Here is a 55,077-nt window from a genome sequence, read left to right as displayed (position 1 = left end):
CGGCCCGCTGGTGCTCAACCAGGACTATCGCCTGGCCAGCGCGCAGGCGGACCTGGATTCGGGGCTGGCGGACGCGATCGCCTTTGGCCGGCCGTTCATCTCGAACCCCGATCTGGTGGAGCGCCTGCGCCGTGATGCGCCGCTGAACCCGCCGGTCACCGCCACGCTCTATTGGGGCGGGCCGGCGGGCTATATCGACTATCCGGCCCTGGCGGACGAACCTTCGCCGTCCGCCTGATCGAGCTTGTCGAGCCAGACGGTGATCCAGCCGCGGATCGCGCCTGCGCGGAACAGCGCGAACAGCAGCGCGACCAGCGACAGCGGCCAGAAGAGCGCGGCAAACACCAGCGCGGCCACCCCCGCGCCGATGGCGGTGGTGCGCGCGCCGCCCAGCTTTCGTTCCGCTTCCGCGGAGAGCAGGATGGCGCGCGGGCCCTTCGCGTCATACCAGCGGCTGGTGACCAGCGTGCGGCTTCCCGCGGGAGCGGGGCGCCGTGGCGCGGCCGGCCGCGGCTGCGCATTGCGCGGTTGCCGCGCGTCGCGCCGCCCGGCCGCGGGAAGGGGGCTGCGCGGACGCTCAGGAACGCCGTCGCGCGCCCAGGTATCGATCACCTCCAGCCGCCGCCCGCGCTCGACGACGCGATAGCGGGTCGGCGGGACCTGGGTCACGCTGCCGGTGCTCCGCGGCCGCCGGGCGCGTCCCCGCGCATCAGCCGAAGCGCCCCTTGAGCGCCAGCATCGCCAGCGCCGCCTGTGCGGCGCCGCCGCCCTTGTCGAGCTGCGCGGGATCGGCGCGGACGATCGCCTGTGCCTCATTCTCGGTGGTCAGGATGCCGTTGCCGATCGGCAGGCCGTCCATCGTCAGCGCCATGATGCCGCGCGCGCTTTCGTTGGCGACGATCTCGAAATGATAGGTCTCGCCGCGGATCACCGTGCCCAGCGCCACGAAGCCTTCGTAGCGCCCGGTCTCGGCCGCCAGCGCGATCGCGCCGGGCACCTCCAGCGCGCCGGGGACCGTCACCGTCTCATGGACATGCCCGGCCGCCTCGATCGCGGCGCGCGCGCCCGCCAGCAGCATATCGGCCAGATGGTCGTAGAACCGCGCCTCGACGATCAGGATACGCGCCATGTTCAGCTTTCCGGGATCGGACGCTCGCCGACGACCGACAGGCCATAGCCGTCGAGTCCCACGAGCGTGTGGTGGGTATTGGTGAGCAGGATCATGTCATGCACGCCCAGCTCGGTGAGGATCATCGCGCCGACGCCGTAATCGCGCAGTTCGTCCATCTCGCTCTGCGGGCGCTTGCCGGCCTTGGTCTCGATGGCCAGGGTGAAGCGGTCCTTGCGCGGCTTGTTGATCACCACGACCACGCCGGCGCCCTCGGCACCGATGATCTCCATCGATCGGCGCAGCAGGCCGCCCCGCTCTCCGCCTTCGCCGAACACGTCGCTGAACGGCGACAGCGCGTGCATCCGCACCAGCGTCGGCCGGGCGGGGTCGATCTTGCCCTTCATCAACGCCACCTGCTCGGTGCCGGTGGCCTTGTTCCAGAAGGTCATCGCGGTCCACTCGCCGCCCCATTCGCTGGTGAAGCGGGCCTCGGCGCGCTTTTCGACGAGATGGTCGTAGCGGCGGCGATAGGCGATCAGGTCGCGGATCGTGCCGATCTTGAGGTTGTGGAGCTGGGCGAAGGCGACCAGGTCGTCCATCCGCGCCATCGTCCCGTCGTCCTTCATGATCTCGCAGATCACGCCGGAGGGGTTGAGCCCCGCGAGCCGGGCGACGTCCACGGCCGCCTCGGTATGGCCCGCGCGCACCAGCACGCCGCCCTCGCGCGCGACCAGCGGGAAGACGTGGCCGGGGGTGACGATATGCTCGGCACCCTTGGATGCGTCGATCGCGACCGAGATGGTGCGCGCGCGATCCGCGGCCGAAATGCCGGTGGTCACGCCCTCGCGCGCCTCGATCGAGACGGTGAAGGCGGTTTCGTGCCGGGTGCCGTTGGACCGGCTCATCAGGTCCAGGCCGAGGTGGTCCACGCGCGCCTTGGTCATCGCCAGGCAGATCAGCCCGCGGCCGTATTTCGCCATGAAGTTGATCGCATCGGGCGTCGCCATCTGGGCGGGGATGACCAGATCGCCCTCATTCTCGCGGTCCTCGTCATCGACCAGGATGAACATGCGCCCGTTGCGCGCCTCGTCGATCAGCTCCTCCGGGGAGGAGAGGAACCCGTGCTTCAGACGGGCCAGATTGCCCGGTGCGCTTTCAGCCTTGGCCACGCAAAGTCTCCATGCGGCGCAGATAGCGGGCGAGAACGTCGATTTCGAGGTTCACCGGCTGCCCCGCCGCCAGTTCGCCGAAGCTGGTCACTTCGGCCGTGTGCGGAATGATGTTGAGTCCGAAGGAAACGGCATCCGCCGTATCCGCGACGCTGTTCACCGTCAGCGATACGCCGTCGACGGTGATCGATCCCTTGGCGGCGATATAGGGCGCCAGCTCGCGCGGGGCGTCTATGGTCACGCGCTGCGATCCGCCTTCCTCGCGCACCTCGGCCACATGGCCGACGCCGTCGACATGGCCGGTGACGATATGCCCGCCCAGCTCGTCGCCCAGCCTGAGCGCGCGTTCCAGGTTCAGCCGGCGGCCGGCGCGCCACATGCCGGGCGCGGTGCGGCTCACCGTTTCGCCCGAAACGTCGAACGCCACCCATCCCGGCCCCTTGTCCACCACCGTCAGGCACACGCCCGAACAGGCGATCGACGCGCCAAGATCGATCCCGGCGCTGTCATAGGAGGTGGCGACGCGCACGCGCAGGTCGCCCTGCGCTTCGACGGCATCGATCGTGCCGATGTCTGTGACGATCCCGGTGAACATCAGCCGCGCAGGTAGACCTCAAGCCGGTCGCTGCCAAGCATCCGCGTGTCGGCAAGTGTCCACTTGCCGTGCGCATGGGCAAGATCGCCAAGCCCGATGTCACCGATCGCGGCCAGACCGGCGCCCGCCAGGATCGGCGCGCGATAGAGCAGCAGCCGGTCCACCAGGTCCGCGCGCAGGAACGCGGCGGCGGTTGCCGCGCCACCCTCCACCATCAGATGATCGACGCCCTCCAGCGCGCCGATCGCCGCTGGGCCGGCCAGCGCCTCCCAGCCCTGCGGCGCGGGGCCGCGGGTCAGCAGGATGCGGCGCGGCGAACGCGCCTCCAGCCCCGCCAGCCGCACGTCCAGCCGGGGCGAATCGGCTTCGAAAGTGCCGCGCCCGACCAGGATCGCCTCGTGCCGCGCGCGCTCCAGATGGGCGTGGGCGCGCGCTTCGGGGCCGGTGATCCAGCGGCTGCTGCCGTCCGCCAGCGCGATCTGCCCGTCCAGCGTGGTGGCGAGCTTCAGCGTCACCTGCGGCCGGCCGAGCGCCTGGCGGGCGAGAAACCCGGCCATCGCCGTGCGTGCCCCGGCCTCGCGGATGCCGGTGGTCACGGCGATGCCGGCATCGCGCAGCATCGCCGCGCCGCGCCCGTTGGTCCGCGGATCGGGATCGGTGAGCGCGATCACGGCCTCCGCCACCCCCGCCGCGATCAGCAGCGCGGCGCAGGCCGGGCCACGCGGGGATTCATGCGCGCAGGGTTCCAGCGTGACATAGGCGGTGGCGCCGCGCGCGGCCTCGCCCGCCTGGGCCATCGCCATCGCCTCGGCATGCGGGCGGCCGCCGGGCTGGGTCCAGCCCCGGCCGATCGCGCGGCCGTGCTTCACGATCACGCAGCCGACATTGGGATTGGGCGCGGTAAGGCCCTTGCCGCGCGCGGAAAGCGCCAGCGCGGCGTCCATCCAGCGCGGACCGGCGGTCAAATGCCCCACGACGTCAGGAAATCGTCGACCTTCTTGAATTCGGCCTGGCGCTTCTTCTGGCGCTCCTCCAGCTCGCGCTGCTCCTTGGTCCGCGCGGTGGACATCTGTTTTTCCAGCGCCTGCATATCGGCCTGGCTGCGATCGGCCCGCCAGTCCTGCACATAGGTGATGTTGCGCTTGTAGGGGATTTCGACGCTGCGCGAATCGGTGAGGAACACCCACATCACCGTCCAGGTGACGGCGGCGGCGCCGAACAGGGTGAAGATCTCATAGCGCTGGCGCGTCGCCAGGAAGGCGCGCAGGTCACGCAGCGCGCGCAGGGGAGAGAATCGGGCGAAATACTTCCACATGACGATCGCCAAGATAGGCGCGCGGGGGCCGGGGAACCAGTCCCCCGCGCGTCCCCTCCTGGGCCGGCCGCCGCGAGGCGGGCTTCAGAGGTCTTTGAGGCGGAAACGGACGGACATGTTGCGCCAGCTTTCCTCGGCCACGCCGCCGCGGGTCGCGGGCTTGAAGCGCCACTTCTCGATCGCCTGGAGGCGTGTCGCCTCGAAGAAGGCGTCGTTGGTCGCGCTCACCTGGCGCACCTCCTTGACGCGCCCGTCGGTGCCGATGCGGACGCGGACGGTGACGCTGCCCTCGCGCTGTCCGCGGATCTCCGACGGGGGGTATTTCGGCTGGAAATCGCGGGCGAAGCGCGGGTCCTGCTGCGCCGGCATCAGCGGCAGCACGGGCGGCGGCGTCTCGATCGGCCGCGTGGCGCCGGTATCGGCCGTGCCCGATACGATCGGTGCGGCCTCGATCGGCCTGTCCGACGTGGCGGTGGCGGGGGTGGGGTCCGCAGCGGTCTTCACCTCGACGGGCGGGGTGTAGACCCGGCTCTCGATCACCTTGTCGGGAAGCTGCTTGTCCTCGACCGGCACCGGATCGGGCGGCGGAACCTCGCGCACATTATAGGTCTTCAGCACCGTGGCGGGCAGCTTCTTCACCATGTCCGGCGAAACGAAGATCAGCGCAGCGACGATGCCGCCGCTGATCAGCAGCGAAGCGCCCAGGCTGACCGGGCGCGAAGCGGCGTTGGCGTGATAGGCGGGACGATCGGCGTACATATTCGGGCCTCCATCTCCATGTTCCGGTCCTTGCCGGGTATTGGTAATGATACAACATCACCTATCATGGGTAAAGAACCTATTGCCGTGCGGTTTCCGGCGCGGCGCGGAGGATCAGGCGGACAGCCGCTCGACGGCGCGTTCGCGCCCGATCAGCGGCAGCAGCGCCGCCATGTCGGGGCCATGATCGCGCCCGGTCAGCGCACGGCGCAGCGGCAGGAACAGCGCGCGGCCCTTGCGCCCCGTCGCGGCCTGGAGCGCGGCGGTAAGCTGGCGCCAGGGATCGCCCTGCCAGTCGAGCCCATCCGCCAGCCGCGCGGCCTCGGCCAGGAAGCCGCGGTCCTCCTCGGCGGGGCTGCACGCCACCGGCCCTTCCACCACCGCCCACCATTCGGCGGCGCCCGCCACCGTCTCCAGATTGGGGCGGATCGCGTCCCAGGCGCGCGCGTCCATCCCGGCGGGCAGCCGCGCCGCCACCGCATCGAACGGAAGCTGGTGGACGATCCGGGCGTTTAGCGACGCCAGTTCGTCCTCGTCGAAACGCGCGGGCGCGCGGCCGAAGCGGGCGAGGTCGAAGGATGTGATCAGCGGCTCAGGATCGGCGAAGGGCTCCACCGGATCGCTGGTGCCGATCCGCGCGAGCAGCGCGATCAGCGCCTGGGGCTCGATCCCCGCCTCGCGGAAATGATCGATGCCGAGCGAGCCGAGCCGCTTCGAAAGCTTGCCCTCCGATCCCGTCAGCAGCGCGGTGTGGCCGAACACCGGCGGCGCCGCGCCCAGCGCCGCGAACATCTGAATCTGCGCCGCGGTGTTGGAGACATGGTCCTCGCCGCGCACCACATGACTGATGCCCATGTCGATGTCGTCGATCACCGAGGGCAGCAGGTAGAGCCAGCTTCCGTCCGCGCGGCGCACCACCGGATCGCTCATCGTCGCCGGATCGAAGCGCTGGTGCCCGCGCACCAGATCGTCCCATTCGATCGGCGCATCGTGATCGAGGCGGAAGCGCCAGTGCGGCTCGCGCCCCTCGGCGCGAAGGGCGGCGATCTCCGCCTCGCTCAGCTTCAGCGCGGCGCGATCGTACACCGGCGGCAGCCCGCGGCCGAGCAGTATCTTGCGCTTCAGCTCCAGCTCCTGCGCGGTCTCGAACGCGGGATAGACGCGGCCGGCCGCCGCCAGAACGGCGAAGCGCGCGTCGTGGCGGGCGGCGCGCGCGGACTGGCGCTCCTCGCCGTCGGGCGCCATGCCCAGCCAAGCCAGATCGGCGCGGATCGCATCGACGAAGCGTTCCTGCGAACGTTCCTTGTCGGTATCGTCGATGCGCAGCAGAAAACGGCCGCCGTGGCGGCGCGCCAGCAGCCAGTTGAGGATCGCCGTCCTCAGATTGCCGACATGCAACTGGCCCGTCGGGCTGGGCGCAAAGCGCGTGACTAGCATCTGCCCGGCTCCGCCGGGGCGGCGCCGGCCCCCGCGACCGAAAACGACTCTCGCTTCATGCGCGCCCCCTAACCCCTTTGCGTGTGCGCGAACACCGCTTTAAGGGGGCGCAATTCCTGGCGCGCACGGATGGGCACCCACGCATGAAACTGATGGCCGGCAATTCGAACCTCCCGCTCGCTCGCGCGATCGCCGACTATCTTGAGATACCGCTGACCCAGGCCAACGTCCGCCGCTTCGCCGACGAGGAGATTTTCGTCGAGATCCTGGAGAATGTCCGCGGCGAGGATGTGTTCGTGCTCCAGTCGACCAGCTTTCCGGCGAACGACAATCTGATGGAGCTGCTGATCATGATCGACGCGCTGCGCCGCGCGTCGGCCAAGCGGATCACGGCCGTCCTCCCCTATTTCGGCTATGCCCGCCAGGATCGCAAACCCGGCCCGCGCACGCCGATCTCCGCCAAGCTGGTCGCCAACCTGATCACCGTGGCGGGCGCCAACCGCGTACTCTCGGTCGATCTCCACGCCGGGCAGATCCAGGGCTTCTTCGATATCCCCACCGACAATCTGTTCGCCGCGCCGGCGATGTCGGAGGATATCAAGGCGCGCTTCGCCGGGCGCGAATGGATGGTGGTATCGCCCGACGTGGGCGGCGTGGTCCGCGCCCGCGCGCTCGCCAAGCGGCTGGAGAACGCCCCCCTCGCCATCGTCGACAAGCGCCGCGAGCGCGCCGGCGAATCGGAGGTGATGAACATCATCGGCAACGTGCAGGGCCGGTTCTGCATCCTGATCGACGATATCGTCGATTCGGCCGGCACGCTGTGCAACGCCGCCGCCGCGCTGAAGGCGGCGGGGGCCGAGGAGGTGGTGGCCTATTGCACCCATGGCGTGCTTTCGGGCGGCGCGGTGGCGCGTGTCGAGGCGTCGGAGCTGGCCGAGCTGGTGATCACCGATTCGATCGGCAACCACGATGTGATCACGGGACGGGCCAAGCTGCGCCACCTGACCATCGCCCCGCTGCTGGCCGAGGCGGTGCGCCGCATCGCCGAGGAAAGCTCGGTCTCGTCGCTGTTCGATTGAGCGGCGCGTTCGAAACCGCCCGCGATCAGCGCATCGCTTCCCAGATCAGCGCCGCGCCCACCGCCACCATCAGCACATGGATCGCGGTGTAGAAGCGTTCGGCCGGGATACGCCGGATCAGCGATACCCCGGCGAAGGTCGATGCGATCGCCACCGGCAGCAGCGCCGCCGTGGTCGCCAGATTGGCCGCGGTGAACTGGCCCAGCGCCAGATAGGCGGGCACCTTGATCCAGTTGACGGCGGCGAAGAACACCGCGGTCGTTCCCGCCAGCATCAGCGGCGGCATCCGGCGCGGCAGCACCCATAGCTGATAGGGCGGCTGGCCCGCATGCGCGATCTGGCTAGTGAAGCCCGCCACGACGCCGAACAGCGCGCCGACCCATTCGGGCATCCGCGCCGCGGCGCGCGGAAAGGCGTGGCGATCCATCCAAAGGCGATAGACGCCGAAGGCGATCGAGATGGCCCCCACCGCCGCCAGCACCGCCTGGGCCGTGACATTCGCCGCGAAGATATAGCCAAGCGCGATCCCCGCCACAGCCCCGGGCAGCATCCATCCGATCAGCGCCCAATCCACCGATCGGCGGAAGGCCCAGACGCCGACCACATCCTGGGCGATCATGATCGGCAGCGTGATCGCGGCGCCCTGCACCGGATCGACCGCAAAGGCGATCAGCGGCAACGACAGCGCCCCGATGCCGGTGAACCCGCCCTTGGCCAGTCCGAGCAGGATCACCGCCGGAATCGCCAGCGCATAGAACTGCCAGTCGGTGATCAAAGATCGTCCGTCCGCCTGCCGGAATCTGCCGCGCCGGCCCGGAGCCGCGCCTTCAGCACCTGCGGCGGCGGCGCCCACAGGAAGCCGAAGCTGACCGTGCCGTGCTTGGTCTCCACGGCATGGTGCAGCCGGTGCGCCTGCACGATCCGCTTCATATAGCGGGAACGCGGCACATAGCGGTGGGGGATGCGGCGGTGGACGATCACGTCGTGAAAGCCGAAATAGATCGCGCCATAGGCGGCGATGCCCGCGCCGATCCAGGTGAACCCCGGCCACCATTGGAGCTGCACGCCCATATAGAGCAGCGCGATCGAGGGCACCGCGAAGATGGCGGCATAGAGATCGTTCCACTCGAACGGCCCGGTGCGCGGCCGGTGATGGCTGGCATGCAGGAACCAGCCGGGGCCGTGCATCACCCAGCGATGCGCGGCATAGGCGAAGCCCTCCATCCCCAGGACGGTGAGCAGGAACAGCGCGATTCCGGCGAGCGGCGACATGGCGCCGCTATAGGCGCGAGGCGCGGCGAGGCGAAGCGGCTATCGGAGCCCGCCGCGCCCTCTGCCGGGATGCGACCTTCGCGGGGGTGGATTCCCCCGCCGCGCTGTGCTTTAGGCGGCCCGACATTCCCGATCTTCGAAAAAGAAGGGCCCCGCTCCCATGAACATTCACGAATATCAGGCCAAGGAACTGCTGGCGAAGTTCGGCGTGCCCGTGCCCGCCGGTGTCGCCGCGATGAGCGTCGAGGAGGCGGTTGCCGCCACCAAGCAGCTTCCCGGGCCGCTGTATGTCGTGAAGGCGCAGATCCATGCCGGCGGCCGCGGCAAGGGCAAGTTCAAGGAGCTGCCGCCCGAGGCCAAGGGCGGCGTCCGCCTGGCGAAGACCGAGGAAGAGGTCCGCACCGCCGCCAGCGAGATGCTGGGCAACACGCTCGTCACGATCCAGACCGGCCCGGCCGGCAAGCAGGTCAACCGCCTGTACGTCACCGACGGCGTCGACATCGCCAAGGAATTCTACCTCGCGCTGCTGGTCGATCGCGCCAGCGGCCGCGTGGCCTTCGTCGTTTCGACCGAGGGCGGCATGGACATCGAGACGGTGGCCCATGACACGCCGGAGAAGATCCACACCTTCGCGGTCGATCCGGCCACCGGCTTCATGCCGCACCACGGCCGCGCCGTGGCCAACGCGCTGGGCCTGAAGGGCGATCTGGCGAAGCAGGCCGAGAGCCTGGCCGCCAAGGTCTATGACGCCTTCCTGGGCACCGACGCCTCGCAGATCGAGATCAACCCGCTGGCCGTCACCGATGACGGCAAGCTGCTGGTGCTCGATGCCAAGGTCGGCTTCGATTCGAACGCGATGTTCCGTCACAAGGACCTGATGGAGCTGCGCGACGAGACCGAGGAAGACCCGATGGAGCTGGAAGCGTCGAAGTACGACCTGGCCTACATCAAGCTCGACGGCGACATCGGCTGCATGGTCAACGGCGCCGGCCTGGCGATGGCGACGATGGACATCATCAAGCTGAACGGCATGTTCCCGGCCAACTTCCTGGACGTCGGCGGTGGTGCTTCCAAGGAGAAGGTGACCGCGGCGTTCAAGATCATCCTGAGCGATCCGGCGGTGAAGGGTATCCTGGTCAACATCTTCGGCGGGATCATGCGCTGCGACATCATCGCGGAGGGCATCGTCGCCGCCGCGAAGGAAGTGAACCTGTCGGTTCCGCTGGTCGTCCGCCTGGAAGGCACCAATGTGCAGCAGGGCAAGGACATCCTCGCCAATTCGGGTCTTGCGATCGTGCCCGCCAACGATCTGGGCGACGCCGCCAAGAAGATCGTGGCCGAGGTGCAGAAGGCCGCCTGAGCGCTGTCCTCCCCAGGGAGCGTTTCGGAACAGGAGAGAGAGCAGATGAAGGTCTTGGTGCCGGTCAAGCGGGTGCTTGATTACAATGTGAAGCCGCGGGTGAAGGCGGACGGGACGGGCGTGGACCTGTCGAACGTCAAGATGAGCATGAACCCGTTCGACGAGATCGCGATCGAGGAAGCGGTGCGCCTGAAGGAGAAGGGCGCGGCGACCGAGGTGGTGGTGGTGACGATCGGCGTGGCGAAGGCGGAGAGCGACGTGCTGCTGACGGCGCGCGCGATGGGCGCGGACCGCGCGATCCTGATCCAGACCGACGAAGAGGTGGAGCCGCTGGCGGTGGCGAAGCTGCTGAAGGCCGTGGCCGCCGAGGAGCAGCCGGGGCTGATCATCCTGGGCAAGCAGGCGATCGACGACGATTCGAACCAGACCGGCCAGATGCTGGCCGCGCTGCTCGGCTGGGCGCAGGGCACCTTCGCCAGCGCGGTGGAGATCGCGGGCGATCGCGTGAAGGTGACCCGCGAGGTGGACGGCGGGCTTGAGACCGTCGACCTGAAGCTGCCGGCGATCGTGACGACCGACCTGCGGCTGAACGAGCCGCGCTATGCGACGCTGCCGAACATCATGAAGGCGAAGTCCAAGCCGCTGCTGAAGAAGACGGTGGCCGATTACGGCGTGGACGCGAGCCCGCGGCTGAAGACGCTGAAGGTGGTCGAGCCCGCCAAGCGCACGGCGGGCGTGAAGGTGGCCGATGTCGACGCGCTGGTCGGCAAGCTCAAGGAACTGGGAGTGGCGGCATGAAGGCGCTCGTCTGGGTCGAGCACGACAACCAGGTCGTGAAGGATGCCACGCTGTCCGCGGTGACCGCCGCGTCGCAGCTTGGCGAGGTCCACCTGCTGGTGGCGGGCAAGGGCTGCGCTGGCGTGGCCGATGCGGCGGCGAAGATCGCGGGCGTGGGCAAGGTCCACCTGGCCGACGACGCGGCCTTTGAGCATGCGCTGGCCGAGAATGTCGCGCCGCTGGTGGCGAAGCTGATGGAAAGCCACGATGCGGTGCTGTTCCCGGCGACGACGACCGGCAAGAACGTGGCGCCGCGCGTGGCCGCGCTGCTCGACGTGATGCAGTTGAGCGACATCCTGTCGGTGGAAGGGCCGGACACGTTCACGCGCCCGATCTATGCCGGCAATGCGATCGCCACGGTGCAGACCAGCGATCCGAAGCTGGTGATCACGGTGCGCGGCACGGCCTTCGCCAAGGCGGCGGCAGAGGGCGGATCGGGCGTGGTGGAGGCGGTGGCCTCGACCGGCGACGCGGGGCTCTCGAGCTTCGCCGGGGCGGAGATCGCCAAATCCGAGCGGCCCGAGCTGACGAGCGCGAAGGTGATCGTCTCCGGCGGCCGCGCGCTTCAGAACAGCGAGAACTTCCACGCGATCATCGAGCCGCTGGCCGACAAGCTGGGCGCCGCGGTGGGCGCCAGCCGCGCGGCGGTGGACGCGGGCTATGTGCCCAACGACTATCAGGTCGGCCAGACCGGCAAGATCGTGGCGCCGGAGGTCTATATCGCGGTCGGCATCTCCGGCGCGATCCAGCATCTGGCGGGGATGAAGGATTCGAAGACCATCATCGCCATCAACAAGGACGAGGACGCGCCGATCTTCCAGGTCGCCGACATCGGCCTGGTCGGCGATCTGTTCAAGGTCGTCCCGGAGCTGACCGAAAAGCTCTGAGGCGCGGTGAACCTGCACGAACATGGGGCGGCGCACCTGCCGGGTGCGGCCGCCCCTTTTCTTGACGCGCTCGAAGCCGTGGCCGCCGGGCTGCCGGCGGATCAGGCGGGCATCCGGCTCCATGGGGTGCCCGGGCTGGCGGAATTGCTCGGCCCGGGCGCGCTCGGGGCGATCGCGGCGGGGCGGATCGGTGCGGCGGCGCGGCCGGTGCGTGCGATCCTGTTCGACAAGAGCGCGGCGGCCAACTGGGCGCTCGGCTGGCACCAGGACCGCACCATCGCGGTGCGCGCCCGGGCGGCGGTATCCGGTTTCGGCCCCTGGTCGCGCAAGCAGGGCATGCAGCACGTCGAGCCGCCCTTTGCGCTGATCGAAGCGATGCTCACGATCCGTATCCATCCGGACGCGGTGGACGGCGGCAACGCCCCGCTGCTGATCGCGCCTGGATCACACCGGTTGGGACGCATAGCGGAGGCGGATATCGATGCTGTCTTGGCGCGCTGCGGCACCCGGGCCTGCCTTGCCGCGCGCGGGGACGTGTGGCTCTATGCCACCCCGATCCTGCATGCCTCCGCATCGGCCGCGCTGCCGGGCCATCGCCGGGTACTGCAGGTCGACTATTCGGCACAGGTGTTGCCCCTGCCGCTGGAGTGGCTGGGTATCTGAGAGCTGCGGCCGGGCGCGTTCAGGCGCGACGCTTTATCCCGCGTCGAGCTCCGCCTCGTCGTTCGTGTCCCCGCGGCGGGCGGCGAGGCGCAGGACCAGGAAGCCCGCGACCGCGGACAGCAGCGATCCCGCCAGCACGCCGATCTTCACCGAATCGGCCAGCTCCGGCTGATAGGGGAAGGCCAGGCCGCCGATGAACAGGCTCATCGTGAAGCCGATTCCCGCCAGCAGCGCCACGCCATAGATCTGTGCCCATCCCGCGTTGCCCGGCCGCGGCGCGAAGCCGGCCTTCTCCGCCGCCCAGATACAGCCGAAGATGCCGATCTGCTTGCCCAGCAGCAGCCCCGCCGCGATGCCCAGCGGCAGCGGCTCCAGCAGCGTCGCGGGCGTCACCCCGGCGAGCGAGACGCCCGCGTTGGCGAAGCCGAACAGCGGCACGATCAGGAACGCCGACCAGGGATGCAGGGCATGTTCCAGCCGGTGGAGCGGCGAATCCTCCGCATCCGGCGCGCCGGGCGTCTTGCGGATCGGGATCATCATCGCCGCCGCCACGCCCGCGATCGTGGCATGCACGCCGGAGAGGAACACGAAGTACCACAGCACCGCCGCCATCAGCAGATAGGGCCACAGCTTCGTCACCCCGCTGCGCCCCATCACATACATCACGGCCATCACCAGCGCCGCCAGCCCCAGCGCCAGGCTGTTGATGCTGGCGGTATAGGCCAGCGCGATGATCGCCACCGCGCCCATATCGTCCACGATCGCCACGGTCGTCAGGAACAGCTTGAGCGATGCGGGCGCGCGCTTGCCCAGCAGCGCCAGCACGCCGATCGCGAAGGCGATGTCGGTCGCGGCCGGGATCGCCCAGCCGTTGGTGAGCCCGGGCATTCCCGCGGTGATCGCCAGATAGACCAGCGCCGGAAAGAGCATGCCCGCCGCCGCCGCAACCACGGGCAGGCGGCGATGCTCCCAGCTTGCCAGCCGCCCGTCGACGAACTCGCGCTTGATCTCCAGACCGACGAGCAGGAAGAACAGCGCCATCGCGGCGTCGTTGATCCACAGGTGGACGGTCATCGGCCCATATTTTGGGCTGATCACCGGGCCGGTTTCCAGATGGAGGAGGTGGAAATATTCCTCCGCCAGCCCCGGCAGGTTGGCGGCGATCATCGCCGCCGCGGCCGCCGCCATCAGCACGATGCCGCCCGCCGCCTCCCCCTTCAGGAATTCGCGGAGCGCGGAGCGGACGCGAGGGCGGTGCCGGGTATCCTGTTGCATAACGTCACCCTATTGACTGGAATTCCGGGTGCAAACCCCCTAGGCCAGCCGAAATGCCGGGTTCTGACGCTCCCAGTCTGCGTAGCTCCCCCTGGCGCTGGTGGCGCCAGCAGCTCACCCGCTCGGTCGATCATGTCGCGGTGGTGGAGCGCGTGCGCGACGAAGCCGGGCTGAACGGCCGGTTCGCCTTCATGATCCTGATGTCGGCGGGAATCGCCGTGCTGGGCCTGCTGCTGTCCTCGCCGGCGGTAGTGATCGGCGCGATGCTGATCTCGCCGCTGATGGGGCCGATCATCGGCCTGGGCTTCGGCCTGGCGACCTTCGATTGGCGCGAGATCCGCGAGGCGGCGGTCGCGCTCGCTGCCGGCGTGCTGATCGCGGTACTGTTTTGCGCGTTGATCGTGCTGGTCTCACCGATCCAGAACGTGACGGACGAGATCGCGGCGCGCACGCGGCCGAACCTGTTCGACCTGCTGGTCGCGCTGTTTTCCGCGCTGGCGGGCGCTTATGCGATGGTGCGCGGGCGCGAAGGGACGATCGTGGGCGTGGCGATCGCCACCGCGCTGATGCCGCCGCTGGCGGTGGTCGGGTTCGGCCTGGCCACCGCGAACTGGACCGTGTTTGGCGGATCGCTGCTGCTGTTCTTCACCAATTTGATGACGATCGCGCTCGCCGCCGCGGTGATGGCGCGCTTCTATGGGTTCGCGACGCATCTTTCGCCGCAGCATACGATGCTGCAACTGGTGGTGGCCTGTGGCGTGTTCCTGGCGCTGGCGGTGCCGCTGGGCCTGTCGCTGCGCCAGATCGCCTGGGAGAGCGTGGCTTCGCGCCAGGCGCGCGAGGTGGTTTCCGCGCAATTCTCCAGTGACGCGCGGCTGAGCCAACTCGAGGTGGATTTCGCGCGCGTGCCCGTCCGGCTGAGCGCGGTGGTGCTAACGCCGGAGCTGCGCCCAGGCGCGGACCGCACCATAAGCGCCACGCTGACCCGCCTGTTCGGGCGCCCGGTGGAGGCCAGGCTGGAGCAATATCGCGTCGGTACCACGGCCCAGGCGGAAGCCGTGCAACTCTCCCAGGCGCGCAGCCACGCCAGCGAGGAGGAGGCGCGCCTGATCGAGCGGCTGGCGGTGGCGGCGGGCGTATCGGCCGATGCGGTCACCGTGGATGGCGGCCACCGGCAGGCGACCGTCAACGCCCAGCCGCTGCCTGGCGCCACCATCGGTACCTATCGCGCGCTGGAGGAGCGCGCCGCCGCGGGTGCGCCGGAGGGCTGGACGATCGCGCTTGTACCCCCGCTGGCGACCATCGGCGCGCTGAGCTTCGACTCCGCGGGCGATCCGGCGCCGGACCGGATCGCCGACGCCGCCTGGGCGGCGCGGCGGCGCGGGCTGGCGGTGTCAGTCGGTGGTGCGGGCGACGGTGCCGATCGCGCCGCCGCCGCGCTGGAAGCGGCCGGAGTGCCGGTGGTGCGCGGCCCCGCGAACGGGGCCGTCACGCTCAGCCTTGCGCTGCCCGAGCCAGTGCCTCCGCAATGAGCCGGCGGCTGTTCTCCACGCCGTAGAGCGCGATGAAGCTGCCCATGCGCGGCCCCTGTTCGGAGCCGAGCAGCGTCTCGTACAGCGCCTTGAACCAGTCGCGCAGATTCTCGAACCCGCCCAGATCGCCGAACTGCGCCTTGCCGATCTCATAGACCTGGTTCTGGATCTCTTCGGCGCCCGCGCCCTCGGGCAGCGCGGCCAGCACCGCGTCGAGCCGCTCCAGCGCCGCAATCTCCACGCCCTGCGGCGCGCGCTTGTTCAGCGCCGGCGCCACGAAATCGCGGGCATAGGCGAGCGCATAGCCGATCATGCGGTCCAGCTCGGGATGGCTCGCCGCGTCCGCGCCGGGCAGGTAGTTGCGGAGATATCCCCACACCTGCTCCTTGCTCGCCTCGCCCATCACGCCGACGAGGTTGAGCAGCAGGCCGAAGGTGACCGGCAGCGTCTCCGCCGGCACATCGCCGTTGTGGATGTGGTGGACGGGGTTGCCCAGCTTCTGCTCGACGGGCTGTTCCGGATAATTGGCGCGGAACTGCCAGTAATCGTCCACCGCGCGCGGGATAAGGCCCAGGTGGAGCGACTTGGCCTTCTTGGGCTCGCGATAGATGTAGAAGGCCAGGCTCTCGTCCGGGCCATAGGTCAGCCATTCCTCGATCGAGAGGCCGTTGCCCTTGGTCTTGGAGATCTTCTCGCCCTTGGCGTCGAGGAACAGCTCATAGGTGAAGCCCTCGGGCGGGCGGCCGCCCAGCGCGCGGGTGATCTTGGAGCTTTGCTCGACCGAGCTGATCAGGTCCTTGCCCGACATCTCGTAATCGACGCCCAGCGCCACCCAGCGCATCGCCCAGTCGACCTTCCACTGCAGCTTGGCATGGCCGCCGAAGATGGTCTGCTCGATCCGCTCGCCCTCGTCCATGAAGGCGACCATGCCGGTCTCGGCGTCGATCACCTCGACCGGGACCTGGAGCACGATGCCGCTCTTGGGGCTTACCGGCAGGACGGGCGAATAGGTCGCCTGCCGCTCGGCGCCCAGCGTCGGCAGCATGATGTCCATGATCTTGCGATAGTTGCGCAGCACCGCCCGCAGCGTCTCGTCGAACCGGCCGGAGGCATAGCATTCGCTCGACGAGAGGAACTCATATTCGAAGCCGAAGCGGTCGAGGAACTCGCGCAGCATCGCGTTGTTGTGATGCGCGAAGCTCTCATATTTGCCGAAGGGATCGGGCACGCGGGTGAGCGGCTTGCCCAGGTTGGCGGCCAGCATCTCCTTGTTCGGTACATTGTCCGGCACCTTGCGCAGCCCGTCCATGTCGTCGCTGAACGCGATCAGCCGGGTGGGGACGTCGCTCAATGCCTCGAACGCGCGGCGCACCATGGTGGTGCGCAGCACTTCGTTGAACGTGCCGATATGCGGCAGGCCCGAGGGGCCGTAGCCGGTTTCGAACAGGACATAGCCCTTTTCCGGCGCGCCGCCCTGCTCGATGGCGGGATAGCGTTTCAGCAGCTTGCGCGCCTCTTCATAGGGCCAGGCCTTCGAAGCGAGCGCGGCTGCGCGCAGGGTGTCCTTGTCGATCATGGTGCGGCGCCTCTAGCCGAGCGGGGCGGGGAGGGCCAGTGCCGGGCGGGCGGGCGGATTTCGTTTTCCTTTCGTTCCCAGCCGCCTATCGTGGCGCCGTGACCACGCTCCCCTATCCCGCGCTCCACGCCAGCCATTCGGGCACCTGGATCGCCACGCCCGGCGGCGATTGCCGCGCGATCGGGCGGGGGGAGGCGATCCGCATCGCGGCGGACACGCCCGTGATCCTGCTCAACGCGCCGCTGGTGGGCCAGCGGCTGGGGCATCCGGAGCTTTCGGGGCTGGACGTGCTGGAGCTGTGGGCGTTCCTGCGCCCCGCGCGCTTCATGGTGCCGACGCCCCGGGGGCTGGCGCGCGCGGCGGGGATCGATCCGCCGGCGAGCGACGCCGAAATCGCGCCCTTCCTGCGCCGCGCGGCAGAAGCGCTGCTGGCGATGGCCGAGGGGCCATGGCCGGAGCGCGAGGGCGCGTGGAACGCCGCCCAGTCGCTCGCGCGGCTGCGCTGGCCCTGGGCGGCGGCGGTCAGCCAGCGGCTGGGGCGGCCGGAACAGGCCGAACGCTGGCTGTTCTCGAAGCTGCCCGAGTGGGAGGAGCGCGCGCCCCGCCCCGCCCCGCGCACCGTGACGCTGGGCGAGGACCAGGTCGCCGCCCGGCTCGATTCGCTCACCGGCGCGGGGGCGGAGCGGCGCGAGGGGCAGCGCGCCTATGCCCAGGCCGCCGCCGCCGCATTCGAGCCGCGGCGGATGCGCGATGCGCCCAATCTGGTGCTGGCGGAGGCGGGGACGGGGATCGGCAAGACACTGGGCTATCTGGCGCCCGCCTCGCTCTGGGCGGCGGAGGCGGGGGGTGCCGTCTGGATCTCCACCTTCACCAAGGCGCTCCAGCGCCAGCTTTCGCAGGAAAGCGAGCGGCTGTTTCCCGATCCCGAGCAGCGCAAGCGCCGGATCGTGACGCGCAAGGGGCGCGAGAATTACGTCTGCCTGCTCAACCTGGAGGACGCGCTGCAAGGCGGCTTCGCGGGGCGCGCCGCCGTGCTGGCGCAGCTCGCCGCGCGCTGGGCGGCCTATACGGCGGACGGCGACATGGTGGGCGGCGATCTGCCCGGCTGGCTGCCCGTGCTGTTCCGCCGCAACGGATCGACCGCGCTGACCGACCGGCGGGGCGAATGCATCTACGCCGGTTGCCCGCATTACCGGAAATGCTTCATCGAGCGCGCGTCGCGGGCCAGCGCCGACGCCGACATCGTCATCGCCAATCACGCGCTGGTGATGGTCAACGCCGCGCGCGGGCGTGAGGCTAACAGCCGCCCCGCGCGCTATGTGTTCGACGAAGGGCATCACCTGTTCGATGCCGCCGACGCGATCTTCGCCGCGGCGCTGACGGGGCAGGAGGCGATCGAGATCCGCCGCTGGATCACCGGGCCGGAAGGCACCAGCCGGGGGCGCCGCCGCGGGCTGGCGGCGCGGCTTTCCGATGTCGCCAGCTATGACGCCGAAGGGGGCGAGGCGATCGCGGCGGCAGTGGCCGCGGCGCGCCAGCTTCCGTCCGATCAATGGCTCCAGCGGCTGGCGGAGGGCCAGCCCTTCGGCCCGGTCGAGGCGCTGCTCGCGGCGGTGCGCGGGCTGGTCTATGCCCGCGACGAGGGCGAGGATGCGGGATACGGCCTGGAGACCGAGCTGGCCGAGCCCGATGCCGCGCTGGTGGAGGCGGCCGGCCCTGCCGGTGAGGCGCTCGATGCGCTGCTGCGGCCGATGATCGTGCTGGGGCGGCGGCTGGAGGCGCTGCTCACCGACGGCCCGGACTGGATGGACGGGCCGGCGCGCGCGCGGATCGAGGGGGCGATCGCCTCGCTCGGCTGGCGGGCGGACACGGTGGGGGCCTGGCTGTCGCTGATCGCGCGGATCGGCGGACCGGCCGATCCCAAGTTCGTGGACTGGCTGGCGGTCGATCGCGTCGAGGGGCGCGAATATGACGTGGGGCTGCACCGCCACTGGCTCGATCCCTCGCGGCCGCTGGCCGATGTGGTGCTGAAGCCCGCGCATGGCGCGCTCGTCACCTCCGCCACGCTGCGCGCGGGGGGCGACTGGGAGGTGGCGGAAGCGCGCACCGGCGCGGCGCACCTGCCGCTCCCCGCCATGCGTTTCGAGGCGCCGAGCCCGTTCGATTATGCCGCCAATTCGGAAGTGATCATCGTCACCGACGTCAAGCGCGGCGACCTGGCGGCGCTGGCCAACGCCTATGCGCGGCTGATCGTGGCGGCGGGCGGCGGCACGCTGGGGCTGTTCACCGCGATCCGGCGGCTCCGGTCGGTGCATGCGCGCGTGGCCGACCGGCTCGCACGCGAAGGGCTGCCGCTCTATGCGCAGCATGTCGATCCGATCGACACGGGCACGCTGGTCGATATCTTCCGCGACGATCCGCGCGCATCGCTTCTGGGCACCGATGCGCTGCGTGACGGAGTGGACGTGCCGGGCGATTCGCTGCGGCTGGTGGTGATGGAGGGCGTGCCCTGGCCCAAGCCGGGCGTACTCCATGCCGCGCGGCGGCTGGCGGGCGGCGGCGGCGCCTATGACGACCGGATCGTGCGCGCGCGGATGGCGCAGGCGTTCGGCCGGCTGATCCGCCGCGCGGGCGATCGCGGCGCCTTCGTGCTGCTCTCCGCCGCGTGCCCCAGCCGCCTGCTCAGCGCCTTTCCAGCGGGAACCCCGGTATCGCGCGTGCCGCTGGACGAGGCGGTGGCGCGTATACGACTTTCCTTGGACACATCTCTGCGGCAAGAGGCCCCCGCCGGAGTCCGGGGATCGGGATGAAGACGCTCACGCTGCTGCGCCACGCCAAATCGGGATGGGACGATCCGGTCGCCCGCGATTTCGATCGGCCGCTGAACCCCAAGGGCCAGCGCGCCGCCCAGGCGATTGGCCGCCACATGCGCGCGCTGGATCTGGAATTCGATCATGTCGCCGCTTCCCCCGCGGCGCGCGTGGTGCAGACGCTGGAGCAGATCGAGGCGGGGTATGGCGGCGCGCTGGCCCCGGCATGGGACCAGCGGCTCTATCTGGCATCGGCCGCGACGCTGCTCGATATCGTGCGCGAGCTGCCCGAGGGGGCCGGCAGCGCGCTGCTGGTCGGCCACAATCCGGGGCTTGAGGATCTGGTGCTGCTGCTCGCCCAGGATGGCCCGCTGGTGGAGAATGTGGAGGAGAAATTCCCCACCGCCAGCCTGGCCGAGCTGCGGTTCGACGTGGCGCGATGGGAGGATGCCGCGCCTGCCACGGCCGAGCTGATCCGCTTCGTCCGCCCGCGCGACCTGGACCCCAGCCTGGGGCCGGACCGGGGATAGGGCCGGGAGCGGGCCGGCGCCGATTCCGCCAAAGGCGGACAGACCCTAATCGCCGGCCGAATCGTCTTTCAACGCCTGGTCCAGCGAGTCGCGGATCGCTTTCAGCGCTGCCGGATCGCTCGCGGGGGCCGGGGCAGGGGCAGGCGCGGCGGCGCGCGCCGCCTTGCCGCCGCGCTCGGCAGCCAGCAGCCGCTGCACGCCGCGGATCGTATAACCTTCCTGCGACAGCAACTGGTGGATGCGCCGGACCAGCGCGACGTCCTCCGGCCGGTAATAGCGGCGATTGCCCGCGCGCGTGAGCGGCCGGAGCTGCGGGAAGCGCGTCTCCCAATAGCGCAGGATATGCTGGGGGCGCCCAATCTCCTGGGCGAGTTCGCCTATCGTCCGGAGGGCGCCAGCCGCCTTCTCCGGCATGACCTAAATCACCCCGCCGCCACGATACGGTCGCGCATCATCTGGCTGGCCCGGAAGGTCAGCACGCGGCGCGGCGCGATCGGCACTTCGATACCCGTCTTGGGATTGCGGCCGACGCGCTCGCCCTTGTCGCGCAGGATGAAGCTGCCGAAGCCGGAGATCTTCACATTCTCGCCCTCGGCCAGCGCGTCGCACATATGGCCCAGGATCTGCTCCACCAGCCGCGCGGCATCGGCACGCGACAACCCGACCTCGGTGTGCAGCTTTTCCGCCAGGTCTGCCCTGGTAAGCGTGCCCGCCTCGGCCATCATGCAGCTCTCCCCCAAAAATCCGGTCGACTCAGCCTAACAGATTGTGACTGCGGCGCAAACCAGAACATTTCCGAACTGTAACAATGCCCCGCGAACCGGACGATCAGAAGCGGACGACCGCCGCGCCCCAGGTGAATCCGCCGCCCATCGCCTCCAGCACCAGCAGGTCGCCGGGCTTGATTCGGCCATCCTTCACCGCGGTATCGAGCGCCAGCGGAACCGATGCGGCGGAGGTGTTGGCATGCTGGTCGACGGTGACGATCACCTTCTCCGGCGCCAGCCCCAGCTTGCGCGCTGTTGCGTCCAGGATGCGCTTGTTGGCCTGGTGCGGCACCACCCAATCGACGTCGGCCGGGGTCAGCCCCGCGGCGTCCAGCGCCTCGCCCATCACCCCCGCCAGGTTGACCACGGCGTGGCGGAACACTTCCGAACCCTTCATCCGCACCTTGCCCACGGTGCCCGTGGTCGAAGGGCCGCCATCGACATAGAGCAGGCCGTTGTGCCGCCCGTCGGCATGGAGCCGCGCGGCCAGGATGCCGCGGCCCTGCGGCCCCGCGCTCTCCTGCGCCTCCAGCACCACCGCGCCCGCGCCGTCGCCGAACAGCACGCAGGTGGCGCGATCCTCCCAATCGAGGATGCGGCTGAACGTTTCTGCCCCGATCACGATCGCGCGGCGATGCGCGCCGGCGCGGATCATCGAATCGGCGACCTGCAACGCATAGAGAAAGCCCGAGCAGACCGCCGCGACATCGAAGGCCACGCAATCGTTGATGCCCAGCGCCGCCTGAACGCGCGTCGCGGTGGCGGGAAAGGTCTGGTCGGGCGTCGCGGTGGCGAGCACGATCAGGTCGATATCCTTCGCTTCCCGCCCCGCGGCGGCCAGCGCGGCGCGCGCGGCATCGGCGGCCAGCGTGCCGGTGGTTTCCCCCTCGCCCGCGATGTGGCGGAAACGGATGCCGGTCCGCTCGACGATCCAATCGTCGCTGGTGTCGACCTTCTCCGCCAGCTCGGCGTTGGAGACGCGGTGGGGCGGCAGGGCGGAACCGGTGCCGAGGATTACCGAACGCACAGCCATCAGCGTGTCACGCAGCCTTCGCTTCGAAGTTTCCCAGATCCTCGGCGATGCGCCGCATCAGATCCTCGCGCACCAGCTTGGCGGCGAAGCCGATCGCGGTGGCCACGCCCACCTCGTTCGCGCCGCCGTGGCTCTTCACCACCAGGCCGTTGAGGCCCAGGAAGACGGCGCCATTGTGATTGTTTGGGTCCAGATGGTGCTTGAGCAGCTCGGTGGCCGGCCGCGAGATCAGGAAGCCGATCTTGGACCGGATCGAGCTCTGGAAGGCGCGGCGCAGCAGATCGGCGACGAATCGCGCGGTGCCCTCGACGCTCTTCAGCGCGATATTGCCCGAGAAGCCGTCGCAGACGATCACGTCCACGTCGCCGCGCGACAGGCGGTTGCCCTCGATGAAGCCGGTGAAGGTCAGCGGCAGATGCGTCGCGGCGCGCAGCGCGGTGGCGGCATCGCGGATGCTCTCGGTGCCCTTCAGCTCTTCGGTGCCGATGTTGAGCAGCGCGACGCGCGGGCTTTCCAGGTCGAGCGCGGTGCGCGCATAGGCCGCGCCCATCACCGCGAACTGGACGAGGTTGCGGGCGTCGCATTCGGTGTTGGCGCCCAGATCGAGCATCACCGTGTCGTTGTCGCCCAGGCTGGGCATAAGCGCGGCCAGCGCGGGGCGATCGATGCCCGGCATGGTGCGCAGCGACAGCTTGGCCATCGCCATCAGCGCGCCGGTGTTGCCCGAGGATATGGCGGCGCCGGCCTTGCCCTGCTTCACCAGATCGATGGCGATTCCCATCGACGTGGTCTTGGCGCGGCGAATCGCCTGGCTGGGCTTGTCGTCCGCGCTGATCACGTCGGGCGCGTGGACGATCTCCGAAGCCGCAGTCAGGTTCGGATGGCTCTTCAGCCCTTCGCGAATCCGCGCCTCATCGCCGACGAGGTAGAATTGCATCCCCTCGAACCGGCGGCGCGCGGCGGCGACCCCGGCGAGCATCACGGCAACCCCCTCGTCGCCGCCCATCGCATCGACGGCGATCCGCGAGAGGTTGGTCATGCCGCTAAGCCCCCGTTGCGCCGTGGCGATCAGCCTTCGACCGACACGACCTCACGGCCGTTGTAATGGCCGCAGGCGGAGCACAGCACGTGCGGGCGCTTCAGCTCGCCGCAGTTCGGGCACTCCTGGAACGCCTCGACCTTGAGCGCGTCGTGCGCCCGGCGCATGCCACGCCGCGAGGGCGAGGTCTTTCTCTTGGGGACGGCCATTTCGGCACCTTCTTCGACAACAACAGAAAACCACGGTCGCGATATGCCCGCGTTGCGGCCCGGGCAAGCGACGCCGTATCCGGCCGCTCACCGGACCAGCGGACAGGTCACGAAGCGAGCGAGCGCCTATAGCGATTTCGTGCCGCGTTGCAAGGGCGCGCGGGGCGTGCCACCAACCCCTTATAGAGTTGGAGGGGGGACGATGACGATATTGCCCGTAACGCTGGCCACCGCGGGCTTCGCCGCGCTGATCAACATGTGGCTCAGCATGCGAATCGGCCGCATCCGCATAAAGGAGCGAATCTCGATCGGCGCCGGCGGCAACGACCGGCTGGAGGCGTGCATGCGCGCGCAGGCGAACTTCATCGAATACGCCCCGATCGTGCTGATCCTGCTGGCCCTGATCGAACTGGCGCTGGGCAGCCCGGCGTGGCTGTGGGGCGTGGCCGGGGTGTTCCTGGTATCGCGCGTGCTCCACGGCATCGGCATGGACGGCTGGATGCCGGGCCGCCAATGGGGGATCGCGGGCACCATGCTGGTGATGCTGGGCCTGGCGTTCACCGCGCTGGCGATCCCCTGGCTGGCGTTCTGAGGCGGTTCAGCCGCCGCGGGCCAGCACCGAATCGGCGACGAAGGGATTGTTCTGCCGTTCGTGCGCAAAGGTGCTCGGCTGGTTGTGGCCGGGGACGAACACGGTGTCGCCGCCCAGCGGCCACAGCTTCTGCGTGATCGAATCGATCAGGTCCTGGTGATTGCCCAGCGGGAAATCGGTGCGGCCGATCGATCCCTGGAACAGCACGTCGCCGACGATCGCCAGCTTCGATTCGGGATGGTGGAACACGACATGGCCCGGCGTGTGGCCGGGGCAGTGATAGACGTTCAGCGTCAGATTGCCGACGGTCACCGTGTCGCCGTCCACCAGCCAGCGATCGGGCTCGAACGGGGTGCCGCGCACGCCATAGCGGCGGCCGTCCTCGTCCAGGCGCGATATCCAGAACCGATCCGCCTCATGCGGCCCTTCGATGGGGACGCCCAGTTCGCGCGCGAATTCGCCCGCCGCGCCGCAATGATCGATATGGCCATGGGTCACCAGGATCTTCTCGATCGTCACGCCATGCTGCTTGGCGGCGGCGCGCAGGCGATCCAGGTCGCCGCCGGGATCGACGAAGGCGCCGCGCATGGTTTCGGTACACCACAACAGCGTGCAGTTCTGCTGGAGCGGCGTTACCGGCACGATCGCCGCGCGCAGGGGGGGCTGGGACATCGCCGCCGGGATAGGCGGACGGCGCCGCCGCGGCAACATCGCGCGCCAACATGGGCTTGCCCCGGCGGCACGGGGACGGCATGCCCGGGCCGTGGTCCGCCTTCCCGACGCCCCGTTCGTGCTGCTCGACGATGCCCGCCCCGGCGGCGGTGCGCGCCTCTATGCGCGGCCGGTGGAGATCGTGACCGGCGATGTCGCCGCGGGGCTGGCGCGGCTGCGCGAGGCGCAGGCGGCGGGGCTGCATGCCGCGGGCTTCCTGTCCTATGAAGGCGCCGAGACGCTGGAACCGCGCGCCTGGGCGGCGCCCGCCGCCGAAGCGGGGCCGCGGCTGTGGTTCGGCCTGTTCGAGGAATATGCGCCGGTGGCGGACGCGGCGGCGCTGCTGCCCGATCCCGCAGGCGCCTGGGCAGGGGCGCCCGAACCCCGCATCGCGCGGCGGGAGTATTTCGCCCGCCTGGCGCGCGTGGCCGAATATATCGCGGCCGGCGACATCTATCAGGCCAACCTGACCTTCCAGTCCGACGTGCGCTGGGCGGGCGATCCCGCCGCGCTCTATGCGCTGGTGCGCGGCCGGGCGGCGGCGGGCTATGGCGCGCTGGTCCATACCGGCGAGCGCTGGCTGCTCTCCTTCTCGCCTGAGCTGTTCTTCCGCATGGACGGCAGCCGGATCACCGCCGAGCCGATGAAGGGCACCGCCGTGCGCCTGGACGATCCGGCGGCGGACGCGCGCGCGGCGCTGGCGCTGCGCGAGGATCCCAAGCAGCGGGCCGAGAATCTGATGATCGTCGATCTGATGCGCAACGACCTCAGCCGGGTGGCGCGCGCGGGTTCGGTGGCGGTGCCGCGGCTCTTTCACGTGGAACAATATCCCACCGTCCACCAGATGATCTCCACCATCACCGCCGATCTGGCGGAGGGCGTGGGCGCCGCCGACGCGCTGGCGGTGCTGTTCCCCTGCGGATCGGTGACGGGCGCGCCCAAGGTGCGGGCGATGCAGATCATCGAGGAGGTGGAGCGGGCGCCCCGCGGCGTCTACACCGGCGCGATCGGGCGGCTGGACGCGAACGGCGACGCGCTGTTCAACGTCGCGATCCGCACGCTGGCGATCGATCCGGCGGGGCGCGCATCGATGGGATTGGGGTCCGGGCTGGTGGCCGATTCGCGCGCGGAAGAGGAATGGGACGAATGCCTGGCCAAGGGCGCGTTCCTGACCGCCGGCGAAAAGCCGTTCGACCTGATCGAGACCATGGGGTTCGAGCCCGAACAGGGGATCGTGCTGCTCGACCGCCACCTGGCGCGGATGAAGGCGAGCGCGGATGCCTTCGGCTTCTCGTTCGATCGCCACATGGTGCGCAACGAGCTTCAGGCGGCGACCTTCCGGCTGCACGCGCCCGCGCGCATCCGGCTGTTGCTCGCGGCTTCGGGGGCGATCGCCATCGGCATCGCGCCGATGCCGCCGCGCCGCGCCGGGCCGATGCGCGCCGCGATCGCGCCGCTGCCGGTGGCGGCATCGGATTTCCGCCTGCGCCACAAGACCAGCCGCCGCGGCTTCTATGACGCCGCGCGCGGGGCGGGCGGCGCGGACGAGGTGGTGTTCGTGGACGCGGAAGGCTTCCTGACCGAGGGCAGCTTCACCAGCCTCTTCGTGGAGCGCGAGGGGGTTCTCGTCACGCCGCCGCTCGCACGCGGATTGCTGCCCGGCGTGCTGCGTGCGGAGCTGCTGGAAAGCGGGCGCGCGGTGGAGGGCGATCTGGTCCCCGGCGATCTTGCGGGCGGCTTCTGGCTGGGCAACGCGCTGCGCGGATTGGTTGCGGCTGTTACGGTTGCGGAAACGGAGAGGGCGGCGGTATAGGCGCGCGCGGCCGCAGGGCCGCTCCTCCAGATCAGGCGCCTATCACGATGCAACCTTCCGCCGCGCTCAACCGCATCCAGCCCTCCGCCACGCTTGCGATGACCTCGCGTACGCTCGAGCTGCAGCGCCAGGGCATCAACGTGATCAGCCTGGGCGTGGGCGAGCCCGATTTCGACACGCCCGACTTCATCAAGGAAGCCGCGATCGCCGCGATCCACGCGGGCAAGACCAAATACACCAATGTCGACGGCACCGCCGAGCTGAAGGAGGCGATCGCCGCCAAGTTCAAGCGCGACAACGGGCTGGACTATACGCCGGCCCAGATCAGCGTGAACTCGGGCGGAAAGCACACGCTGTTCAACGCGATGGTCGCCACGATCGACGCGGGCGACGAGGTGATCATCCCCGCCCCCTATTGGGTGAGCTATCCCGACGTGGTGCAGTTCGCGGGCGGCACCCCGGTGTTCGTCGCGGCGGGGCCGGAGCAGAGCTACAAGCTGCTCCCCGCCCAGCTTGAGGCGGCGATCACGCCCCGGACCAAGTGGCTGATCCTCAACTCGCCGTCGAACCCCACCGGCGCCGCCTATTCTGCCGCCGAGCTGAAGGCGCTGGGCGAGGTGCTGGAACGGCATCCGCACGTGTGGATCTTCGCCGACGACATGTATGAGCACCTGCTCTACGACGGCTTCGAATTCGCGACGATCGCCCAGGTCTGCCCCACGCTCTACGATCGCACGCTGACCTGCAACGGCGTGTCCAAGGCCTATTCGATGACCGGCTGGCGCATCGGCTTCGCGGGCGGCGCGCAGTGGCTGATCAAGGCGATGGCCAAGCTCCAGTCGCAGTCGACGTCGAACCCCTGCTCGATCAGCCAGGCGGCCTCGGTCGCGGCGCTGACCGGCGACCAGTCGTTCCTGAAGGATTGGGTGAAGGCGTTCCAGGCGCGGCGCGATCTGGTCGTCTCGATGCTCAACCAGATCAACGGGATGAGCTGCCCGCGCCCCGAAGGCGCCTTCTACGTCTATCCCGAGTTCGCCGGCCTGATCGGCAAGACCACGCCCAAGGGCAAGGTGATCGCCACCGACGAGGACATGGTCGGCTATCTGCTCGACGAGGCGCAGGTGGCGGCGGTGCATGGCGCGGCGTTCGGGCTCTCGCCCGCGATGCGGATCAGCTATGCCACGTCGGACGAGTTGCTGCGCATCGCCTGCGAGCGGATCCAGACGGCGTGCGCGGCGCTGCGCTGAGCGGGCCGATGTAACCGCGCGGCCGCGCCCGGCGTATCCGGGGGGAAAGCATCCCCCGGCGCGATGAGGAGCGGACGATGGCGAAACGGATGACGGCTGTGCTGGCGGGTGCGGTGGCGCTCGCCATGGTTTCGGCCTGTTCGGATGCCGGTGCCGGTCCGCCTGCGGCGCCCGGCGGCGCGGTGCGCATTCCCGCCCCGGCGAAGGACGTGCAGGGCGTGCGCGGGCCGCAGGTGGCGGTGCTGGCCGGCGGCTGCTTCTGGGGCATGGAGGCGGTGTTCGAGGGCGTGAAGGGCGTCCGTTCGGTCACCAGCGGCTATGCCGGCGGCACGCGCGAGACCGCGACCTATGACCAGGTATCGACCGAGCGCACGCGCCATGCGGAGGCGATCCGCATCGTCTATGATCCCGCGGTGGTCAGCTATGGCACGCTGTTGCGCATCTTCTTCGCGGTCGCGCACGATCCGACGCAGCTAAACTATCAGGGGCCGGACAAGGGGCCGAGCTATCGTTCGGCGATCTTTCCGCGCGATCCCGCGCAGCGCGCCGTGGCCGCCGCCTATATCGCCCAGCTCGGCGCGGCGCGCGCCTATCCCCGCCCGATCGTCACGCGGATCGAGCAGGGGCCATTCTATCCGGCCGAGGGATATCATCAGGATTTCGCGCGGCGCCACCCCAGCCACCCCTATATCGTCCGCTGGGACCATCCGAAGATCGCGGCATTCCGCGCGGCGTTTCCCGCGCTGGCGCGATAGGGCGCGGTCCTAAAGCCGGACCATATGATCGCAAAGCGCAAGCGGCGCGGGACGGTGGCTGGCCAGCACCAGTCCCTGCCCGGTGCGATCGAGCCACGCCTTCAGCGCGGCCACCAGCCGCGCCTCGGTCGCCGCGTCCAGCCCCTCGCTCGGCTCGTCGAGCAGCAGCCACGGCCGCCCCGCCAGCAGCCCGCGCGCCAGCGCCAGCCGCTTGCGCTGACCGCCCGATAGCTGGGTGCCGCCCTCGCCGATCCACTGGTCCAGCCCGCCGGGCAGCGCGCGTATCTCGGCATCGATGCAGGCGGCGGCCAGCGCCTCCCAGATTTCGGGCTCGGCGATCCCCGGCCGTGCGATGCGCAGGTTGTCGAGAACGGTGCCCGCGATCAGCATCGGTTCCTGCGGCACCAGCGCGAAGCATTGGCGCAGCACGGCCAGGCCCAGCGCGGCGGCAGGGGTCTCCTCCCCGCCCAGCGCGAGCCGTTGGGGGGCGTCCCGGCGGAGGCCCGCCAGCGTCTCGATCAGCCGGGTCTTGCCGCTGCCCGATGCGCCCAGGATCGCCACGCGCCCGCCCGGCGCGATCCGCTCCGCGCCATTGCCCGCGTCGATCGTGAGCACCGGGCGGGCGGGCGCCGGCGGCGGCGGTGCGGCATCGGGCTCGCCCGCCAGCGCCTCCAGCCGCCGCGCGGCCGAATCGATCGAAGGCGCGCGAATCTCCGCACGGGCCAGCGCGGCCACCGCCTCGCCGCTCGCCGCCGCGGCCAGCGCCGCCATCGCGGCCATCGCCGGGCCGCCGCCCGCCGTCGCGATCGCCAGCGCGCTGGCCAGCCCCGCCGCGGCCGGGATCGCCGCGCCGATGGCGGCCTCCGCCACGGCAAGGTCGCGCAGCGCGCGGTCGTGGCGTTCGGCCAGCCGCTCCAGCTCGGCCGAGACCTGGCCGGTCAGGCGATAGACGGCGATCTCGCCCGCCGCCGCGGCATATTCGGTCAATGCTATTTTCAGGCCGGTCAGCGCCGCCGCAGCAGCCTCTGCGCGGGCGGGCAGCATGCGCCGGGCGGCACGGCGCGTGATCCAGGCCGCGCCGCCCAGGCACACCGCAACCGCCAGCGCGGGAAATGGCCCCGCCAATGCCGCCAGCCCGATCGCGGTGCCTCCCCCGGCCAGCGCCCCCGCCAGCGCCGGGCCGCGCACCAGCCGGTCCTCAAGCTGGTCGACATCCTGCCCCAGCAGCGCCGCCGCCTCCCCGCCCGAGAGCCGCAGCGTGCCCCGCCCCTCGGCCGCCGCGGCGCGCGCGAACAACAGCGTGCGTACCGAAGCCAGCGTGGAAAGCGCCGCGCGATGGCTCAGCAGCCGTTCGAAATAGCGCGCGGCGGTGCGCAGGATCGCCAGCAGGCGGATCATCGCGCTGGGCACCAGATAGTTGAACGCGCGCGCCGCGGCCGGCCCCGTGCCGCCCGCGATCGCCGCCGCGGTCAGGAACCAGCCCGATATGGCCAGCAGCCCCACGCTCGCGAACCCCACGGTCAGCCCGGCGGCAACCGCCAGCCGCCGGGTGCCGCGCCAGGGGGCGGCGCAGGCGGCGAGCGCTTCGGGAAGCAGCGGCGGGCTCATGCGATCGCCACCGTGCGCGTCGCCGCCGCGATCAGCGCCGGATCGTGCGTCGCCGCCAGCACGCCATGCTCGCGCGCCAGGCCGGTCAGCAGCGCCACGATCGCGGCGGCGGTTGCCGGATCCAGATCGGCCGTCGGCTCGTCGAGCAGCAGCAGCGGGCGGCCGCTCAGCACGGCACGCGCCAGCGCGATCCGCCGCCGCTCGCCGCCCGAAAGGCCCGATCCGCGCGGATCGATCCAGGTGTCCAGCCCGTCGCCGCGCGCCGCCAGCAGCGGACCGAGACCCACCCGCTCGGCGGCGGCGGCGATCGCGTCCTGGCTGGCGGCGGGATCGGCCAGCGCGATGTTCCGGGCGATCGTGCCGGGCAGCAGCGCGGCATGCTGGCCTGCCCATCCGATCGCGTCGTTGACAGCACCCGGCCGGACCGGTGCGTCCCCCAGGCGCAGCGTGCCCGAAGCGAGCGGCGCCAGCCCGATGATCATGTGCAGCAGCGACGTCTTGCCGCTGCCCGTGGCGCCGGTCAGCGCCACCAGCTCGCCGGGGCGCACCGCCAGTTCGAACGGGCCGACCGATCGGCCGCCGCCATAATCGATCACCGCCGCCTCGACCGACAGCGAAGCGGCAGGCGGAACGGCGGTTTGCGCGGGTTCGGGCGCCGCAGCGCCGCTGCGCTCCGCGATCGCCGCCGCCGCCGCCTCGCCAAGCTGCTTCTCGTGATAGGCGGCGGCCAGCCGGCGCAGCGGCAGATAGAATTCGGGCGCCAGCGCCAGCGCGAAGAAGGCGCGCGGCAGGTCCAGCGTCTCGGGCACCGGAAAGGGCAGCAGCCCCAGCAGGGCGAACCCGCAATAGACCGCGACCAGCGCCACCGATATCGCCGAGAAGAATTCGAGCGTGCCCGAGGAGAGGAAGGCGATGCGCAACACCGCATAGGTGCGGTCCGCCACGCCCTGAACGGCGGTGTCTAGCTGGCGGGTCACCCGGTCCTCGGCGCCGAACGCCAGGATCACGGGCAGCGCGCGGATGCGATCGACGAACAGCCCCGACAGCCGCGACAGCGCCGCCACCTGCGCGTCCGCCGCCCGCCGCGCCGCGCCGCCCGCCAGCGCCATGCCGATCGCGAAGGGGATCAGCGTCGCGACCAGGATCGCCGCCGAAACCGGGCTGGCCAGCGCGACCAGCGCGGCGATCAGCAGCGGGGTGACCGCCGCCGCGCGGCGCAGCGGCACGAAGCGGCCGTGATAGCCGGTCAGCGCGGAAACCTGGTCCACCGCGCTCGCCAGCTCCTCGCCCAGCATCCGCCGTTCCTGCGCGCGCGAACGTAGCAGATGGGGGAACAGCGCGGCGCGCACCCCGCGCTTCGCCGCATCGGCGGCCGCGATCCCAGCGGCCTCGGCCTGCGCCTGGATCAGCGCGCGCGCCAGCGCCGCCGCCGCCATCCCCGCTGCGCAGGCTACGGCCCAATACGTATTTCCGATCAGCAGCATATGGAGCGAAAGCGCCAGTGCCGCGGCAAACACGGCCGCAGCCGGACCGTCGAGAATCCACCATAGCGACGGCGCAGGAGAGGTCCGCCCGGGCGAAGAATCGGCTTTCGTTTTCACCGTTATCTGCATAGATGCGAAACTACGAACTATCCTCCCCTCGGTGAAGGGAAGGCAGAGCCTTAGAGAAGGACCTTCGCGATGGATATGGCCGTCATTGAGCTGTCGCGGCTCCAGTTCGCGCTAACCGCGCTCTATCACTTCCTGTTCGTGCCGCTCACGCTCGGCCTGTCGTTCCTGCTGGTCATCATGGAGAGCCTCTATGTGATGACCAACCGCCCGGTGTGGCGGCAGGTGACGCGCTTCTGGGCCAAGCTGTTCGGGATCAATTTCGTGCTGGGCGTCGCCACCGGCATCACCATGGAGTTCCAGTTCGGCACCAACTGGGCCTATTATTCGCATTATGTGGGCGACATTTTCGGCGCCCCGCTGGCGATCGAGGGGCTGATGGCCTTCTTCCTCGAGGCCACCTTCGTCGGGCTGATGTTCTTCGGCTGGGACAAGATGTCGAAGCAGGCGCACCTGTTCGTCACCTTCATGGTGGCGCTGGGATCGAACCTGTCGGCGCTGTGGATCCTGATCGCCAACGGCTGGATGCAGCATCCCGCGGGCGCCGTGTTCAATCCGGAAACGATGCGCATGGAGGTCGCCGATTTCGGCGCCGTGCTGTTCAACCCGGTTGCGCAGGCAAAGTTCGTCCACACGGTCAGCGCCGGCTATGTCACCGCTTCGGTGTTCGTGCTGGGCGTGTCGGCCTGGTTCCTGCTGAAGGGCAAGTGGATGCCGCTGGCGCGCCGTTCGTTCACGGTGGCGGCGGCGTTCGGCCTCGCCTCCTCGCTGTCGGTCGTCGTGCTGGGCGACGAGAGCGGCTATGCGCTGACCGACAACCAGAAGATGAAGCTCGCCGCGATCGAGGCGATGTGGCACACGGAGCCCGCCCCGGCCGGCTTCGCCGCCTTCGGCATTCCCAGCAACGTGGATCGCGAGACCCATTATGAGGTCAAGGTCCCCTATGTCCTGGGCCTGATCGCCACGCGCAGCCTGACCGGCGAGGTGACCGGCATTACGGAACTGGTCGATCAGGCGAAGGTGAAGATCGGCAGCGGCATCATCGCCTATGACGCGGTGGAGACGCTGAAGACCGACGCGGGCAATCCCGCCGCGCGCGCCGCGTTCGAGGAGAACAAGGCGAACCTGGGCTATGCGCTGCTGCTCAAGCGCTTCGTCGCCGATCCGCGCAAGGCCGATGCCGCGGCGGTGGACAAGGCGGCGTGGAGCACCGTGCCCAACGTGCCGGCGATGTTCTGGGTCTTCCGCGCGATGGCGGGGCTGGGTTTCTTCTTCGTCGCCTTCTTCGCCGCCGCCTTCTATTTCGCGACCCGGCGGCAGTTCGGGCGGCGCTGGTTCCTGCGGATCGCGCTGCTGATCATCCCGCTGCCGTGGATCGCGGCCGAGCTGGGCTGGATCCTGGCGGAGATCGGGCGCCAGCCCTGGGCGATCGAAGGCGTGCTGCCCACCTTCCTGGCCGCGTCGGACCTGAGCGTGGCGCAGCTATGGACCACGATCGCGGGCTTCACGCTGCTCTATGGCACGCTGGCCATCGTCGAGGTGCGGCTGATGCTCGAATCGATCCGCAAGGGTCCGGAGCCGATCGCGGAGCCCGGCGATGCCGATGGCCCCGCGCCCGCCGGCGGCTATGCGCCGATCGCGGCCGAATAAGGAGCGACTGCAATGGATATCCCTCTCGACTATGAGACGCTGCGGGTGATCTGGTGGGCGCTGATGGGCGTGCTGCTGATCGGCTTCGCGCTCACCGACGGCTTCGATCTCGGCGCGATGGCGCTGCTCCCCTGGGTTGCCAGGGGCGATGAGGAGCGGCGGATGGTGATCAACTCGGTCGCGCCCACCTGGGAAGGCAATCAGGTGTGGCTGATCCTGGGCGGCGGCGCGATCTTCGCAGCCTGGCCGTTCGTCTATGCGGTCAGCTTCTCGGGCTTCTACCTGGCGATGTTCCTGGTGCTGAGCGCGCTGATCCTGCGGCCCGTGGGCTTCAAATACCGGTCGAAGCGCGGCGGCGCCGCGTGGCGCGCGGGTTGGGACTGGGCGTTGTTCGTCGGCGGGTTCGTGCCCGCGCTGGTGTTCGGCGTGGCGGTGGGCAATGTGCTGACGGGCGCGCCCTTCCGCTTCGATACCGACCTGCGGCTCAGCTACGAGGGCGGCCTGCTCGGCCTGTTCACGCCCTTCACGCTGGTGGCGGGGCTCACCTCGGTGGCGATGCTGGTGCTGCACGGCGCCGGCTGGCTGTCGCTCAAGGTCGAGGACGGCCCGGTGCTGGCGCGCGCGCAGCGTTTCGGCAAGGTCGCGGCGGTGGCGGCGATCCTGTTCTATGCGGCGGGCTTCGCGATGCTGGCCTTCACCGACATGGGTTATCGCATCACCAGCGTTCCCGATCCGCTCGGCCCCTCCAATCCGCTGCGCACCACCGCGGTGCATGCGGCGGGCGGGTGGCTGGCCAATTATGCCACCTATCCGTGGATGTGGGCGGCGCCGGTCCTGGGCTTTGCCGGGCCGCTGATCGCCTGGCTGGGCATTTCGCGGCGCAATCATCCGCTGGTGTTCGCGGGATCGAGCGCGGCGACGGTGGGCATCATCGCCAGCGTTGGCGCGTCGATGTTCCCGTTCATCCTGCCGAGCTCGATCGACGCCAATTCCAGCCTGACGGTGTGGAACGCCTCCTCCAGCCACCTGACGCTGTTCATCATGCTTCTGGTGACGCTGGTGTTCCTGCCGATCGTGCTGATCTACACGAGCTGGGCGTTCAAGGTGATGTTCGGACGGGTGACCACCGCCGAAGTGCGTTCCAACCCCGACTTTTATTGAGGAGCCAGGCCATGTGGTATTTCTCCTGGGTGCTCGGCCTCGGCCTGGCGGTCGCCTTCGCGATCCTCAACGGGCTGTGGCACGAGGTCCATTCGATCCCCGGCGAGGAGTGATGCTTCAGCGCCGGGGCAGCGCCGACTGCACCCAGCGCACGAGCGACGCCCGGTCGATCAGCCCCGATCGCCGGGCGATCTCGCGCCCGCCCTGGTAGAGCGCCAGCGTGGGCATCGACTGGATGCCCTGGCGGGCCGCCAGCGCCGCCTCGGCATCCACGTCGACCTTGGCCAGCCGGACGCGGGGCTCCAGCTCGGCCGCCGCCGCCTCGAACTGCGGCGCCATCGCGCGGCACGGTCCGCACCAGCCCGCCCAGTAATCGACCAGCACCGGCAGCGTGCCCAGCCGCATCAGCCGATCGAACCCGGCGCCGTCCAGCGCCACGGGTCGCGCGGCGAACAGCGGCTTGCCGCAGCGCCCGCATTTGGGCGCCTCGTCCAGCCGCCCGGCAGGGAGCCGGTTGGCGGTGGCGCAATCGGGGCAGATGACGATCTCGGTTCCGGTCATGGTCCTCGCTCCGGACGCGGTTGCGTCCGTAAGCCGATGTAGGTGCGCGCCGCCGCGATCAGAAGGCCTGCGCTTCCCCGCCCTTGTCCAGCTTGGCGTGCGCACGGCGCAGTTGAATGCCGCACGGCAGCAATAATTGGAAACAATCCGGCAATCACCGGTGCGCCCGTCACCATGATGCAAGTACCGGCTCCGGAAGCATGTTGCGATGCAATAGGAAACGAGGCCGCGTCATAGGGTTAACGCGCGGAAGTTCAATTTCGCTTGCCTTCGCAACATCTCTGGCGAACTATCGCGTCTACAGGCGGCGTCTCTCTCGCGATTGCTTGCAGGGGAGGTGTAGCGGCTGTGTGATGCGCCTGCTGCGATCGGTCGCATCCGTCCGCCGGGAGACGGGAGTGCGTCGGGTGCATGATGAGCGCGATAATCGAACGCTGCTCTTCCGGGCTCGGGCAAGGCTTTGCGCGTTGCCGCTGGCGGCGCTGCGCGAGGTGATGCGGCCCCTGCCCGCCGAAACGCTGCCGGACATGCCGCCCTTCCTGATCGGTGTCGCGCGGATTCGCGGGGAGCCGGTGCCGGTCGCCGATGCAGGCGCACTGCTGGGCGAGGGGGGAGCGCCCGCCTTCACCCGTTACGTCTCGCTGCGGTCCGGCGGCGGCGCGGTGGCGCTGGCGGTGGAATCGGTTTTGGGCGTGCGAGAGATCGCGCCGGATGCGTTCGGGCGGCTGCCGCGCCTGCTGCGCGGGGCGGGGCGCGACGTCGTATCGGCGATCGGATCGCTCGATTCCGATCTGCTCAACCTGCTCGAGCTCGGCCGTACCGTGACCGGCCGGATGCGTGGCGTGCTCGCGCCTGAGGCGCCGCGGTGAGCGCGGTTGCGGCCGCGCCGGATATCGAGCGGTTCCGCCGCGCCGTGCGGCGATGGATCGGGCTGGACTTCGACACGGGGCGCAGCGGCGGGCTGGCCGGGGTGCTGGCGCGGCGAATGCGCGCCAGCGGGCTGGCAGAGGCCGCCTATCTCGCCTGGCTCGAAGGCGCTCCCGGCGCTGCGGAACTGCGTGCGCTGGCGCAGGAGCTGACCGTCACCGAAACCAGCTTCTTCCGCCATCCCGGCCAGATCCAGGCGTTCGCGGAGATCGTGCTGCCCGATCGCGCGCGCGCGGCGGCGGCGGAGGGACGGGCACTCAGCATCCTCTCCGCCGGCTGCGCCTCAGGCGAGGAGCCCTATACGCTCGCCGCCTGCGCCCGCGAGAGCCCGGCGCTGGCCGGCCGCGCGATCGGGATACTGGGGATCGACGTGAACCCAGCGATGCTCCGCAAGGCGGAGGCGGGCCGCTATTCGGAATGGTCGCTGCGCCAGACGCCGCCCGAGCTGCGCAATCAGCTCTTCCGGCGCGACGGCGGCGATTCCGTGCTGATCCCCGCCGTCCGCCGCCTGGTCGGCTTCGAGGAGCGGAACCTGGTCGCGGACGATCCCGCCTTCTGGGCCACCGGGCGGTTCGACGTCATCTTCTGCCGCAACGTGCTGATGTATTTCCCGCCGGCCACGGCCCGGGCGGTGGTGGCGCGGATGGCGCAGAGCCTGGCCCCGGGCGGATATCTGTTCCTGGGCTATGCGGAAACGCTGCGGGGCCTGACCACCGGGTTCCAGATCTGCCATACCGGCGACGCCTTCTACTACCGGCTCAAGGATGGTGCGCGGCTCCCGCCCCCGCCGGATGCGCCGTTCCGCCAGCCGTATCCGCTGCCGTCTGCGGAGGCGCCCGCGGCTGCGGTGCCGCACCTGGTATCCGATGCGCCGCCGCCCCCCGGTCGGCCGCTCAAGCGCCCCGCGCGCCGCCCGGCGCCGCAGCCGGCCCGCGGCTGGGACGGGCTGCATGCCGCCGCCGAGCTGCTGGCGCACGAACGGTTCGACGATGCCGCGACCGTGCTGGGCGGGCTCACCGCCGATCAGGCGCGCGCGCCCGAGGCGCTGCTGCTCGCCGCGATTCTCCAGACCCATGGCGGCAACATCCCCGCGGCCGAGCGGATCTGCGCCGAGCTGCTGGCGCTCGACGATTTCAACGCGGGTGCGCACCATCTGCTGGCGCTGTGCCACGAGAATCGCGGCGATCCGGAGGGCGCGGCCCGGCACGATCGCATCGCCGCCTATATCGATCCGGGCTTCGCCATGCCGAGGCTCCACCTGGGCCTGCTCGCGCGCCGTGCGGGCCGCATCGACGAAGCGCGCGCCAATCTGGAGCAGGCGCTGCTGCTGCTGGATGGCGAGGATGGCGTTCGCTTCCACCTGTTCGCCGGGGGCTTTGGCCGGGCGGCGCTTACCGCGCTGTGCAGTGCCGAGCTGGCGGCGTGCGGGGCGCCGCGATGAGCGGCGGCGGGGGCAGCGCGGGCGATCTGCGCGCGGCGTTCGATCGCGTCTTTGCGGAGCCGCCGCCCGGGCGGCCGGAGCGGCCCGAGCCCTTCCTGCATATCGGCGTTGCCGGGCAGCCCTATCTGGTCGCGCTGGCGGAGGTCGCCGGGGTCCATGCCGGCTGCACCATCGCCCCGTTGCCCAGCACGGCGCACGAGCTTCTCGGCCTGGCGGGCATCCGCGGGGAGCCGGTGCCGGTGTTCGGCCTGGCCGCATTGCTGGGCGGTGCGGCAGGCGCGGAGGACCAGCGCTGGATCGTGCTGGCCGCCGGGCCGGTGCCGCTGGGTTTCGCGTTCGACATGCTGGAGGGATATCGCGGCATCGCCCCCGGCGACATCGTGGCGGGTGATGGCGGGCAGGAGCCGTGGCTCGGCGGCACTGCGGCGATGGCGGGGGCCGGGCGCTGCCCGATCCTGCGGCTCGCCGTGCTGGCCGAGATGCTGGCCGCGCGCGCCGATCGCGCCAACCGGGAGAGGGAGAGATGATGAAGGACTGGACGTTCGGGCGGATCCTGGCGGTCGGCTATGCCGTGGCCGGGGCGATCCTCCTGCTGGTCGCCGCCGTCGGCTTTCGCAGCACGGTCAACCTAGTCGAGGACGGCGCGCTGGTGACCCACACGCATGACGTGCGGCGCGAGCTGGTCAATCTCGTCGCGAAGATGACCGATGTGGAAACCAGCGTCCGCGGCTTCGTGATCTCCGGCGACGAGGCGCACCTTACCCTGCACGAAGGCGCGCAGGCGGGGGTGCGCGACACGCTGGCCCGGCTGCGGACGCTCACCGCAGACAATCCCGTACAGCAGCGCCGGTTCGCCGATCTCGCCCCGCTGATCGAGCAGCGCATCGCGATATCGGAGCGCGCCCTGGCGGCCCGGCGCGAGGGCGGCGTCCAGGCCGGCATCGCCGCGGTCCGCACCGGGGAGGGGAAGCAGGCGATGGACCGCATCCGCGCGATCGTCGCCGATGCCGATCGGGAGGAGGAGGCGTTGCTCGCCCGCCGTGCCGCCGCGGCCGCCTCCAGCGCGTCCTGGACCGAATGGACGATCGTGGGCGGCAGCGTGCTGGGCCTGGTGCTCGTGGTGGCGATCGGCTGGTTCACGATCCGCATGCTCACCCGCCGGATCGGCAGCGCGGTCGGTCATGTCGAAAGCTCGTCGGCGGAGCTGCAGGCGGCCGCCAACCAGCAGGTGGCGAGCGCGCGCGAACAGGCCGGCGCGATGAACGAGATCGCCACCACGATCCGCGAGCTGATCGCCACCTCGCGCCAGATCGCGGAGAGCGCGCAGCGTGTCGCGCAGGTGGCGGAGGACACCGCCGCCACCTCGCGCGACGGCGACAAGGCGGTCGAAACCGCCAACGCTTCGATCTCCGGCATCCGCCGCCAGGTGGACCAGATCGTCGAGCACATGCTCGATCTCGGCCGCAAGTCGCAACAGATCGGCGCGGTGCTCGACATCGTCTCCGAGCTGGCGGAGCAGAGCAACATCCTGGCGATCAACGCCACGATCGAGGCCGCCGGCGCGGGCGATGCGGGCAAGCGTTTCTCGGTGGTGGCGGACGAGATCCGCAAGCTCTCCGATCGCGTCGCCGATTCGACCAAGGAGATCCGCAGCCTGATCGACGACATGCGCGCCGCCGTGAACACGACGGTGATGGCGACCGAGACGGGCTCCAAGGCGGTCGATGCCGGATCGCGCCAGTTCGAGGCCGTCGCCACATCGTTCCGCGAGATCGCGGGCATGATCGAGACGACGACCGACGCCGCGCGCGAGATTGAGCTTTCGACCAAGCAGCAATCGACCGCGGTGGAGCAGGTCAACATCGCCACCTCCAACGTGGCCCAGGCGGCGACCGAGTCCGAGGCCAGTTCGGGCCAGATCCTGCAGACCGCGTCGGAGCTGACCAGCCTGGCGCGCGATCTGGCGCGCATCGTGCGGCGCGAGACGCGGGGATGAGCCAGAAGGATCCTCTGCGATACTTCCGGGTGGAGGCGCGGGAGATCACCGAGGAGCTCGGCCGCGGGGTGGCGGAGTTCGGCGCCGGTGCCTCGGCCGATCTGGTCGCGCGGATGATGCGGCTCGCGCATACGCTGAAGGGCGCGGCCGGGGTGGTGAAGCAGCGCGCCATCGCCGAACGGACCCATGCGCTGGAAGACGCGCTGGCGCCGATGCGCGGGCGCGAAGGCGCGGTGCCGGGCGATCTGGTGGAGGCGGTGGCGGGCCATGTCGCCGCGCTGGCCGAGGCGGTGGCGGCGCTGGACCGCGCGCCCGCGCCGCGCCCCGCCGCGCGCGGAACGCCGGCGGCCGGGTTCGACGAGGCGGCGGGGCTGCTCCGCGCGGAAGCGCGAGAGATCGACGCCCTGCTCACCGGCATCGCGGAATCGCGCGTGCGGCTGCGCGGGATGCGGCGCACGACGGCCACCATCGCGCGCGCGCGCCAGCTCGCCGAGCTGGTGGCGGACTGGACCGCGCGGCCCGGCGGCGGAGCGGGCGGTGCGTCGCCACGCATGCGCCGCTTCGCGGAGGAGCTGCGCACGCTGATCACCGAGGCGGAACAGGGCCTGCGCGACGGCGTGGAGCAGAACGAGCGCGATCTGGCCCAGGCGCACACCGCCGCCGAACAACTGCGCCTGCTGCCCTGCGCGGCGGCGTTCGGCGCCTTCGATCGCGCGCTGGCCGAAAGCGCGGCGGCGCTGGGCAAGCAGGCGGTGCTGACCGTGCGCGGCGGCGACATCCGCCTCGATCCCCAGGTGCTGGGCATGGTCCAGCGCGCGATGATCCAGCTTCTGCGCAACGCGGTGGCGCACGGCATCGAGACGCCAGCGGCGCGGCTGGCGGCAGGCAAGCCGGAGGCGGGCAGCGTGACGGTGGAGGTCCGGCGCGAGGGCAGCCGGATCGTGATCTCCTGCGCCGACGATGGTGCGGGGATCGATTTCGCCGCGGTGCGCGCGGCCGCGCACGATCGCGGGCTGCCGGTCGGCGACGGCGGCGAGGCCGCCCTGCTCGATCTGCTGCTGGCCGGCGGCCTCTCGACCTCGGCGGAGGTGACCGAGGCGTCGGGGCGCGGCGTGGGGCTGGACGTGGTGCGCGAGGTGGCGGCCCGGCTCGGTGCCCGGCTCGACGCCAGCTCGCGTGCGGGCGCGGGCAGCCATATCGCGCTCGCCATACCGGTTTCGCTCTCGTCGCTCGATGCGCTGCTGGTGGAGGCGGGCGGCACTTCGGTGGCGCTGCCGCTGGCGGCGGTGCGCCGTGCCGTACGTCTGGTCCCCGGCGACGTGGCGCGCGCGGGCGGCAGGGAGACGATCGAGCATGACGGCGCGGCCATCGCCGTCGCGCCGCTCGCCCGTCTGTTGCGGCTTGCTTCCGCGGCGGGCGCCCGCGCGGCGGGGCCGGCGGTGGTGCTGGACGGCGGGGGCGCCCTGGCGGCGCTGGCGGTCGACGCGATCGTCGGCACCGCGAACCTGGTGGTGCGGCCGGTGCCGCCGCTGGCCTTTGCCGATCCGGTGGTCAGCGCGACCTGGTTCGATGCCGATGGCGTGCCGCGTCCGGTGGCCGATCCCGCGGCGCTCGCCGCCGCTGCGGCCGGGCTCGCCGCGCCGAAGCCGGAGGCCGCGCCCCGGAGCCTGCCGGTCCTGGTGATCGACGATTCGCTCACCACGCGCGTTCTGGAGCAGAGCATCCTGGAGGCGGCGGGCTTTTCCGTCGATCTCGCGACTTGCGCGGAGGAGGGGCTCGATATGGCGCGCAAGCGCCGCTACGGCCTGTTCCTGGTCGATGTGGAGATGCCGGGCATGGACGGCTTCGGCTTTGTCGAAACCACCCGCGCGGACGCCGATCTGCGCCGCGTGCCCGCGATCCTGGTCAGCTCGCGCGCGGCGCCGGAGGATATCGCCCGCGGCATGGCTGCCGGCGCGCACGCCTATTTCATCAAGAGCGAGTTCGATCAGCGCCGCGTGCTCGATACGATCCGCAAGCTGCTGCTGGCGGCCGCATGAAGCCGATCCGCGTCCTGGTGGTCGAGGATTCGCGCACGGTGCGCGAACGGCTGGTCGAGGTGCTCGATGCCGATCCGCAGTTCGAGGTGGTGGGCTCGGCCGGCGACGGCGGCGAGGCGATCGAGCGCTGCCGCGAGCTGCGCCCGGACGTGATGACGCTCGACATGATGCTGCCGGTGATGACCGGGCTGGCAGTCACCGAATATGTGATGGCCCATTTTCCCACGCCGATCCTGATCGTTTCCTCCTCCATCAACCGGGGCGAGCTGTATCGTACCTATGACGCGCTGGCGGCGGGCGCGGTGGATGCGTTCGACAAGGCCAGCAGCTTCGACGACGATGGCGGCGAGTGGGAACGGCGCTTCCTGGCCGCGGTGCGGATGGTTTCGCGGATCAAGGTGATCACGCATCCCCGCGCGCGGATGGCCCCGCTGGCCCGGCGCGTGCCGGAGCAGGCGGCGGAGGCCGTGCCGGCCGTCCCCGCGCCGCGCGGCCCGGCGGTAAGCGTGGTCGCGATCGGCGCCTCGACCGGCGGGCCGGCCGCCGTGACCGAGGTGCTGCGCGCACTGCCGGAGGGATTCCCGCTGCCGGTGCTGCTGGTGATCCATATCGGCCAGCCGTTCGGATCGAACTTCGCCGATTGGCTCGACGGACAGACCTGCCACCGCGTCCACTTCGCGCGCGACGGCGAGCCGCTGGGGCGCCGCGGCCGGGTGGTGATGGCGCCGCCGGACCGGCATCTGGTGGTCGAGGGGGGTATCCTGCGGCTGCATGCGGGGCCGGAACGGCATTCGTGCCGCCCCTCCGTCGATATCCTGTTCGAATCGGTCGCCCTCTCCTTCGGCGCGTCGGCGGCGGCCTGCCTGCTCACGGGCATGGGGCGCGATGGCGCGGCGGGGCTGCTCAGGATCCGCCAGGCCGGCGGGCTCACCATCGCGCAGGATGAGGCGACCTCGGTCGTCTATGGCATGCCGCGCGAGGCGGCGCAGATCGGCGCGGCGCAGCGCGTGCTGCCGTTGCGCGCCATCGGCCCGGCGATCGCGGCGGCGGCCAATGCGATACAGGGAGTGAAGACGCGATGACCCGCCAGGTGCTGATCGTCGACGACAGCCTTACCGTGCGCATGGGCCTTGCCGATGCGCTGGAGGCGGCGGGCATCGCCAGCACCGCCTGCGCCACGCTGGCGGAGGCGCGCGCGGCGCTGGCGCGCGACCCGTTCGCGGTGGCGATCCTGGACGTGCTGCTGCCCGATGGCGACGGGATCGCGCTGCTCGCCGAGATCCGCGCCGATCCCGCGCGGGAGGGGATGCGGGTGATGCTGCTCTCGTCCGAGGCGGAGGTGAAGGACCGGCTGCGCGGCCTGCGTACCGGCGCCGACGAATATGTCGGCAAGCCTTATGACACCAGCTATGTCGTCGCGCGCGTCGGCGAATTCCTCCAGCAGGCCGCGCCCGCCGCCGCCGCGGAAGCGCAGACCGTGCTGGTGATCGACGACAGCCCCACCTTCCGCGCGCGGCTGGGGGAGGCGCTGGTGGAGGCCGGCTATTCCGTCCGGCTCGCCGCCAGCGGGGAGGAAGGGCTGCGGCTCGCCGCGGCGGCGCCGCCCAGCGCGGTCATCGTCGATGGCGTCATGCCGGGTTTTGACGGGCCGGCGGTGCTGCGCCGGATCCGCATGGACGCGGCGCTCCGCCACCTGCCGTGCATCCTGCTCACCGCCACCACCGATCCGGGGGCGGAGGTGCGCGCGCTGGATGCCGGCGCCGACGCCTTCGTGCGCAAGGATGAGGATTTCGCGCTGCTGCTCGCCCGGCTGGGTGCGGTGATCCGCAGCGTGGACGGGCCGCGCGTGGGCGAGGAGGAGGCGCGCAGCCTGATGGGGCCGCAGCGCATCCTGACCGTGGACGACAGCGAGACCTATCTCCAGCAGCTCGGCGCCGATCTGCGTGCGGAGGGGTTCGACGTCGTGTTCGCGCGATCGGGCGAGGAGGCGCTGGAGCTGCTCGCCGCCCAGCCGGTCGATTGCATCCTGCTCGATCTGGTGATGCCCGGCATCGGCGGGCACGAGGCGTGCCGCCGGATCAAGGCCACGCCGATCCTTCAGCGCATCCCGGTGATCATGCTCACCGCGCTCAAGGATCGCGAATCGATGGTCCGCGGGCTCGATGCCGGGGCCGACGACTATGTCGACAAGGCCGCCGATTTCGAGGTGCTGCGCTCGCGCGTGCGCGCCCAGCTTCGCCGCAAGCAGTTCGAGGATCAGAACCGGGTCATCCGCGAACGGCTGGCGCAGAAGGAGCTGGAGGCGATCGAGGCCCGCGCCGCGCGCGAGATGGCGGCGATGCAGGCGGTGCTGGAGGAGCGCCGCCGCAACGAGCGCGAGATGGCGAAGCTCCAGGCGGAGCTGGCGCATGTCTCGCGCTGGAACGCGATGGGCATGATCGCGGGCACGATCGCGCACGAGCTGAACCAGCCGCTCACCGCCGCCACCAACTTCCTCCACGCGCTCGATCGCGTGCTCGCGCGCGCGGAGCATCCGGAGGCGGCCTCGGCCAGCGAGATGGTAGGGCATACCGCAGCCCAGCTTCGTCAGGCCGGGGCGATCATCGGCAACCTGCGCGAGTTCATCGAACGGCGCGAGACCGGCCGCACGATCGAGGATCTGAACCGCGTCGTGCAGGAAGCGATCGCGCTCGGCGCCTTCAACGCGGCCCAGACCGACGCGGAGATCGAGGTCCGCTTCGAACAGGCGCTGCCCCCGGTGCTGATCAACAAGGTCGAGATCCAGCAGGTGCTGGTGAACCTGTTCCGCAATGCGTTCGATGCGATGCGCGGGGCGCACCGGCGCGTGCTGACCGTCGCCACCGCCGCGGAGGACGGCGACTTCGCCACGGTCGCGATATCGGATACCGGCCCCGGCATCCCGCCCCAGGTGATGCGGCGCCTGTTCCAGCCCTTCACCACCACCAAGGCACAGGGCATGGGGCTGGGCCTCAAGATCTCGCAATCGATCATCGAGGCGCACCAGGGCAAGATCTGGATCACGCCCAACCGGGCGGAAGGCGTCACCTTCCGCTTCCGGCTTCCGGCGGTGGAGATGCCCGACAGATAAGGGCCGGACGGGTCAGTTCTTCGTCCGGGGCCTGCGGGACGCGGGATGGTTGAGGCGATCGAGCAGCAGCCTGAGCTGCCGCAGCTCATCGCCCGACAGGGAACTCGTCAGCCTCGAGTCGTGCTCGCGCACCAGTTGCTGGAGCGTGGCCAGCGCCTGCCTTCCCGCATCGGTCAGGTGGATGCCGTAGGAGCGCCGGTCCGCCTCGTTGGCGTGGCGCGCGATGCATTCCCGCGCCTGCCAAAAGTCGATCATCAACGTCGCGGCCGGCCTGGAAAGACCCATGATCTCGGCCAGCTCGACCTGGCTCAGCCCGGGATTCGCCCCGACCAGCTCCAGCATCGAATAGCGCAAGGGCGTGATCCCGCGATCGCCCACCGACTCGCCGAACCCGCTGAAATCCAGAATGCTGGCGCGGCGCAGGGCGTATCCGGTCAGCGACGGAAGCAGGCCGTAGTCGATGGACGGGTCGAACAACGCCAGTCTTCTTCTCCGTGGTCCTGCCAAGAACTCCGCCCCTCCCGTTCCGATCGCGCGCCCTCTTTTGACAGGGACGGGGACTGGATCGCAACACTCGCCCGCCGGTGGCAAAAAAGCGCGCCCTGTCTCGTACCGGTTTATAACTGTTATTGACAATAACTAAAATGAGCGCGAATTTCCAAGCGAGGCAAGGGGAATATCCCGCGATACTCAAAAGGGAGGTTGTCGGATGAAACGGGGCTTTGGCGCGCTGTATTTCTGCGCGAGCATGTCGGCTTTTGCGGTGGCGAGCGCTTTCGGGGCGGCACCTGCCTATGCGCAGGGGAACGCGGCCGGGGATTCGCAGGAAGAAGCCGCGCAGGGCACCGGCGAAGAAATCGTCGTGACCGCGCGCCGCCGCGAGGAATCGATCCAGGAGACGCCGATCGCGGTCTCGGCCTTCACCGCCGAAACGCTGGCGGCACGGCAGATTTCCCAGACGTCCGATCTGGAGCGGATCACGCCCAGCCTTCAGTTCAAGCCGGCCGGGCAGCTTTCGGGCAACTCGTCCGCCAGCGTTGTCTTCATCCGCGGTGTTGGCCAGGTGGATCCCACCGCGGCGGTCGATCCCGGCGTCGGCATCTATATCGATGAGGTCTATGTCGGCCGCGCGGTCGGCGGCGCCATCGAATTCGGCGACATCGCCGGGGTTGAGGTGCTGCGCGGGCCGCAGGGCACGCTGTTCGGACGCAATACGATCGGCGGCGCCATCCTGGTGCGCACGAAGCAGCCGGAGCTTGGCGAGCTGGGCGGCAGCGCGCGCTTCCGCGTCGGCTCCTATGATCTGGTCGAGGGCTTCGCATCGCTCAACCTGCCGATCGGCGAAACCGCCGCGGCGCGCGTTTCGGGCGGGTTCCGCAAGCGCGACGGCTATGTGATCCGCGCCTTCGACGGGCTGGATCTGGGCGACGACGACAGCGTGACGCTGAACGGTGCGCTTTATTGGGAAGCGACGCCGGACATCAAGGTGAACATCCGCGCCGACTATACCCGGCGCGACGAGAACGGCGCGCCCTTCGTGTTCGCCGGGATCAACGAAAAGGCGCCGGTCGCCGCGATCGTCAGCGTCGCGGCGGGCTGTCCGGGCGCTACCATCCCCTTCGCGCCGCTGGTCGCGGGCGATCCGCGGTTCGGCGCTCCCAACGTGCCGCTGATCAACGATCCGCGCTGCGCCAATGATTTCCAGGCCAAGGGCGATTACGTCAACGGCGGCACCGCCGACGTGATGAGCACGTCGAAGGTGTGGGGCGTTTCCGGCACGATCCAGGCGGATCTTTCGTCGTCGCTGTCGCTCAAGTCGATCACCGCCTATCGCTCGACCGAATCGCGCGGCATCCGCGATGCGGACAACACGCCCTTCGTGATGATTACCACCGACGTGGGCGCGGAATCGGATCAGTTCAGCCAGGAACTGCAGCTTCAGTATGAATCGGGGATGCTGAGCGGGATCGTCGGCGGCTATTATTTCACCGAAAAGACCCATGAGCGCGCCACGGTGCCGCTCGCCTTCTCGCCGACGCCGCCGATCATCACCTCGCTGCTCGCGGGCGGGCCGGGATCGCGCGACCTTCAGGTCTCCGATCTGAAGACCGGCTCGGTCGCGGTCTTCGGCGAACTGTCGGTAACGCCGGTTACCGGGCTCGAACTCAGCGGGGGGCTGCGCTACACGCGCGACAAGAAGCGCTTCGTGGGCACGGTGTTGAACCTGTTCCCGGCGACGCTGCCGGATCCGGATCCGTTGCCCACGCTGGCGATTCCGGAAGGCGGACCGCTGTTCATCTATCACCGGCCCTATCGCGGAACCTATTCCGCGGTCACCGGCTCGGCCAGCATCCGCTATTCCTGGTCGGATGCGGTGAGCACCTATGTCTCCTATGCGCGCAGCTTCAAGTCGGGCGGGTTCAACACCCGTTACAATGCGCCGCCGCCGGGCAACGTGCCGGTGCCGTTCGACGAGGAGAAGGTGGAGAGCTATGAGATCGGCGCGAAGTTCGATCTCGGCGATTTCCGCCTGAACACCGCGGCGTTCCTGGCCAATTACGACAATATCCAGCTCATCTTCCGCCAGGGCGTGGTGCCGCTGCTGTTCAATGCCGGCAAGGCGCGGATCACCGGCCTGGAGGCGGAGCTGAGCTATCGTTCGCCCTGGGGCCTGATCTTCGACGCCTCGGTCAGCACGCTGGACGACGACATCCGCAGCATCACCGCGGTTCCGGGCGCCACGGCGACGGTGCAGCCGGGCGACGACCTGCCGTTCACCCCCTCGCTCCAGGGCAGCTTCGGCGTGGCCTATGAATTCGCGCTCAGCGATGCGCTCAAGCTGACGCCGCGCTTCGACGGCAGCTACACGTCGAAGATCACCTTCATCACCGGCAGCGTGCCGGATATCGAGGAGGACGGCTATTTCACCGGCAACGTCTCGCTGACGCTGGCGGATGCGGACAAGGGCTGGAAGCTGACCGGAGGGGTCACCAACCTGTTCGACGAACGCTATCTGGTCCAGGGCAATGCCTCGCTCGGCACGCTCGGCTATGCGGAGAAGATCTACGCGCGCCCGCGTAGCTGGTACCTGCAGGTCTCCGGCCAGTTCTGATCCAAGGGGGGAGGGAGAAGCGGCCGGAGACTCCCCTCCGGCCGCTTCTTCATTCGCGGTTCCTTCCGTCATGGGGCGGCGGTCCGGCAGCGCCGGGCCGCCGCTCTTTGCCATGGCTTCGGGGCGGCAGGCGCTCTAGCCGGCCTCAAGGCCGCGCTATTCGTGGCGCAGCGCGTCGATCGGGTTGAGGCTGGCGGCGCGGCGCGCGGGGAAGAAGCCGAACACCACCCCGATCGCCGCCGATATCGCGAACGCGACGATGTTGATCTCCGGCACGAACAGCCAGTCTACCTGCATCAGCGGCGCCAGCAGCAGGATCAGCAGTTGCGCCAGCACCAGCCCGATCAGCCCGCCCAGGCATGAAAGCACCACCGCCTCGACCAGGAACTGCATCAGCACCTCGCTCGCCACCGCGCCTATGGCCAGGCGGATGCCGATCTCGCGCGTGCGCTCGGTCACCGACACCAGCATGATGTTCATGATGCCGATGCCGCCCACCACCAGGCTGATCGCGGCCACCGCCGCGACGATCTGGGTCAGCAGCGTCGTCGTGCCGGTCAGCGTCGCGCTGATCTGGGCGGTGTCGAAGATGTTGAAATCATCCTCCTTGCCGTTGCCGATGTGCCGCCGCTCGCGCAGCAGCGAGGTGAGCGAGGCCTGCACCGCGCTGGTGCTGTAATCCTGGTCCACGCCGACCAGCATCAGCCGGATGTCGCGATTGCCGGTGAAGCGCCGCTGCACCTGCTTGATCGGCATGATGACGACATCGTCCTGGTCGCCGCCGAAGCCCGCCTGGCCGCGCGTGGAAAGCATGCCGATCACGTCGCAGGAGATGCCGTTGATCCGCAGCCGCGTGCCCACCGCATCGCCGCCGCCGTACAGGTTTTTGCGCACCGTATTGCCGATGATGCACACGCCCTTGCCCGCGCTCTCCTCCGTCGCGGTCCAGTATCGCCCGGCCGTCAGCGCCCACGGCTGCACCTGGAAATAGCCTAGTGTGGTGCCGTTCACGGTGGTGGTGGCGTTGGCCCCGTTGTAGATCGCGGTGCCCGATGTACCGGCCTGGGGCGCGACGGCGGACACGCCCGCGATCTGATCGCGGATCGCCTGCACATCGTCCTCGTCGAAGTTCGCGGGCGCCGGCCCGCCGCCGCCGCGGCCAAAGCCCTGGCCGGGGCGCACCTGAAGCATGTTGGTGCCCAGCGCGGAGATCTGCTTCTGGACGGCCTTGGTGGTGGCGTTGCCCAGCGTCACCATCGTCACCACCGCCGCCACGCCGATGATGATGCCCAGCGTCGTCAGGAACGAGCGCAGCTTGTGCCGGGCGATGGAGCGGATCGCGAGCAGGAAGGTGGTGCCCAGCATCAGGCGATCGCCGTCCCGGCGGCATGGCCATGCTCGATCCGCTCGACCAGCCCGTCCTTGAAATGAACGATCGCGCGCGCGAACGCAGCCATGTCGGGCTCGTGCGTCACCATCAGCACGGTGATCCCGCTCGTGCGGTTGAGATCGGTCAGAAGCTGCATGATCTCAACCGATCGCTCCGAATCCAGGTTGCCGGTGGGCTCGTCGGCCAGCAGCACTTCGGGACTGGTGACGATTGCCCGGGCGATCGCCACGCGCTGCTGCTGCCCGCCGGAAAGCTCGCCGGGGGTATGATCCCACCATTCGGCCAGGCCGACCTTGTCCAGCGCCGCCATCGCCGTCTCGCGCCGCTGCGCCTTGGCGTCGCCGCGATAGAGCAGCGGCAGCTCCACATTCTCCAGCGCGGAGGTGCGCGCGAGCAGGTTGAAGCCCTGGAACACGAAGCCCAGGTAGCGGCGCCGGAGCAGCGCGCGCTGATCGCGGTCGAGCTGCTCGACATGAACGCCCTTGAACAGGAACTCGCCGCTCGACGGCACGTCGAGGCAGCCCAGGATGTTCATCGTCGTCGACTTGCCCGATCCGGACGGTCCCATCACCGCCACGAAATCGCCCGTGTCGATGGCGAGGTCCACGCCCTTCAGCGCCTGGAACGCGGTCGGGCCTTCGCCATAGACCTTGGTCACGCCGTGCAGGCGGATGAGCGGCTGCCCGCCGTCACTGGGCACGCGAGCCTCCGCCGCCGCCCGACTTGGCCTTGGTGCCGGAACTGCCGCTGCCGGAGCTGCTGCTGCCGGAGCTGCTGCTGGCGGAGGTCGCGCTGGCGAGCTGTCCGGTGATCACCTTCATCCCGGGCTTCAGCTCGCCGCCCGTCACCTCGGTCAGCGTGCCGTTGGTGATGCCGATGACGACGGCCACGGGCTGCGGCGTTCCGTCGGCACCCAGGATATAGACGGTGTGCCGCGATCCCGGCGCGGTCGAATCCCCGCCCTGGCCGGTGCCCGTGCTGCTGCGCCGGCGCGGCCCGGGCACCAGCGCGCCGGCGATGCCGCTGGAATTGCCGGACGATGCGGCCGCCGTATCGCTGGCCGGGGTGAAGCGCAGCGCCGCGTTGGGCACGGTCAGCACATTCTGCCTGGCCTGGGTCACGATCGTGGCGGTGGCGGTCATCCCGGGGCGCAGCAGCATGTCGCCGTTGGCGACGCTGAGCGTGGTGCCATAGGAAACCACCGACGCGCTCGAACTGGTGGTGCTGGAGGACGAACTCGTCGCCGACAGGTTGGAACCCACGTCGACACGGGTGATCGTCGCGGGGAAGGATCGGCCGGGGAAGGCATCGACGGTGAAGCTGGCGCTCTGGCCCTCCTTCACATCGGCCACGTCCGCCTCGTCCACGGCGACCTCAAGCTTCATCTCGCCCAGATCCTCGGCGATGACGAACAGCGTCGGCGTGTTGAACGAAGCCGCCACCGTCTGCCCCTCGTCCACCTGGCGCGCGAGCACCACGCCGTTGACGGGTGATCGGATCACCGCCTTGTACCGCTGGGTCTCGTTCGAGGAGAGCGCCGCGCGGGCGGACACGACATTGGCCTGCGCCGCGCGCACATTGGCCATGTCGCGCGCCACCGCCGCCTCAGCCTGCTCCATCTCGGTCTTGGAGGGCACGCGCCCGCCCGAAAGCCGGCTGACCTCCTGAAGCCGGGCGAGCTGGGCGCGATCCTGCGCCAGCGTCGCCTGCGCCAGCGCCACCGATGCCTGGTTCGCGGCCAGCGTCGCGCGGCTCTGGGTGATCGCGTCGTCCAGGCGCGATACGTCCAGCTCGGCCAGCGGCTGGCCCTTGGTCACCCGGTCGTTGACGTCCACCAGCACCTTGGTGACCAGGCCGGAGAGTTCGGAGCCCACCTCCACCTGGTTGGTCGGCGCCAGCTTGCCCGTCGCCGATACGGTGACGGAAAGATTGCCCTGCTCGGCCGTGGCGGTGGCATAGCGCACCTCGCTCCCGCCGCCCATCCAGCGCGACGCGAGCAGCACCAGCAGCAGCGCGCCCACGCCGATGGCGCCCCACATCGCCCAGCGGCGCCAGCGCGGATGCTGTTTCGCGCCCAGGAACGCGCTCAGGTCGGTCGTCGTGTCAGTTGCCATCCGGGGTGCTGCCTGTGTTGATCGGGGGCGCTTCGGGCGTGACGCTGCTGTCCCAGCCGCCGCCTAGCGCGAGATAGAGCTGGATCAGCGCCGTCGCTCCATCCGACTGCGCCTGGACCAGCCCGTTGCGGGCCGAAAGCAGTTGCGCCTCGGCCTGGTTCAATGTGGTGAAATCGGTGAGGCCCGCGCGATACTGGTCGCGCGCCAGCAGCGCCTGGGTGCTCGCGGCGTCCAGCGCGACGCGATACTCGCCCTCGCGCGTCCGTGCCGCCTGCAGCGCGACGATCGCATTCTCGATGTCCTCCAGCGCGGTCAGCACCGTGGACTTATAGGCCAGGAAAGCATCCTCGGCCGCGGCCTCGCGCGCGCGGACCTGGCTGCGCAGCCGCCCGCCGTCGAAGATCGTCTGGGCGACCGACGCGAACAGACGGCCGGTGATCACATCGAACACATTGCCGATCGATGCGGCGCCCGCGTCGATGCTGCCGCCGATCGAAAGCGCGGGATAGAGCTGGGCGGCCGCCACGCCGATGTTGGCGGTGGCGGCGGCCAGGCTGCGCTCGGCCGAACGCACGTCAGGGCGCTGGCGCAGCGTATCGGCGGGGATGCCCACGCCCACCGCGGCCGGCCCGCGCGGGATCGGCCTTACGGCCTCCAGCTCGGGCTTCAGCGCGCCCGGCGCCTGGCCGGTCAGCACGCCCAGCCGCGACACGAAGCCGTTGTAGCTCGCCTCCAGCGACGGGATGCCCGCCGCGGTCTGCGCCCGCTGTGCGCGCGCGGCCTCCACGTCGAGCGAGGAGACCAGGCCCGCCTGCACGCGCCATTGCGCGATCTGCAGATTGTCGTCCTGGATGGCCAGCGCGTCGCGCGCGTTGGCAAGCTGCGCCTGGGCCGCGCGCGCCAGCACATAGTTGCGCGCGATCTCGGCCTGGATCGCGGTCAGCACCTGGGCATAGTCGAAGCCGCTGGCCTGATAGCCCGCCTGCGCCGCCTCCACGCCGCGGCGGTTGCCGCCGAACAGGTCGGCCTGCCACGATGCGTCGGCCCCGATCGAGAAGCTGCCGCCCGCCTGCCCGCCCCCGTTCACCGGCAGGTTGCGCGAATAGCCGCCCGATGCGGTGACGCCGGGCAGCAACTGCCCGCGAGCCTGCACCAGCGACTCGCGCGCCTGCCGCAGCCGGGCGACGGCGCGGGCCACGTCCAGGTTCCCTTCGGCGCCGCGCGCAATCAGGCTGCTTAGCTGGGGATCGTCGAACCGGTCCCACCAGCGCGTCAGATCTTCGCGTTCCTGCGCCGGGGCGGTGACCGAATAGCTGCCGGGAACGCCCAGCTCCGCCGCGCCGCGCGGGCGATAGTCAGGCCCGGACGCGCAACCGGCCAGCGGCAGCGCGAGCGAAAGGAGCAGGGCGGCCGTGCGTCTCGACATATCCGCTACATGGTTTCCCGGGGGCGGTGGTTCCACCGAAATATTGTCGCAGTTTGTCGCAGATGGGGCCTGACGTTGCAGATTCGCCAACACCCACCGCCGCGGCCGCCAGGATTGGCTTCCAAAAAAGCTGAGATGGTGCCGCTTTTCTGGACAGGGTTCCAAGCCAATCCCGGCGTGAGGACGGGCGGGAATGAATACGGCGAGGAAGCGCGATGGCGCGGATTTCAAGGTTGGAGGCGATCCATGGGGATTTGACCCTGGCGGAGCTGGCAGCGAAACATGGCGTGCGTCACACGATAATCGCGGCGTGGAAGCGGCAGGCGATCGACGGGATGCCGGCGACGTTCTCCGGTGCCGGCGAGGCGGCCATGATGCGGGCCGGCGCCGGGTGCGGCGGCTGACGTGCAGGACGGGGCTGTCGCCGATCTATTAGCGACCGCGCACGAGCGATCGGCACCCGCGGCATCGCATTTATCCCTATCTGCTGCTCGGGCTGGCCTCGGACGGTGGATCACCTATTGCAATCAACAGCGCCCCAATCGGCCCTGGCCGGGCGGATCCCGGCGGAAGCCTACGGGCGGATCGGCGCTTCAGATCATAGGAGGCATGCCCTCCAATAATCTGATCACCAAAATGGCGGCATGAACGACAGGCCGGATTAGCTTAACTCAGCCGCAAAACTGTCCAAATAGGCGGGACCACCTCGCCCTACGAGTTCATCTGCAAAGCTTGGGCTGAACAATCCCACCGCTTCCCATCAAACCCGCACCATCAATCGGCGGGACCAAACTGGTTTCACTGAGGGCGTCACTGCAGAGGAGCAGGCCGATCATATCGGCGCGGCCGGCGACAGCTATTGAGCCGATGCGCCTGGCATCAGCGCGTCCGGCGCTCTGCGGCCGACGGCGCCGCCGCTCGCGCTAATCCTGACCTCGCGCTATTTCTGACCGGGCACCGGCCCCGCCGGCCTGCCACATCCTTTTGACAGCCCCCTCCGCTGCGTGGAGCCTTCCAAATCCGCAACGCGACTCTCGGGTATCAGATGCGCTTTCGGGGACATTGCCGTCCCTTGGCGGCGGTGCGATTTCCGGTGCCGGTCGTGGGGCTGGTCCAGCCCGTCACAGCAAGATGGGCGGCCGCCGATGGAGAGACGAATGCCGGAAGATGTGGCCGCCAAGAACAAGGCGCTGGTGCTTGAATTCTATCGCGAGGTTCTGGGCCACGGCCGGATCGAGCGTATCCACGACTATCTGCATGAATGGTATATTCAGCACAATGTCCAGGCCCAGGACGGCACCAAATCGCTATGCGAGTTCATTGCCAGCGTGGTCGAGTTGAATTCCGAGGAATCGAACAACAAGGTCCATCGCTGCGTTGCGGAAGGGGACTTGGTCGTCGTCCATTCGGAGGTTCAGCAGCATGGCGCGCCCAACGGCCTCGCCATTATCGATATCTTCCGCGTCGAGGACGGGAAGATCGCCGAGCATTGGGACGTCTATATGGACATTCCGGAGATCCCGGCCGGGCATCGCGGCATCTTTTGAGGTGCCGGTGCTGCAGGGCGACGCGGGGAGAGACAGAGTGGACGAAGGACTGACGTTCGTTGATGAGCCGGCGCCCAAAGGCCCGCCCTTCGACTTTCGGCAGCATCATTGCGGCCTCAGCGTGCCGGATCTGGAGGCGTCGATCGCGTGGTATCGCGAACTGTTCGGCTTTGCCGTGGAGGCGCGAACCTATCTGCCGCACGTGCCGTTCAAAGGAGCGTTTCTGCGCCGCGGTGATACGCGCATCGAGCTATTCGAGCGCGAAGGTGCCAGACCGCTTCCACGCGAGCGGCTCGATCCGGATGAAGACCTTGCCACGCACGGGACGAAGCATCTCTCGCTCGAGGTGTCAGATATTCACGCCGCCTTCGGCTATCTGAAGGAAAAGGGCATCGATGTCGCGATGGAGATATTCGAAGGCAATGGCCTTGCGGGCGGTTACATTCGCGACAATTCGGGCATATTGATCGAGCTGGTACAACATCTGGATGGCCGGGCTCGAGTGTAACCGGCAGAGGGGGCGGGGCGTGCGAACTGCGGCAAGCATCGACAGTCGCAGCCGGCGCGGGGGCGCATGACGACTTCGGACCGGGTTCTCAGCATTCTCAATCTCTTCACGTTCGAACGCCCGGAGTGGACGGTCGAGGAAGCCGCGCAGCATCTCAATCTGGCGGTGAGCACCGCATACCGGTATTTCAAGAGCCTCAACAATGCTGGGTTGGTCGTCGCGTTCAACCCGGGGCGCTACGTGCTTGGTCCCGCGATCATGCAATATGACCGGCAGATCCGGCTACGCGATCCACTGCTCGCGACGGCCAAGAAGCCGATGATGCAACTGGCCGAATGGTTGCCGCCGCAATCGATGGTCCTCCTGTGCGGCCTCTACCGGACCGAAGTGATGTGTACGGATCAGCAGTTCGTTCAGCGGCCCGATTATGCGGTGAGCTATGAACGCGGACGATTGATGCCGATCTATGCCGGGTCGCCGGGCCAGATCATCCTGGCTCACCTTT

The 55,077-nt window shown here is 69.7% G+C and carries 54 protein-coding genes (2 of these 54 running past the window's edge); 28 read left to right on the top strand and 26 right to left on the bottom strand.

The window, feature by feature from the left end; translation table 11 throughout:
- A protein-coding gene (locus tag OM513_RS01840; protein ID WP_264942439.1) for an alkene reductase crosses the window boundary here: on the top strand, positions 1 to 238 show its final stretch. 869 nt of this gene lie to the left of the window's left edge; 238 of the gene's 1,107 nt are visible here — the last part of the coding sequence; the start codon falls outside the window, past its left edge; it ends in the stop codon at positions 236 to 238.
- Here OM513_RS01840 and OM513_RS01835 read toward each other — a convergent pair.
- The 8 genes from OM513_RS01835 to gltX form a co-directional block, all read right to left on the bottom strand.
- Positions 199 to 669 (bottom strand): hypothetical protein, encoded by a 471-nt coding sequence (locus OM513_RS01835; protein WP_264942438.1) that lies wholly within the window; start codon positions 667 to 669, stop codon positions 199 to 201. The genes OM513_RS01840 and OM513_RS01835 overlap by 40 nt on opposite strands.
- A 40-nt stretch (positions 670 to 709) precedes the next feature.
- A complete protein-coding gene (ribH, locus tag OM513_RS01830; protein WP_264942437.1) occupies positions 710 to 1,129 on the bottom strand; it encodes a 6,7-dimethyl-8-ribityllumazine synthase in 420 nt (139 codons plus the stop codon).
- 2 nt (positions 1,130 to 1,131) lie between these two features.
- Positions 1,132 to 2,280: a 3,4-dihydroxy-2-butanone-4-phosphate synthase gene (ribB, locus tag OM513_RS01825; RefSeq protein WP_264942436.1), complete on the bottom strand. Its 1,149-nt coding sequence runs from the start codon at positions 2,278 to 2,280 to the stop codon at positions 1,132 to 1,134.
- The gene (locus OM513_RS01820; RefSeq protein ID WP_264942435.1) at positions 2,267 to 2,875 is read right to left on the bottom strand and encodes a riboflavin synthase; all 609 of its coding nucleotides are present in this window, start codon (positions 2,873 to 2,875) and stop codon (positions 2,267 to 2,269) included. The genes ribB and OM513_RS01820 overlap by 14 nt, the downstream gene beginning before the upstream one ends.
- Positions 2,875 to 3,819, bottom strand: coding sequence for a bifunctional diaminohydroxyphosphoribosylaminopyrimidine deaminase/5-amino-6-(5-phosphoribosylamino)uracil reductase RibD (ribD, locus tag OM513_RS01815; protein WP_264943010.1), 945 nt, complete (start codon positions 3,817 to 3,819; stop codon positions 2,875 to 2,877). The genes OM513_RS01820 and ribD overlap by 1 nt, the downstream gene beginning before the upstream one ends.
- 17 nt (positions 3,820 to 3,836) lie before the next feature.
- A complete protein-coding gene (locus OM513_RS01810) occupies positions 3,837 to 4,190 on the bottom strand; it encodes a hypothetical protein (RefSeq protein WP_264942434.1) in 354 nt (117 codons plus the stop codon).
- An 84-nt stretch (positions 4,191 to 4,274) separates the two neighbouring features.
- On the bottom strand, positions 4,275 to 4,949 hold the full coding sequence (locus OM513_RS01805; RefSeq protein ID WP_264942433.1) for an energy transducer TonB: 675 nt from the start codon (positions 4,947 to 4,949) through the stop codon (positions 4,275 to 4,277).
- 114 nt (positions 4,950 to 5,063) lie between these two features.
- Positions 5,064 to 6,386 carry a glutamate--tRNA ligase gene (gltX, locus tag OM513_RS01800; RefSeq protein ID WP_264942432.1) on the bottom strand — a complete coding sequence of 441 codons (1,323 nt, stop codon included), beginning with the start codon at positions 6,384 to 6,386 and terminating at the stop codon, positions 5,064 to 5,066.
- Positions 6,387 to 6,529: 143 nt separating this feature from the next.
- Here gltX and OM513_RS01795 point away from each other — a divergent pair, with 143 nt between their 5' ends.
- Positions 6,530 to 7,465: a ribose-phosphate pyrophosphokinase gene (locus tag OM513_RS01795; RefSeq protein ID WP_264942431.1), complete on the top strand. Its 936-nt coding sequence runs from the start codon at positions 6,530 to 6,532 to the stop codon at positions 7,463 to 7,465.
- Positions 7,466 to 7,490: 25 nt separating this feature from the next.
- Here OM513_RS01795 and OM513_RS01790 read toward each other — a convergent pair whose 3' ends face one another.
- Together OM513_RS01790 and OM513_RS01785 are read right to left on the bottom strand one after the other, a co-directional pair.
- On the bottom strand, positions 7,491 to 8,240 hold the full coding sequence (locus tag OM513_RS01790; RefSeq protein ID WP_264942430.1) for a sulfite exporter TauE/SafE family protein: 750 nt from the start codon (positions 8,238 to 8,240) through the stop codon (positions 7,491 to 7,493).
- Positions 8,237 to 8,737 (bottom strand): sterol desaturase family protein, encoded by a 501-nt coding sequence (locus tag OM513_RS01785; RefSeq protein ID WP_264942429.1) that lies wholly within the window; start codon positions 8,735 to 8,737, stop codon positions 8,237 to 8,239. Before OM513_RS01785 ends, OM513_RS01790 begins: the two co-directional genes overlap by 4 nt.
- Before the next feature lie 160 nt (positions 8,738 to 8,897).
- Between OM513_RS01785 and sucC the strand changes: the two genes are divergently transcribed.
- The 4 genes from sucC to OM513_RS01765 are packed head-to-tail and all read left to right on the top strand — an operon-like array spanning position 8,898 to position 12,484.
- Positions 8,898 to 10,097, top strand: a complete 1,200-nt coding sequence (sucC, locus tag OM513_RS01780; protein ID WP_264942428.1) for an ADP-forming succinate--CoA ligase subunit beta — start codon at positions 8,898 to 8,900, stop codon at positions 10,095 to 10,097.
- A gap of 45 nt (positions 10,098 to 10,142) precedes the next feature.
- Complete coding sequence (locus tag OM513_RS01775; RefSeq protein WP_264942427.1) at positions 10,143 to 10,895, top strand: electron transfer flavoprotein subunit beta/FixA family protein; 753 nt, start codon at positions 10,143 to 10,145, stop codon at positions 10,893 to 10,895.
- Entirely contained in the window at positions 10,892 to 11,821 is a 930-nt protein-coding gene (locus OM513_RS01770) for an electron transfer flavoprotein subunit alpha/FixB family protein (protein WP_264942426.1), read from the top strand. The genes OM513_RS01775 and OM513_RS01770 overlap by 4 nt, the downstream gene beginning before the upstream one ends.
- Positions 11,822 to 11,827: 6 nt before the next feature.
- Positions 11,828 to 12,484 (top strand): phytanoyl-CoA dioxygenase family protein, encoded by a 657-nt coding sequence (locus OM513_RS01765; RefSeq protein WP_264942425.1) that lies wholly within the window; start codon positions 11,828 to 11,830, stop codon positions 12,482 to 12,484.
- A gap of 33 nt (positions 12,485 to 12,517) precedes the next feature.
- On the opposite strand, the gene nhaA is transcribed toward OM513_RS01765, so the two are convergent.
- Entirely contained in the window at positions 12,518 to 13,759 is a 1,242-nt protein-coding gene (gene nhaA / locus OM513_RS01760; RefSeq protein WP_264942424.1) for a Na+/H+ antiporter NhaA, read from the bottom strand.
- A gap of 53 nt (positions 13,760 to 13,812) precedes the next feature.
- Between nhaA and OM513_RS01755 the strand changes: the two genes are divergently transcribed.
- The gene (locus OM513_RS01755; RefSeq protein ID WP_264942423.1) at positions 13,813 to 15,291 is read left to right on the top strand and encodes a DUF389 domain-containing protein; all 1,479 of its coding nucleotides are present in this window, start codon (positions 13,813 to 13,815) and stop codon (positions 15,289 to 15,291) included.
- Here OM513_RS01755 and OM513_RS01750 read toward each other — a convergent pair.
- Entirely contained in the window at positions 15,254 to 16,867 is a 1,614-nt protein-coding gene (locus OM513_RS01750; RefSeq protein WP_264942422.1) for a lysine--tRNA ligase, read from the bottom strand. The two genes, OM513_RS01755 and OM513_RS01750, sit on opposite strands and share 38 nt — an antisense overlap.
- Before the next feature lie 98 nt (positions 16,868 to 16,965).
- Between OM513_RS01750 and OM513_RS01745 the strand changes: the two genes are divergently transcribed.
- Both OM513_RS01745 and OM513_RS01740 read left to right on the top strand, forming a co-directional pair.
- A complete protein-coding gene (locus OM513_RS01745) occupies positions 16,966 to 19,677 on the top strand; it encodes an ATP-dependent DNA helicase (RefSeq protein WP_264942421.1) in 2,712 nt (903 codons plus the stop codon).
- Entirely contained in the window at positions 19,674 to 20,207 is a 534-nt protein-coding gene (locus OM513_RS01740; protein WP_264942420.1) for a SixA phosphatase family protein, read from the top strand. Before OM513_RS01745 ends, OM513_RS01740 begins: the two co-directional genes overlap by 4 nt.
- 45 nt (positions 20,208 to 20,252) lie before the next feature.
- Here the strand turns inward: OM513_RS01740 and OM513_RS01735 are convergent, their stop codons facing one another.
- The 5 genes from OM513_RS01735 to rpmF all read right to left on the bottom strand — a co-directional run bounded on the left by OM513_RS01735 (position 20,253) and on the right by rpmF (position 23,255).
- Positions 20,253 to 20,621 (bottom strand): MerR family transcriptional regulator, encoded by a 369-nt coding sequence (locus OM513_RS01735; protein WP_264942419.1) that lies wholly within the window; start codon positions 20,619 to 20,621, stop codon positions 20,253 to 20,255.
- An 8-nt stretch (positions 20,622 to 20,629) separates the two neighbouring features.
- Complete coding sequence (locus OM513_RS01730; protein ID WP_264943009.1) at positions 20,630 to 20,929, bottom strand: integration host factor subunit alpha; 300 nt, start codon at positions 20,927 to 20,929, stop codon at positions 20,630 to 20,632.
- A 106-nt stretch (positions 20,930 to 21,035) separates the two neighbouring features.
- Positions 21,036 to 22,007, bottom strand: coding sequence for a beta-ketoacyl-ACP synthase III (locus OM513_RS01725; RefSeq protein ID WP_264942418.1), 972 nt, complete (start codon positions 22,005 to 22,007; stop codon positions 21,036 to 21,038).
- Between the two features lie 7 nt (positions 22,008 to 22,014).
- Positions 22,015 to 23,046 (bottom strand): phosphate acyltransferase PlsX, encoded by a 1,032-nt coding sequence (gene plsX / locus OM513_RS01720; RefSeq protein WP_264942417.1) that lies wholly within the window; start codon positions 23,044 to 23,046, stop codon positions 22,015 to 22,017.
- Positions 23,047 to 23,075: 29 nt separating this feature from the next.
- Positions 23,076 to 23,255, bottom strand: a complete 180-nt coding sequence (gene rpmF / locus OM513_RS01715; RefSeq protein WP_264942416.1) for a 50S ribosomal protein L32 — start codon at positions 23,253 to 23,255, stop codon at positions 23,076 to 23,078.
- Between the two features lie 202 nt (positions 23,256 to 23,457).
- Here rpmF and OM513_RS01710 point away from each other — a divergent pair, with 202 nt between their 5' ends.
- Complete coding sequence (locus tag OM513_RS01710; RefSeq protein WP_264942415.1) at positions 23,458 to 23,847, top strand: MAPEG family protein; 390 nt, start codon at positions 23,458 to 23,460, stop codon at positions 23,845 to 23,847.
- A gap of 6 nt (positions 23,848 to 23,853) precedes the next feature.
- Here the strand turns inward: OM513_RS01710 and OM513_RS01705 are convergent, their stop codons facing one another.
- Complete coding sequence (locus tag OM513_RS01705; protein ID WP_264942414.1) at positions 23,854 to 24,519, bottom strand: MBL fold metallo-hydrolase; 666 nt, start codon at positions 24,517 to 24,519, stop codon at positions 23,854 to 23,856.
- 91 nt (positions 24,520 to 24,610) lie between these two features.
- Between OM513_RS01705 and pabB the strand changes: the two genes are divergently transcribed.
- The 3 genes from pabB (at position 24,611) to msrA (ending at position 28,373) form a co-directional block, all read left to right on the top strand.
- Entirely contained in the window at positions 24,611 to 26,371 is a 1,761-nt protein-coding gene (pabB, locus tag OM513_RS01700) for an aminodeoxychorismate synthase component I (RefSeq protein ID WP_264942413.1), read from the top strand.
- Between the two features lie 47 nt (positions 26,372 to 26,418).
- Positions 26,419 to 27,618, top strand: a complete 1,200-nt coding sequence (locus tag OM513_RS01695) for a pyridoxal phosphate-dependent aminotransferase (RefSeq protein WP_264942412.1) — start codon at positions 26,419 to 26,421, stop codon at positions 27,616 to 27,618.
- A 125-nt stretch (positions 27,619 to 27,743) separates the two neighbouring features.
- Positions 27,744 to 28,373 carry a peptide-methionine (S)-S-oxide reductase MsrA gene (gene msrA, locus OM513_RS01690; protein ID WP_380916263.1) on the top strand — a complete coding sequence of 210 codons (630 nt, stop codon included), beginning with the start codon at positions 27,744 to 27,746 and terminating at the stop codon, positions 28,371 to 28,373.
- 9 nt (positions 28,374 to 28,382) lie between these two features.
- Here the strand turns inward: msrA and OM513_RS01685 are convergent, their stop codons facing one another.
- Together OM513_RS01685 and OM513_RS01680 are read right to left on the bottom strand one after the other, a co-directional pair.
- A complete protein-coding gene (locus OM513_RS01685) occupies positions 28,383 to 29,981 on the bottom strand; it encodes an ATP-binding cassette domain-containing protein (RefSeq protein ID WP_264942410.1) in 1,599 nt (532 codons plus the stop codon).
- Complete coding sequence (locus OM513_RS01680) at positions 29,978 to 31,465, bottom strand: ATP-binding cassette domain-containing protein (RefSeq protein ID WP_264942409.1); 1,488 nt, start codon at positions 31,463 to 31,465, stop codon at positions 29,978 to 29,980. Before OM513_RS01680 ends, OM513_RS01685 begins: the two co-directional genes overlap by 4 nt.
- 198 nt (positions 31,466 to 31,663) lie before the next feature.
- On the opposite strand from OM513_RS01680, the gene OM513_RS01675 reads away from it, so the two are divergent.
- Genes OM513_RS01675 through cydX form a run of 3 tightly spaced genes read left to right on the top strand, consistent with a single transcriptional unit; the run spans position 31,664 to position 34,515 of the window.
- Positions 31,664 to 33,241, top strand: coding sequence for a cytochrome ubiquinol oxidase subunit I (locus OM513_RS01675; protein WP_264942408.1), 1,578 nt, complete (start codon positions 31,664 to 31,666; stop codon positions 33,239 to 33,241).
- Between the two features lie 12 nt (positions 33,242 to 33,253).
- Positions 33,254 to 34,402 (top strand): cytochrome d ubiquinol oxidase subunit II, encoded by a 1,149-nt coding sequence (cydB, locus tag OM513_RS01670; protein ID WP_264942407.1) that lies wholly within the window; start codon positions 33,254 to 33,256, stop codon positions 34,400 to 34,402.
- 11 nt (positions 34,403 to 34,413) lie between these two features.
- Positions 34,414 to 34,515 carry a cytochrome bd-I oxidase subunit CydX gene (gene cydX, locus OM513_RS01665; RefSeq protein WP_264942406.1) on the top strand — a complete coding sequence of 34 codons (102 nt, stop codon included), beginning with the start codon at positions 34,414 to 34,416 and terminating at the stop codon, positions 34,513 to 34,515.
- Between the two features lie 4 nt (positions 34,516 to 34,519).
- On the opposite strand, the gene trxC is transcribed toward cydX, so the two are convergent.
- Positions 34,520 to 34,963 (bottom strand): thioredoxin TrxC, encoded by a 444-nt coding sequence (trxC, locus tag OM513_RS01660; RefSeq protein ID WP_264942405.1) that lies wholly within the window; start codon positions 34,961 to 34,963, stop codon positions 34,520 to 34,522.
- Between the two features lie 116 nt (positions 34,964 to 35,079).
- Here trxC and OM513_RS01655 point away from each other — a divergent pair, with 116 nt between their 5' ends.
- From OM513_RS01655 to OM513_RS01625, 7 genes are read left to right on the top strand one after another with little or no spacing between them, the layout of a single operon-like run.
- On the top strand, positions 35,080 to 35,832 hold the full coding sequence (locus OM513_RS01655; protein WP_319951589.1) for a chemotaxis protein CheW: 753 nt from the start codon (positions 35,080 to 35,082) through the stop codon (positions 35,830 to 35,832).
- Positions 35,829 to 37,331, top strand: a complete 1,503-nt coding sequence (locus OM513_RS01650; protein ID WP_264942403.1) for a CheR family methyltransferase — start codon at positions 35,829 to 35,831, stop codon at positions 37,329 to 37,331. The genes OM513_RS01655 and OM513_RS01650 overlap by 4 nt, the downstream gene beginning before the upstream one ends.
- A complete protein-coding gene (locus OM513_RS01645) occupies positions 37,328 to 37,858 on the top strand; it encodes a chemotaxis protein CheW (protein ID WP_264942402.1) in 531 nt (176 codons plus the stop codon). The genes OM513_RS01650 and OM513_RS01645 overlap by 4 nt, the downstream gene beginning before the upstream one ends.
- A complete protein-coding gene (locus tag OM513_RS01640) occupies positions 37,858 to 39,327 on the top strand; it encodes a CHASE3 domain-containing protein (protein WP_264942401.1) in 1,470 nt (489 codons plus the stop codon). The genes OM513_RS01645 and OM513_RS01640 overlap by 1 nt, the downstream gene beginning before the upstream one ends.
- Positions 39,324 to 41,366 (top strand): hybrid sensor histidine kinase/response regulator, encoded by a 2,043-nt coding sequence (locus OM513_RS01635; protein ID WP_264942400.1) that lies wholly within the window; start codon positions 39,324 to 39,326, stop codon positions 41,364 to 41,366. Before OM513_RS01640 ends, OM513_RS01635 begins: the two co-directional genes overlap by 4 nt.
- Positions 41,363 to 42,448 (top strand): chemotaxis-specific protein-glutamate methyltransferase CheB, encoded by a 1,086-nt coding sequence (gene cheB / locus OM513_RS01630; RefSeq protein WP_264942399.1) that lies wholly within the window; start codon positions 41,363 to 41,365, stop codon positions 42,446 to 42,448. Before OM513_RS01635 ends, cheB begins: the two co-directional genes overlap by 4 nt.
- Positions 42,445 to 44,475 (top strand): response regulator, encoded by a 2,031-nt coding sequence (locus tag OM513_RS01625; protein ID WP_264942398.1) that lies wholly within the window; start codon positions 42,445 to 42,447, stop codon positions 44,473 to 44,475. Before cheB ends, OM513_RS01625 begins: the two co-directional genes overlap by 4 nt.
- Positions 44,476 to 44,487: 12 nt before the next feature.
- Here the strand turns inward: OM513_RS01625 and OM513_RS01620 are convergent, their stop codons facing one another.
- Positions 44,488 to 44,952, bottom strand: a complete 465-nt coding sequence (locus OM513_RS01620) for a MarR family winged helix-turn-helix transcriptional regulator (RefSeq protein ID WP_264942397.1) — start codon at positions 44,950 to 44,952, stop codon at positions 44,488 to 44,490.
- 232 nt (positions 44,953 to 45,184) lie between these two features.
- On the opposite strand from OM513_RS01620, the gene OM513_RS01615 reads away from it, so the two are divergent.
- Positions 45,185 to 47,587, top strand: a complete 2,403-nt coding sequence (locus tag OM513_RS01615) for a TonB-dependent receptor (protein WP_264942396.1) — start codon at positions 45,185 to 45,187, stop codon at positions 47,585 to 47,587.
- 156 nt (positions 47,588 to 47,743) lie between these two features.
- Here the strand turns inward: OM513_RS01615 and OM513_RS01610 are convergent, their stop codons facing one another.
- The 4 genes from OM513_RS01610 to OM513_RS01595 are packed head-to-tail and all read right to left on the bottom strand — an operon-like array spanning position 47,744 to position 52,517.
- A complete protein-coding gene (locus tag OM513_RS01610; protein WP_264942395.1) occupies positions 47,744 to 48,952 on the bottom strand; it encodes an ABC transporter permease in 1,209 nt (402 codons plus the stop codon).
- Positions 48,952 to 49,677 (bottom strand): ABC transporter ATP-binding protein, encoded by a 726-nt coding sequence (locus tag OM513_RS01605; RefSeq protein WP_264942394.1) that lies wholly within the window; start codon positions 49,675 to 49,677, stop codon positions 48,952 to 48,954. The genes OM513_RS01610 and OM513_RS01605 overlap by 1 nt, the downstream gene beginning before the upstream one ends.
- A complete protein-coding gene (locus OM513_RS01600) occupies positions 49,667 to 51,091 on the bottom strand; it encodes an efflux RND transporter periplasmic adaptor subunit (protein ID WP_264942393.1) in 1,425 nt (474 codons plus the stop codon). Before OM513_RS01600 ends, OM513_RS01605 begins: the two co-directional genes overlap by 11 nt.
- Positions 51,081 to 52,517, bottom strand: coding sequence for an efflux transporter outer membrane subunit (locus tag OM513_RS01595; RefSeq protein WP_264942392.1), 1,437 nt, complete (start codon positions 52,515 to 52,517; stop codon positions 51,081 to 51,083). Before OM513_RS01595 ends, OM513_RS01600 begins: the two co-directional genes overlap by 11 nt.
- 215 nt (positions 52,518 to 52,732) lie before the next feature.
- On the opposite strand from OM513_RS01595, the gene OM513_RS01590 reads away from it, so the two are divergent.
- The 4 genes from OM513_RS01590 to OM513_RS01575 form a co-directional block, all read left to right on the top strand.
- Positions 52,733 to 52,921: a hypothetical protein gene (locus tag OM513_RS01590; RefSeq protein WP_380916266.1), complete on the top strand. Its 189-nt coding sequence runs from the start codon at positions 52,733 to 52,735 to the stop codon at positions 52,919 to 52,921.
- Between the two features lie 753 nt (positions 52,922 to 53,674).
- A complete protein-coding gene (locus tag OM513_RS01585) occupies positions 53,675 to 54,064 on the top strand; it encodes a nuclear transport factor 2 family protein (RefSeq protein WP_264942391.1) in 390 nt (129 codons plus the stop codon).
- A 37-nt stretch (positions 54,065 to 54,101) separates the two neighbouring features.
- Positions 54,102 to 54,572, top strand: coding sequence for a VOC family protein (locus OM513_RS01580; RefSeq protein WP_264942390.1), 471 nt, complete (start codon positions 54,102 to 54,104; stop codon positions 54,570 to 54,572).
- 66 nt (positions 54,573 to 54,638) lie between these two features.
- Positions 54,639 to 55,077, top strand: partial view of an IclR family transcriptional regulator gene (locus tag OM513_RS01575; RefSeq protein ID WP_264942389.1) — the 5' portion only. Its footprint extends 398 nt past the window's final position; only the first 439 of its 837 coding nucleotides appear in the window; the start codon lies at positions 54,639 to 54,641; the stop codon falls past the right edge of the window.

The sequence above is a fragment of the Sphingomonas canadensis genome, from assembly GCF_026013525.1.
GTDB classification, from domain to species: Bacteria; Pseudomonadota; Alphaproteobacteria; order Sphingomonadales; family Sphingomonadaceae; genus Sphingomonas; species Sphingomonas canadensis.
Note: the sequence above shows the minus strand (reverse complement) of the source record. Positions and strands in the feature narration are given on the sequence as shown.

What these genes read in the sequence shown, in the direction of transcription:
- ribH (WP_264942437.1), bottom strand. Translation starts at nt 1,129, where the DNA reads ATGGCGCGTATCCTGATCGTCGAGGCGCGGTTCTACGACCATCTGGCC.
- OM513_RS01820 (WP_264942435.1), bottom strand. Translation starts at nt 2,875, where the DNA reads ATGTTCACCGGGATCGTCACAGACATCGGCACGATCGATGCCGTCGAA.
- ribD (WP_264943010.1), bottom strand. Translation starts at nt 3,819, where the DNA reads ATGGACGCCGCGCTGGCGCTTTCCGCGCGCGGCAAGGGCCTTACCGCG.
- OM513_RS01810 (WP_264942434.1), bottom strand. Translation starts at nt 4,190, where the DNA reads ATGTGGAAGTATTTCGCCCGATTCTCTCCCCTGCGCGCGCTGCGTGAC.
- OM513_RS01805 (WP_264942433.1), bottom strand. Translation starts at nt 4,949, where the DNA reads ATGTACGCCGATCGTCCCGCCTATCACGCCAACGCCGCTTCGCGCCCG.
- gltX (WP_264942432.1), bottom strand. Translation starts at nt 6,386, where the DNA reads ATGCTAGTCACGCGCTTTGCGCCCAGCCCGACGGGCCAGTTGCATGTC.
- OM513_RS01795 (WP_264942431.1), top strand. Translation starts at nt 6,530, where the DNA reads ATGAAACTGATGGCCGGCAATTCGAACCTCCCGCTCGCTCGCGCGATC.
- OM513_RS01785 (WP_264942429.1), bottom strand. Translation starts at nt 8,737, where the DNA reads ATGTCGCCGCTCGCCGGAATCGCGCTGTTCCTGCTCACCGTCCTGGGG.
- sucC (WP_264942428.1), top strand. Translation starts at nt 8,898, where the DNA reads ATGAACATTCACGAATATCAGGCCAAGGAACTGCTGGCGAAGTTCGGC.
- OM513_RS01775 (WP_264942427.1), top strand. Translation starts at nt 10,143, where the DNA reads ATGAAGGTCTTGGTGCCGGTCAAGCGGGTGCTTGATTACAATGTGAAG.
- OM513_RS01770 (WP_264942426.1), top strand. Translation starts at nt 10,892, where the DNA reads ATGAAGGCGCTCGTCTGGGTCGAGCACGACAACCAGGTCGTGAAGGAT.
- nhaA (WP_264942424.1), bottom strand. Translation starts at nt 13,759, where the DNA reads ATGCAACAGGATACCCGGCACCGCCCTCGCGTCCGCTCCGCGCTCCGC.
- OM513_RS01755 (WP_264942423.1), top strand. Translation starts at nt 13,813, where the DNA reads ATGCCGGGTTCTGACGCTCCCAGTCTGCGTAGCTCCCCCTGGCGCTGG.
- OM513_RS01750 (WP_264942422.1), bottom strand. Translation starts at nt 16,867, where the DNA reads ATGATCGACAAGGACACCCTGCGCGCAGCCGCGCTCGCTTCGAAGGCC.
- OM513_RS01740 (WP_264942420.1), top strand. Translation starts at nt 19,674, where the DNA reads ATGAAGACGCTCACGCTGCTGCGCCACGCCAAATCGGGATGGGACGAT.
- OM513_RS01735 (WP_264942419.1), bottom strand. Translation starts at nt 20,621, where the DNA reads ATGCCGGAGAAGGCGGCTGGCGCCCTCCGGACGATAGGCGAACTCGCC.
- OM513_RS01730 (WP_264943009.1), bottom strand. Translation starts at nt 20,929, where the DNA reads ATGGCCGAGGCGGGCACGCTTACCAGGGCAGACCTGGCGGAAAAGCTG.
- OM513_RS01725 (WP_264942418.1), bottom strand. Translation starts at nt 22,007, where the DNA reads ATGGCTGTGCGTTCGGTAATCCTCGGCACCGGTTCCGCCCTGCCGCCC.
- plsX (WP_264942417.1), bottom strand. Translation starts at nt 23,046, where the DNA reads ATGACCAACCTCTCGCGGATCGCCGTCGATGCGATGGGCGGCGACGAG.
- rpmF (WP_264942416.1), bottom strand. Translation starts at nt 23,255, where the DNA reads ATGGCCGTCCCCAAGAGAAAGACCTCGCCCTCGCGGCGTGGCATGCGC.
- OM513_RS01710 (WP_264942415.1), top strand. Translation starts at nt 23,458, where the DNA reads ATGACGATATTGCCCGTAACGCTGGCCACCGCGGGCTTCGCCGCGCTG.
- OM513_RS01705 (WP_264942414.1), bottom strand. Translation starts at nt 24,519, where the DNA reads ATGTCCCAGCCCCCCCTGCGCGCGGCGATCGTGCCGGTAACGCCGCTC.
- OM513_RS01695 (WP_264942412.1), top strand. Translation starts at nt 26,419, where the DNA reads ATGCAACCTTCCGCCGCGCTCAACCGCATCCAGCCCTCCGCCACGCTT.
- msrA (WP_380916263.1), top strand. Translation starts at nt 27,744, where the DNA reads ATGGTTTCGGCCTGTTCGGATGCCGGTGCCGGTCCGCCTGCGGCGCCC.
- OM513_RS01685 (WP_264942410.1), bottom strand. Translation starts at nt 29,981, where the DNA reads ATGAGCCCGCCGCTGCTTCCCGAAGCGCTCGCCGCCTGCGCCGCCCCC.
- OM513_RS01680 (WP_264942409.1), bottom strand. Translation starts at nt 31,465, where the DNA reads ATGCTGCTGATCGGAAATACGTATTGGGCCGTAGCCTGCGCAGCGGGG.
- OM513_RS01675 (WP_264942408.1), top strand. Translation starts at nt 31,664, where the DNA reads ATGGATATGGCCGTCATTGAGCTGTCGCGGCTCCAGTTCGCGCTAACC.
- cydB (WP_264942407.1), top strand. Translation starts at nt 33,254, where the DNA reads ATGGATATCCCTCTCGACTATGAGACGCTGCGGGTGATCTGGTGGGCG.
- cydX (WP_264942406.1), top strand. Translation starts at nt 34,414, where the DNA reads ATGTGGTATTTCTCCTGGGTGCTCGGCCTCGGCCTGGCGGTCGCCTTC.
- trxC (WP_264942405.1), bottom strand. Translation starts at nt 34,963, where the DNA reads ATGACCGGAACCGAGATCGTCATCTGCCCCGATTGCGCCACCGCCAAC.
- OM513_RS01655 (WP_319951589.1), top strand. Translation starts at nt 35,080, where the DNA reads ATGCCGCACGGCAGCAATAATTGGAAACAATCCGGCAATCACCGGTGC.
- OM513_RS01645 (WP_264942402.1), top strand. Translation starts at nt 37,328, where the DNA reads ATGAGCGGCGGCGGGGGCAGCGCGGGCGATCTGCGCGCGGCGTTCGAT.
- OM513_RS01640 (WP_264942401.1), top strand. Translation starts at nt 37,858, where the DNA reads ATGAAGGACTGGACGTTCGGGCGGATCCTGGCGGTCGGCTATGCCGTG.
- OM513_RS01635 (WP_264942400.1), top strand. Translation starts at nt 39,324, where the DNA reads ATGAGCCAGAAGGATCCTCTGCGATACTTCCGGGTGGAGGCGCGGGAG.
- cheB (WP_264942399.1), top strand. Translation starts at nt 41,363, where the DNA reads ATGAAGCCGATCCGCGTCCTGGTGGTCGAGGATTCGCGCACGGTGCGC.
- OM513_RS01625 (WP_264942398.1), top strand. Translation starts at nt 42,445, where the DNA reads ATGACCCGCCAGGTGCTGATCGTCGACGACAGCCTTACCGTGCGCATG.
- OM513_RS01615 (WP_264942396.1), top strand. Translation starts at nt 45,185, where the DNA reads ATGAAACGGGGCTTTGGCGCGCTGTATTTCTGCGCGAGCATGTCGGCT.
- OM513_RS01610 (WP_264942395.1), bottom strand. Translation starts at nt 48,952, where the DNA reads ATGCTGGGCACCACCTTCCTGCTCGCGATCCGCTCCATCGCCCGGCAC.
- OM513_RS01600 (WP_264942393.1), bottom strand. Translation starts at nt 51,091, where the DNA reads ATGGCAACTGACACGACGACCGACCTGAGCGCGTTCCTGGGCGCGAAA.
- OM513_RS01595 (WP_264942392.1), bottom strand. Translation starts at nt 52,517, where the DNA reads ATGTCGAGACGCACGGCCGCCCTGCTCCTTTCGCTCGCGCTGCCGCTG.
- OM513_RS01590 (WP_380916266.1), top strand. Translation starts at nt 52,733, where the DNA reads ATGGCGCGGATTTCAAGGTTGGAGGCGATCCATGGGGATTTGACCCTG.
- OM513_RS01585 (WP_264942391.1), top strand. Translation starts at nt 53,675, where the DNA reads ATGCCGGAAGATGTGGCCGCCAAGAACAAGGCGCTGGTGCTTGAATTC.